The organism is Janthinobacterium sp. BJB401 (assembly GCF_013372745.1).
GTDB classification, from domain to species: Bacteria; Pseudomonadota; Gammaproteobacteria; order Burkholderiales; family Burkholderiaceae_D; genus Janthinobacterium; species Janthinobacterium rivuli.
The window spans coordinates 1-57,671 of sequence record NZ_JABXFH010000001.1 but is presented as its reverse complement, the minus strand read 5'-3'; the positions used below and the strand labels follow the sequence as shown (position 1 = coordinate 57,671).

Sequence of the window (57,671 nt, the reverse complement as noted above, 5' to 3'; positions counted from 1 at the left end):
TTCGATTTCCATCAGGTAGATCACGGCGCCCGGATCGAGCGAACCGCAGCGCGTGCCCATCATCAGGCCGTCGAGCGCGGAAAAGCCCATGGTGGTGGCCACGCTATGCAAATTATCCATGGCGCACAGGCTGGCGCCGCTGCCCAGGTGGGCGACGATGACCTTGCCGCGCGCGACGGCGCCAAAACGCTGCTCCAGCACCAGCGACTGGTATTCGTACGACAGGCCGTGGAAGCCATAGCGGCGCAAGCCCCGCTCCCACGCATCGTAAGGCAGGGCCAGCATCTGCTCGACCTGCGGCACCGTGTGGTGGAAGGCCGTATCGAAGCACGCCACCTGGGCGATGTCGGGCCGCGATTCGAGCAGCACCTCGATCGCTTCGAGCGCGAACGGCTGGTGCAGGGGCGCCAGCGGCACATAACTTTTCAGGTCGGCCAGCACCTTGAAATCGATGCGCACGGGGGCGAAATACTTGCTGCCGCCATGCACCACGCGGTGCGCCACGGCGCGCAAGGAACGCCCGTCCAGCTGCGCCACCACTTGCGCGCGGATGTATTCGAGCGCCGCGTGATGCGGCTGCGCCGGATCGAGCTGCAAGGCGACTGCCGGCAAACCGCCGGCCCGGTAGGTGGCGTTTTCGCGGCCGATGCCTTCGACCTTGCCGCTCCATTGCGCCTGCTGCGGCAGCACGCCGCCCGCCTGCTCGAACAGGGCGAACTTGATGCTCGACGAGCCGCAATTGAGCACCAGGATCAGGGCGCCATCGGCATGTTGGACTGCTGCGTTCATGGCGGCGTGCTCCGGTAATGGTTGGCCAGCATCACGGCGATGGCGCACGAGGCGATGCGGCTGGCGCGCGAGTCGGCGCGGCTGGTGAGGATGACGGGGATTTTCGCGCCCAGCACGATGCCGGCGCTGTCCGCGTCGCCCATGTATTCGAGCTGCTTGGCCAGCATATTGCCGCTTTCCAGATCGGGCACCAGCAAGATGTCGGCACGGCCAGCCACTTCCGAGACGATGCCCTTGACGGTGGCGGCGGCGATCGACACGGCGTTATCAAAAGCCAACGGGCCGTCGAGGATGGCGCCCGTGATCTGGCCACGGTCGGCCATCTTGCACAGGGCGGCCGCGTCCAGCGTGGCCGGCATGTCCGCATTCACCGTTTCCACGGCGGCCAGGATGGCCACGCGCGGGCAGACCACGCCGATCACGTGCGCCAGGTCGATGGCGTTGCGCACGATGTCGGCCTTCATGGCCAGGTTGGGCGCGATATTGATGGCCGCGTCCGTGATGATGAAGGGGCGCGGATACGCGGGTGTCTGCATCAGGAAGCAGTGGCTGATGCGGCGCTTGGTGCGCAGGCCGGCGCTGGCCGACAGTACGGCCGACATCAGTTCATCCGTGTGCAGGCTGCCCTTCATCAAGGCTTCCACTTCGCCCTTGCCCGCCAGTTCGGCGCCGCGCGCGGCGGCCGCATGGCTATGCTCGACGTCCTCGATGGCGATGCCTTCCAGGCTCAGGCCCGCCGCCAGCGCCACCGCTTCCAGGCGCGCGCGCGGCGCCACCAGCACGGGCGTGATCAGGCCAGCCGCATAGGCGTCCAGCGCGCCCGCCAGGCTCAGTTCATCGCAGGGGTGGATCACGGCCACCCTGATCGGGCCCAGGGTGCGCGCCTGCTCCAGCAGGCGGCGCGTGCCGTCGCCGTTATGCAGGCGTACTTCGGGGAGGGTGGCGCGCTTGCGTTCGATCTGTTCGGCGGGCGCGATCACCTGCGCTTCGCCGTCGAGCACCACGGCGCCATGCTGGTTGACGCAGCGGCAAGCCAGGGTCACGTGGCGGTTGCGCGGCTCGCGCGCCGTGACGGTGACGCTGATGGCCAGCGTATCGCCCACGCGCACGGGCTGCAAAAAGCGCAGGGTCTGCCCCGTGTAGACGGTGCCGGCGCCGGGCAGGCGCGTGCCCAGCACGGCGGAAATGAGGGCCGCGCCCCACATGCCGTGGGCGATCACGCCTTCGTAGCGGGTGGCGGCGGCAAATTCCGTATCGAGGTGCTGCGGGTTGTCGTCGCCCGACATCACCGCGAACAGAGCGATGTCGTCCATGCTCAGGGTGCGCGTGATGCTGGCCGTGTCGCCGATGGCGATCTGGTCGAAGGTGCGGTTGCGTACGATATTCAGATCATCGTCTTGGGTAGTAGTCATCGTGGTCTTCTAGGCAGGAGTAATGTGTTTGGCCGGTCTGGCTTTCGGTTCAGTCCTGGATGCGCGCACAACCGACTGCTGCTCCTTGACCGCGCGGTCAAAGACGTCCAGCATCTGCTGCAGGCTCGCTTCCTCGTCCGGCGTCGGCGCCTCGGGTACTTGCAGCACTTGCTGCAGCCACTCGGCCAGCGCGCCGATGTCGTCCGGCCTGGCGCGCGACAGCAAGTCCGGCAAGGCGGCGATGGCGGTATCGAAATCATGCAGCATCAGGCGCGCCTGCTGGCGCACGATGCCGCGGAATTCCTCCATGTTGACATCCTGCCGGTATTGCGGCTTGATCAGTTTGAGGGCCAGGTTGACCCTGCGCTCGTCGGCGATCATGCGGAAGCGGTAGATGTAGAACAGCGCGCGCACGGCCGCTTCCACCAGGCCGCCGCGCTGCATGTCCTCGTCCATCTTGCGCGTTTCGCAGCGCACGTATTCACCATGCTCGGGCGAGATGCCGGGATGCGGGCGCGGCGGCGTCGTGTCGCCGATGGCTTGTCCCGTCAGCGCCTGCACCAGGGGTGAACCGTACACCAGGTCGAAGGTGGTTTCCTGCACCGTATCGCGCCAGTCGCGCCAGCCGTTCAAGCCAGCCGTGATGGCGCCGGAAATGGCTTCCTGCATGGCCAGCAGCGGGTTATCGGGCGATACGGGCTGGCGCTGGGCGCGCACTTTGTCGGCCTCTTTGGCCACCAGCCTGGCGAGCGGATTGTGGTCCGTCCAGCGCTCGTACGACACGCGCAGCGGATGCGCGAGCTGCAAAAAGCGCGCCGATTGCGGCGTGACCATGGCGCGCACCCACGGCTGCGCAAACGTGCGGTACAGGGCCAGGTTCACTTCGGACACGCGCGCGGCGGCGGCGAACTTGCGGTCGTTTTCCACGCTCGGCTGCACGATGGCGCGCACGTCGTCGATGCCGCGGTGCTCGACCTGCAGCACATAGTCGCCGCTGGCCAGGTCCGCGTTCGGCGTATCGGGCGTCTTGTCGACGATCCGCGCTTCGTAGATGCCGGCCGGCAGCAGGTTGATCAGGTCGATATTGCTGGCGAATTTCTGGTGTTCCTTGTGCCCCACCTTGGCCGACACAAAAATGCCCAGGTGGCCGATGCTGTCATGCACGGCGTAGACGATGGTCTGGTCGTGCAGCAGCACGTCCTTGTCGTCGCGGTACAGGTCCGTGATCCAGCCCAGGGCCTGCGGCGGCGGCGTGATGTTGTCGCCATTCGAGCAGAACACGACGATGGGCGAACGGATGTTGCGCAAATCCAGGCGCACGCCATCCGAGGTGATCAATTCAGCCGTGGCCAGGCGGTTGCCGATGAACAGATTGTCGACGATGTACTGCATCTCGACGTCGTTCAGAAAGACGTGGCCGCCCCAGTATTTTTCGAATTCCAGGTAGCGTGGCGCTTCCGTGTCGATGTTCGCGTACAGGTTGTACTGCTTGCCCCACAGGGTATTGGCCGGATTGAGCTTTTCGAAATTCTGCACCAGGCTGGCGCCGTCGAAGCGGCCCTTGCCCAGGTCGCCCGCCAAGGCCGTGGCCCAGCTGCCGCCCATCAGGCCGCCCGCGTAGCGCATCGGATTGCGGCCATGCCAGCCGGCCCAGTACGACACGGGCGCGCCGGCCACGATGATGGGGCCGAACAATTCCGGGCGCATGGCCGCCGTCATGAGGATTTGCCAGCCCGCCTGGCAATTGCCGATGACGACGGGTTTACCCTCGCTGAGCGGATGCAGGGCGATGACTTTTTCCAGGAAGGCCGCCTCGGCGTGCATCACGTCTTCCACCGTCTGTCCCGGCACGGGATCGGGCAGGAAGCCGATGAAGTAGCACGGGTGGCCGGCGCGCAGGGCCACGCCGATCTCGCTCTCGGCCTTGAAACCGCCGATGCCGGGACCGTGTCCCGCGCGCGGATCGACGACGACGAAGGGGCGCTTCGATGGATCGGGTTCGGGCGCATCGGGCGTCAGGATGCGCGCCAGGCCATAGTTGACGGGGCGCGCCAGCTCCAGGCCCGACAGCACCAGTTCGGCGGGGAAGTCCAGCACGTTCGGCACTTCCTCGGCCATGTGCTCCTGGTACTGGTTGCCGCGCCGGCGCATCACGTCCGCATACAGCACGATGCGCTGCCACGAGTCGCGCGCATAGTCGCCCAGCACGCCCAGCGACGGCAAGCCGCCGGTGGAGAAAAATGGTGCAGCTTCGATCTTCATGGCTATCCTTTTCATGCAAAAAACGCCGGACCATTCCGGCGCGGGAGCTATGCCATCTGGCTGATGGTCTTGCGAAAACGGGCAAGGGCAAACGTGAACAGGGCCGTGCCGATGGCCAGCAGGGCCAGGAACGGCTTCCACACCACATCGATGCCGGCGCCCCGGTACAGAATCGCCTGGCTCAATTCGACGAAATGCGTGGTCGGCGCGATCAGCATGATGTTCTGCACCAGCTCGGGCATGCTTTCGCGCGGCGTGCTGCCGCCGGACAGCATCTGCAGCGGCAGCAGCACGAGGATCAGGAGCATGCCGAACTGCGGCATGCTGCGCGCCACGGTGGCGAGGAAAATGCCCATCGACGTGGTGGCAAACAAGTGCAGTGCCGCGCCGCACAGGAACAGCGCGATCGAGCCTTCGATGGGCACGTGCAGCATGCCGCGCACCACAAGGTTCAGCGACAGGGCGGCGGCCAGCAGCACCACGAGGCCCATCGACCAGACCTTGCCCAGCATGATCTCCGCCGGCGTCACGGGCATCACCAGCAAGTGCTCGATGGTGCCGTGTTCGCGCTCGCGTATCAGCGCCGCCCCCGTCAAAATGATCGACAGCATCGTCACCTGGTTGATGAGCTCCATCAGCGAGCCAAACCACGCCTGGCTCAGCGACGGGTTGAAGCGCGCACGCATCACCAGTTCCACGGGCGAGACGGTCGCACCGCGATAACGTTTGGCGAATTCGGAGATTTCACCGGCGACGATCTGCTGGATGTAGCCGCTGCCGCTGAAGGCCTGGCTCATGCGCGTGGCGTCCACGTTCAGCTGCAGCTCCGCCTGGCGTCCGCCCAGCACGTCCGCCTGCAGCTTGGGCGGTATCGTCAGCACGAAGGTGTACTGGCCCGCGTCCAGGCCCGCATCGACCTGGCTCTGGTTGATCATGGCCGGCGGCGTGAACTGCGGCGGGAAGAAGGCCAAGGCGATGCGCCCGGACAGCGGCGAGCCATCCTCGTCGACGATGGCGATCGACGCCATGTGCAGAGTTTCCGGCTTGGCCGTGGCGGCCACGTAGATGGCCAAAGTAAACGTGTAGAGAATCAGGATCAGCATCATCGGATCGCGGATCAGGCTCCAGATTTCCTTCACGCCCAGGCGGTAGATATTTTCAAGGTGGCGCATATCAGCTCTCCTGTTTCTTCAGCAGCGCCACGGTCACGCCGAGGATCACGGGGATGGCGATGATCAATGGCCAGAACGAGGCGTGCAGGTCGCCAAAGCCCAGCGCCTTGTTGAACACGCCCCGGCTGATATTGAGCATGTGCGTGGCCGGGTACATCAGGCCGATGGCCTTGCCCACGCCTTCCATCGACGAGACGGGATTGAGCAGGCCGGAAAACTGGATGGCCGGGATCATGGTGCCGATCATCGTCACGAACAGGGCCGCGATCTGGCTGCGCGTAAAGGTCGAGGCGAACAGGCCAATGCCGGTGGCGCAGATATTGAAGATGAAAGTGGCGCCGATCAAGGTCAGCAAGCTGCCCTTGATCGGCACGCCGAAGGCGGTGACCGCCAGCAGCGCCATGAGGAGGAAGTTGAACATGGCCAGCGCCACATATGGCACCTGCTTGCCAAGCAAGAATTCCAGGCGCGTGACGGGCGTCACGTACAGGTTGATGATGGAACCGAGTTCCTTTTCGCGCACCACGGACAGCGCCGCCAGCATGGCCGGCAGCATCAGCAGCAGCAAGGGAATCACGGCCGGCACCATGGCCGGCAGGCTTTTCACGTCGGGGTTGTAGCGGTAGCGGGTCTGGATGGCGACGGGGTTGTTCATCTTGATGCCGTAACGGTGCAAGGCCTGGTCGGCCAGCCACAGCTGGTGCATGCCCTGCACGTAGCCTTGCACGGTTTCCGCGCGCATCGGCATGGCGCCATCGATCCACGCGCCCACCTGCGCCGGCGCGCCGCGCTGCACGTCGCGCGCAAAGCCGGGCGGAATCTCGATGGCCAGCGACAGTTCGCCGCTGCGCATGCGCTTGTCGATATCGGCATAGTCGCGCAGGGGCGGGCGCTCGACGAAGTAGCGCGAGCCGGCCAGGTTATTCGTGTAATTCTGGCTCAACGTCGTCTGGTCGTGGTCGAGCACCGCGTAGCTCAAGTCCTCGACGTCGAGGCTGATGCCGAAGCCGATGACGAACAGCAGCAGCACGGAGCCGCCCAGCGCCAGGGTCAGGCGCACGGGATCGCGCCGCAGCTCCAGCGTCTCTCGCCACATGTAGCTGAGCATGCGGCCCAGGCTGAAGCGGCTGCGCCGGTGCTTCTGCTGTGGTGCGGCCGCTTCAGCCTTCTGCACGGGCGCCTCGCTTTCCTGCGCTTCGGCGGCTGCCGTACCGCCGCCCGCCTCTTCCAGGTAGGCGATGAAGGCCGCTTCCAGCGACGGCGCGCCCTTCTTGCGCACCAGTTCGGCCGGCGCATCGCTGACCAGCACTTTACCCGCGTGCATCAGCGAGATGCGGTCGCAGCGCTCGGCCTCGTTCATGAAGTGGGTGGAAATGAAAATGGTGACGTGGTCGCGCCGCGCCAGCTCGATCATCAGGCGCCAGAAATTGTCGCGCGCGATCGGGTCGACGCCGGACGTCGGCTCATCGAGGATCAGCATTTCCGGCTTGTGCACCATGGCCACGGCCAAGGACAGCCGCTGGCGTATGCCCAGCGGCAGGCTGTCAGGCAAGTCGTCCATCACCGCGCGCAAATCGAAGCGCTGCGCCATCTCGGCGATGCGCGCCCCTATTTCGCCCTCTGGCACGTGGAACAGGCGCGCGTGCAGCACCAGGTTCTGGCGCACCGTCAGCTCGCTGTACAGCGAGAAGGCCTGCGACATGTAGCCGACCCGGCGGCGCGTGTCGATATCGCTGGAGTCGACCTCCTTGCCGAACAGCCAGGCCTTGCCTTCCGTGGCCGGCAGCAGGCCCGTGAGCATTTTCATGGTGGTCGACTTGCCGCAGCCGTTCGAACCGAGAAAGCCGAAGATCTCGCCGCGGCCGATGCGGAAATTCACATGGTCGACGGCCGTGAAATCGCCGAAGCGCATGGTCAGATCCTGCGCCTCGATGGCGACGTCCTGCGCGCTGGCCGCGTCCAGCGGCGTGATCACCACAGGCTGGTGGCCAGCGCGCTTGGCTTCCGGCAGCAGCTTGATGAAGGCCGCTTCCAGGGTATCGCTTTGCGTGCGCGCCAGCAGTTCGGCCGGCGTGCCCGTATCGAGCACCTTGCCGTCATCCATGGCCACGAGCCAATCGAAGCGCTGCGCCTCGTCCATGTAGGCCGTGGCCACCATCACGCTCATTTGCGGGCGCTGCACGCGGATGCCGGCTATCAGGTCCCAGAACTGCGCGCGCGCCAGCGGATCGACGCCGGTGGTCGGTTCATCGAGAATCAGCAGGTCCGGATCGTGGATCAGCGCGCAGCACAGGCCCAGCTTCTGCTTCATGCCGCCTGACAGCTTGCCGGCCGGACGCGCAAGGAAGGACTGCAAGCCCGTGCTGCGGGTCAGCTGGTCGATGCGGCGGCGGCGTTCGGCCGCGTCGTGGCCGAACAGGCGCGCGAAAAACTGCAGGTTTTCCTCGACCGACAGGGTCGGATACAGATTCTTGCCCAGGCCCTGCGGCATGTAGGCGATGCGGGGGCAAACGTCGTCGCGGTGGCGCGCGTCGCGCATGTCGCCGCCGAGCGCCATCACTGTGCCCTGCTGCACGGCGCGCGCGCCGGCCACCAGCGACAGCAGACTCGATTTGCCCACGCCATCGGGCCCGATCAGGCCCACCATACGGCCGGCCGGCACGTCGAGGTCGATGCCGTCCAGCGCCACCGTCTTGCCGTAATGCTGGCTGACGCCCTTGATGCTGACGACTGGTGAAATGGAAGCCACGGTCACTGCGGGACCTTGGCCGTCAGTTCAGCGGGCCATGGCTGCTTGGCATCGAGACGCACCCAGGCCACGCCGGGCAAGCCCACTTTGACGAGGGCCAGATGCTTTTGCAGCAGCTCGCGGCTGATCTGCGCTTTCACGCGGAACATCAGTTTCTGGCGTTCGCTGGCCGTTTCCACGGTTTTTGGCGTGAACTGCGCGCTGGCGGCGACAAACGAGATCGTCGCGGGAATCACATAGTTCGGCGCCGCATCGAGGATGATGCGCACTTCGCCGCCCAGCGCCACCTTGCCGGCCGCCGTCTCGGGCAGGAAGAAGGTCATGTAGACGTCCGACAGGTCGACCAGGTTGAGCACCTTGCCACCGCCCGCCAGCACTTCGCCCTGCTGCGCCACCAGATATTGCACGCGGCCGTCGCGCGGCGCCGCCAACTGGCCGTCGGCCAGGTCGGCATCGATGCGCGCCGTGGTCGCCTCGGCTGCGACGACGGCGGAGCGCGAGCCGACCACCTGCGCTTTTGCCGCGTCGATGGCCGCTTGCGCCGCCGTCACTTGCGCCTTGGCCGCATTCAGGGCGGCGGCCACGCTGCGCACGCGGGCGCGGTCGTCGTCGAGTTCCTGCACCGAGGAAGCGCCCTCTTTCGACAAGGTTTCGGAGCGGGCCAGGCGGCGTTTGGCCGCATCGAGTTCGCTTTCGCGCTGCGCCACCATGGCCAGCGCGGCCGCCTTGTCGCTTTCGCGCACGGCCACCTGCGCCTGCACGCCGACCACGGCGTCCAGCGCCTGCTGCTGGCGCGCGCGCGCCTCGTCGCGCTGGGCCGTCAGCGAATCGACCTGCATGCTGGCCAGCGGCTGGCCCGCCTTGACGAAGTCGCCCTCGCGCACGAGGATCTCCTTGACCCGGCCCGCCAGCTTGGTGGCGACGTCGACTTCCGTCGCTTCGATACGGCCATTGCCGCTGACAAAACCTTCGCCAGGGCCCGTGGGACGCATTTTTTGCCAGGCCACATAGCCCAGCACGAGAACGGCCACGACCAGCGCCGCGGGGATGAGTTTTTTCTTCAATTGAGCATTCATGGTATCGGGGCGATCAAATTAGTGGGTGGAAGCGGCGGCGGAGGCGACGGGTGTGCCGCCGCCCAGGGCGGCATACAGGCTGACCTGGCTCGACAGCAACGCGCGGCGCGTCTGCACCAGCTGCTGCTCCACCGTCAGCAAGTCGCGCTGCGCATCGAGCACTTCCAGGTAGGGCGCGGCGCCATTGTCGTAGCGCAGCTTGGCCAGGCGCGCCCGTTCGCTCTGCGCGGCCAGGGTCGTCTTGCCGATGTCGACCTGCAGCGCCAGCCAGCGCCGGTTCGACAGCGCATCGGCCACTTCGCGGAAGGCGCCCTGCACGCTCTTTTCATAATTGGCCACGGCCACGTCGCGGCGCACTTCGGCCAGGTCCATATTCGCGCGCAGGCGGCCCGCGTCAAAGATCGGCAGCACCAGGCGCGGCGCGAGATTCCAGGCGCCGCTGCCCGAATCGAACAGGCCGTTCAATTCCGCGCTGGCCGTGCCGTAGGCAGCCGTCAGCGAAATCGTCGGGAAGAAGGCGGCGCGCGCGGCGCCGATATTGGCTTGCGCGGCGCGCAACTGGTGTTCGGCCGCGATCAGGTCGGGGCGCTGCGTGAGCAAAGCCGAGGGCAGGCCCGCATGCAGCGGCTGCAGCACGCTGGCGTCGTCGAAGCGACTCACCTCACCAGCCACCGGCGTCAGGTCGACGGGGCCGCCCACCAACTGCGCCAGCGCATGCGCCTGCACGGCGCGCGCCTGCTCCAGCTGGGCCGACAGCGAGAGGGCCTGGCTGAGCAGGGTTTCCACCTGCGTCAAGTCCAGCTTGGAAATCGACCCGACTTCAAAACGGCGCGTGAAGATGCGCAGCGATTCGGCGCGGCTGTCGACCGTGGCGCGCGCCAGTTCCACCCGTTCATCGAGTTCGCGCAAGCCCAGGTAGCCATTGGCCACCTGCGCCACCAGGGCCACGCCGACGGCGCGGCGCGCCTCGTCGCTGGCCAGCAGGGTTTGCAGCGCGCTGTCCTTCAGGCTGCGCACCCTGCCCCAGAAATCGAGTTCCCAGGCGCTCACGTTCAAGCCCGTTTGGTACTGCGCGCTCGTCATGGCGCGGCCCGTCGGACTCAGGTCGGCCGGCACGCGCGCGCGGCTGCCGGAGGCGCCCAGCGCGATGGTGGGAAACTGTTCCGCGCGCACGATGCCATACGCGGCGCGCGCCTCTTCCACGCGCAGGGCGGCGATGCGGATGTCGCGGTTGCTGGCCAGCGCCTGCGCAATCATCGCCTGCAGGCGCGGGTCGGCAAAGTAGGCTTGCCAGGCGACGTCGGGCGCGCTTGCGCCGGCCGTATCGGTTTCCGGGTACTGCGCCGCCACGGGTGGCGGCGGTGGCGCATACGGCGGCGCCATCGAGGCGCAGCCGGCCAGGGCCAGCGTGGTGGCCAGCGCGGCCATCCTGGCGCGGTGTGGCAAAGTAAAAACAGCCTTGGTCATCATCTTCCAGTCAATTCAGAATGTTGTAGCCGCCATCGACATACAGGGTGCCGCCCGTGATGGCGCGCGCGCCGTCACCGGCGAGGAAGGCGCACAGCGCGCCCACGTCCTCGATGGTGGCCAGGCGCCGCATGGGCGAGCGTTCGATGGCGTCAGCCATCAGGCGGTCGAAATGGGCGATGCCGGAAGCGGCCCGCGTCTCCAGGGGACCGGGCGAAATGGCGTTCACGCGGATGCCTTGCGGGCCCAGTTCCGCAGCGAGGTAGCGCACCGACGCTTCCAGCGCCGCTTTTACGGGACCCATCACGCCATAGTCGGCGATGACTTCCTCGGCGCCCAGGTAACTCATGGTGGTCAAGCTGCCGCCGTCCGGCATCAGCGGTTCGGCCAGTTTCGCCATGCGCATGAAGGAGTGGCAGGAGACATCCATCGCCTGCGCAAAGCCGTCGGCGGAACTGTCCGTCACGCGACCATGCAGGTCCTGCTTCGGCGCATAGGCGATGGAGTGGACAACGAAATCGAGCCGTCCCCACTGCCGTTCGATCTGCGCGAACAGCGCTTCCAATTGGCCCGGCACAGCCACGTCGAGCGGCGCCATGATGGCCGCCTGCACTTGCTGCGCCAGCGGCTCCACGTGCGGCCTGGCCTTGTCATTGAGCCAGGTCACGGCCAGTTCGGCGCCGGCCGCGCGCAGAGCGCTGGCGCAGCCCCAGGCGATGCTTTGCGTGTTGGCAATGCCCACCACCAGACCCCGCTTGCCCTGCAAAGGCAGGTGCCGCAAGGGGGCCGTCATGCCTGAAGTGGACGCAGGGCGGGCCACGGCGTGGCCGCCTGCACGCAGCGCACGGCGCCGGCATGCATGGCGGCGGCGCACATGGCCAGGGTCACGCCGCCGGCGCGCGCATACGGCAAGGCAATCGGAGAGTGGGGGTGTAAGGTACTGCACGCGTCAGGCGCGGGGGTCTGCATCTTCATGAATCGGCTTCCGTCACTGAAATTCGAGGCACGCACCAGTGCATTTTCGGGGAACTGGTGCGGGGCGAAAATTACTCTACAGCATTTAGATACGTGATTCGCGATGAGGCCGGTCCGCATGCATAACGCTTTTGAGCTAGGTCAACTATAAGTGCGATTGCGGCAATGCAACATTGATATACATCAAATTCTACATCAATATTATTTAAATGAACTAATTGACAAGCAAGCGAATCGCGGTGCTCATTTGATAGCAACATGGGGCTGGCGTGCGTAAAAGCGGCCGCGCAAAGGAAGGGGAGATTGCCTGGAAAACAAGCTGTGCTGCGCCATGGCGCGAGGCGCCAGGCGGAAAATGGTAAAAAATGGGGGCCATGCTATTGCGTTGCAACATGGCCCGCCTTGCCTCACTGCTTATGGGAATGACAGAAGCGGTCTTATTTGCCCGATGCCGGGGCGGGACGCGAATACAGGTCGATGATGGTGCTGATGCCATCCTGGCACACGGAGCAGAACGTCTCGCTGCGGTCGAACATGATGCACTGCATCTCGGGACGGTAGTAGCCGGACGACTCGTAGTTCGCGCCTTCGAAGGCGCCCACCGCATGGCGCTGCGGCGCCTTCGAGAACAGCTGCTGCGTGTACGCCAGGTCGGCCTTGAACAAATCGCTCATCTCGCTTTCGGGACGGTTGGCCGCGCGCAGGGCGGCGCGCTGCTGCTGATATTCGCGCGCATGGCTGTCGTACGCTTCCTTCGGCCACGGCGTGGGCAGCGGCGTGCCCGCCTTCACATGGTTCTTCCATTTCAGCCTGGCCGGATCGCGCAGGGCGGTGGCGTTCGGCTCCCACGGTTCCTGGCGCTCGCCATTCGACTGATAGGCCACGGGCGAAGTGTAGTACTCGTCGGCCAGGCCGGCGAAATGGTGGCCGAATTCATGCACGAACAGGTAGTTGGCCCAGTCATTGTTCGCCGCCGCCGTGCTGAACTGCCCGAAGATGCCGCCGCCGCCATAGGTATCGTTATTGACGAGGATTTCAATGAACTCATACGGCGCGTACTGCGCCAGGTCGCGCAGTGCGCGGTTGTCCGTCGTCAGCACATAACGCTCGCTGCCGAAGATGTCGTAGCGCGTGCCCAAGGGTGACGCGTGATGCACGCCCGTCGAAGGGCGCGACACGCCCGATTCCTGCGTCGGCAAGGCCATGGCCCACACATTAAAATCATTGGCCCGCTCGCGGAATGGCGAGACGGTGAAAAGATGGTCGGCCAGCTTGCGCGCCGTCGCTTCGAACTTGCCCATTTCGGCCGCCGTGTAGCCATCGCCCATGATCAGCAGGTCGACCTTGTCGCTGGATGGACCACTGATGCGGATCGGGATCGGCTTGACGGGCGCCGGCGGCTGCTTGCGGATCACGTCCTGCGCGGCAGGATCGACATCGGTGCTCCACACCACGGAAAACAGGCCGCGCTCGTCGCGTTTCAGGATGCGCACGCGCACGGGGTGCTCGGGCTGCGGGAAGCGCACGGATTCCTGGAAGGCGCGCGTCGTGGTTTTCGCTTCATCGGTGCTGGCCCATTCGCCGAAGATGGTGGAAAAACCGCGCGAGTACAGCACTTTGCCCGACTTGATGTCGACCACTTCCAGCAGGTTGTTGCCGCGGTTGCTGTCGTCGATGGGACGCGCCAGGTTGCCCGGCCATGGCAGGGGCTCGACCAGCACGCGCTCGACCGCATAATGCTCGCCCAGCGCATTGCCGCTGTGCTGGTAATCGAGGCGCATGGTGGCCGGCTGGGCGACACTGGCAGCGTGCGCGGCAGGGACGATGCCGAAGGCCAGCGCCAGCGCGCAGAGGAAGGATCGAATCGGAGTCTGCTGCATGTCATTCCTAAAACGGTAGAAAAACAGGTGAAGGGAACGGTTTTCCAAACAATCGGCGGGCCTGCCGGCAGGCGCGGGAAAAACCGCTGCGGCACATTGTAGCGACAGGAAGCGAGCGTGCAAAGCGCCCTTTTCAGCCGGTTCGCTTGACCACGCGAGCCAATCGGCCTATATTAGACTGACCAGTCGATTAATTAAAGGCAAATCCATGCGCACCATCGATCCCGATAAACACGCGGCCCGCCGCGACGCCATTCTCGCCGCCGCGCGCCACTGCTTTGCGCGCAAGGGCTTTCACCAGACCAGCACCGCCGCCATCTGCGCGCAAGCGGGCATGAGTCCCGGCAATCTGTTTCATTACTTCCCCAGCAAACAAGCCATCATCGCCGCCATCGTCGACCAGGAAGGCAGCGAGACGGCCGCCTACTTCGCCGGCGTGCAAGGCAGCGCCGATGCCTACGGCGCACTGCTCGACTTCATGGATTTGGTGCTGGCGCTGGCGGCCGACGCGGATTTTGCGGGACTGGCGCTGGACATTGCCGCCGAAGCGATGCGCGACACGGATATCGCGGCCAGGGTGGCGCGCAACGACGCCAGCCTGCGCGGCGGCCTGCAAGCCTTGCTGGAAGAGGCGGCCGCAGGAGGCCAGGTCGACGCCGCGCTGGACGCGGCGCAAACGGCCAGCTGGATCGCCGCGCTGATCGACGGCATCTTCAACCGGGTCGCCGTCGATCCCCGTTATGCACCGCTGGCGCAACGCGCCAGCCTGCACCTGCTGTTGGCGCGCTTCCTGCGCCCTGCCCTGGCATGAGCGCCGTCATGCAAACGCAGCCCGCGCGCATCGCCGACGTCGACGCCCTGCGCGGCTGCGCCCTGTTCGGTATTTTGGTCGTCAATATCGGCGCCTTCGCCACGCCCTGGTTCGGCCTGGGCTTGACCGATCCCGCCTTTCCCGGCGGCGTGGACCGCGCCACCCACTTCCTCGTCGCGCTGCTGTTCGAGACCAAGTTCTACCTGCTGTTTTCCTTCCTGTTCGGCTACAGCTTCACCTTGCAGATGCAGGCGGCCGCGCGCGCCGAGGCGCCGTTCGTGCCACGCATGCTGCGTCGCCAGGCGGGCCTGTGGCTGATCGGCGCCCTGCATGCCGTGCTCCTGTTCCACGGCGACATACTCACGACCTACGCATTGCTGGGCATCGTGCTGCTGGCGCTGCACCGCTGCGGCGAACGCCAGGCATTGTCCCTGGCGTTGACGCTCGTCGCCGTCTGCGTGGCATTCTGGGCGGGCATGGCCTGGCTGCAAAGCCTGCAGCCGGCGGGCGACACCGCCGACAACGCCGTGGCGATGGCGCAAAAGGCGGCAAGCGCGCTGGCCGCCTATCGCGCCACGCCGGCCGCCGTCATCCATCAGCACCTGCGCGAACTGAATGACATCTGGCTCGTCCTGCTGCTGGTGCAGGCGCCGTGTGCGCTGGCCATGTTCCTGTGCGGCCTGGCCGCCGGCAAGCGCGAGATGCTGCTGCACGCCAGCGATTATCTGCCGCTGCGCCGCCGCCTGCTGTGGGCCGGCGCGCTGGCGGGGCTGCCCGGCGCCGCCTTCTATGCGTGGACGTCCGTGTATGGTGACAGCCAGACATGGCAGGTGGCGGGACTGGCCGTGGGCCTGGCCACCGCTCCGTTGCTGGCGGGCGCCTACCTGGCATTGGCGCTATCGCTGTTCGAGCGCCTGCGCGACGGCACGCTGTTTGCGCTGCTGGCCGACACGGGCCGCATGGCCCTGTCGAACTACCTGCTGCAGTCGGCCATCTGCGCCGTGCTGTTCCTCGCGTATGGCGCGCGGCTGATGGGCAGCGTGTCGCCGCTCGGTGCGCTGACGCTGGCCGCCATCATCTTTTGCGCGCAGCTGCCACTGAGCCGCTGGTGGCTGCGCGGCCATGCGTATGGCCCCGTCGAGTGGCTGCTGCGGGCCCTGACGATCGCCGCGTGGCCGCGCTGGCGGCGCCAGCACGCCACTTACTTGTAGCGGTACAGCGGCTGGCGCAGCTGGATGGGGCGGATGTCGAGGCGCAGCTTCAGCACCGAATACGCTTCCGCCTCGGTCGAGCTGTAGCCGACGCTGTTGACCGTTTTACTGAAGCGGAACTCGAAGCCCAGGTCCGGGTACGGGTCGCGCGGGTTACCGAAGGCGATGCCGATGGCTTCCTGCTGCGCGTTGTCGATCAAATTGCCCATCAGGTCGAGCACGGCGTTGTTGCCGAGGATATCGTTGGTAAACACGGGCTCGCGCATGTCTGGCTGGTTCGGATCGAGCTTGTTGTCGGCCTTGTCCGGCGACGGCGTAAACACGCGCGTGACGAGGTTGAATTTATCGCCCCGGTCCAGGTAGCTGATGGCGGCATTGCTGATATTGAAATTTTTCACGCCACGGTCGCTGATGGCGCCCGACAGGTCGATCAGCAAGGCGCCGCTGTAGCCGATGACTTCCACGTCGCGCATGGCGTCGACCACCATGGCGCTGTTTTCATCGATGCCCAGTCCCAGGTGATAGCCTTTTTTCAGCATCACGGGGATCATGCGCGCAAAGCGCCCGCGCACCAGCAAATGCTGGTCTACGAAGACATCGCTGCCGATGAAGCCGAGGCCAGGCGCGATCTCGCGGCCGTCCGTCACGCCCATCTTGAGCATGTCGAGCACGGGCTTGGCGTCGTAAAACATGGTGGTGCTCATGATGGCGGCGCCGGCGCTGGAACCGGCGATCACGCCGCCGTTGCGGTAGACCGACCAGATGGCTTCCAGCGCGGCCGTGCGGCTGCCGTCCGGACGCAGCAAGGCTTGCGTGATGCGTCCCTGGTCGCCGCCGGCAAAATAAATGCCGCTGGCCGACTTGATCTGCGTGACGATGGCCGGGTCTTCGGCCGCCTTGCGGTAATCCCTGTTCGCCAGCTTGACGGCCAGCGGCACGAAAAAGGCGTCGGCGCCGTACTGGTTCAGCTTTTTGATGATGCTTTCGCCCGATTTTTCAGGGTTCATCGCGGCCGAGGCCAGCACGGCGATGCGCGCGCCTGGCCCGCCCGACAACTTGACGATGCGCTGCCAGACTTCGGCATTGTCGGCGCGCAGGCCGCCACCGATGATGACGAGCGTGCCCTGCGGCGCACTGCCGATGGCGCTGCCGCCCGGCGCCGCCACGGCATGGATGCTGCACAATGCCAGCGCGAACAGCAGCGCGGCGCGGAAGGTGTGATACAGGCTTGCGGATGATTTCATGGTGCCTTTCGAATACAAGGAAAGTGGCGCGCACTGGTTGATACAGGCACGCGCCCTTGCTGCCAATACTGCTGCTTGCAACCCAAATGCATCAAACTGCAATACTACTTGCTGCATATGACAGCGCTGTTGCGGTATCTCCGGGTTTCTATGTAAAACTGCTTACTTGAAGCTGTAATTGGCGCTCGCATAAAAGCGCCGGCCGCGCGGATCCGTGTAGCTCGGGTCATAGCCGGACAGGAAAAAATAGGCCTGGTTCGAGTATGGCGGGCTGGTATTGAACAGATTCTGTATGCCCGCGCGCAGCTTGAACTGCTTGCTGACGGCGTACGCGCCCGACATGTCCCACAAGGTGTAGGCCTTGACCCGGTTCGGCTTGACGACGCTGCCATCGTCCGTGTTGATGGCCGAATTCTGGTCATCGTAGCCGCTCGAATACGTGTTCGACAGGCTGGCCGAATACGGGCCATTGTCCCAATCGAGCGTGATCGTATGGCGCCAGCGCTGCACCACGCCTTCCGTGACGAATTTATTGAGGTTGCTGATAAAGACCTCGCCAGGGCTGGTCTGGATTTTTGAATCGAGCACATATGTGCCGCTCAGGTGCGCGCCAAAGCGTCCCCACGCCGTTTTCACGCCATGCAGGTCGGCCGTGATATCGATACCCGCCGCCTTTTGCGCGCCGCGGTTTTCCTTGCGCAGCTCGATGTAGTCGATCAAGCCGTCTTCATCGCGGTGCACCAGATCGCCGTACTTGGCCAGATTGCCGAGGATGATGTCGTCGCCGATTTCGCTGATCAGGTCCGTGCGCTTGATGTTCCAATAGTCGGCACTGAAGGTCCAGTGCTGGCTCGGTTCGAGCACCAGGCCGGCCGTGAACTGGCGGCTGCGCTCCGGTTTCAGCTTGTCGTTGCTGTAGCGGCGCGTATCCCAGTTATCGGCGCAGACGGAATAATCATTGTTCTCGCTCGCGCAATACACGGGATCGGGCAAGGTCGCCGTGCTGCTGTAGGCAGTGGGCCGGTGCAGGTCGGACATCGATGGCGCGCGAAAGCCCTTGCCGGCCGAAGCGCGCAGCAGCACCTGCTTGCTGGGCATGTAGGTCAGGCCGATCTTCGGACTGAGGGCGCCGCCCACCTGCTGGTAATGGTCATAACGGCCCGACAACTGCGCCTGCCACTGCTTGGTCAACGGCAGCAGCAATTCGCTGTAAATCGCTTGCACCTTGCGGCTGTCGCTGGTGGCCACACCGCCTTCGGGCGCCGCGTCGTTGTTGATGTTGTCGCTCATCAGCAACGCCGACGGACGGAACTCGGTGCGCTCGCGGCGCACTTCGCCGCCCACGGCCAGCGCCATGTCGCCGCCGCCCAAGGCCATCAGCGCGCGCGATGCCTTGAAGTCGAGCGCATCCATGGTGCCGCGCGCATGCCGCACTTCGTCATTGACCTGGATGCTGTCGAGCAGCGCCTTGCCCTTCGCGCCCGATGGGCCAAACGGGTTGATGTCGCCGGAGGCGATGCCTTCCAACAGCTTGTCGTACAGGACGTAGCCATGCGTATCGCGGTCCTTCACGACGTTGACGCTGTGATTGAAGCCCACGTCATAATCCCAGCCGCCGAGCGTGCCGCTGGCGCCCACCACGAAGCGCTGGCTCTCGCTGGTCAACTGGCTGGTGCGCATGCCCGCCTCGTTCAGCCGCATGCGCAGTTCCAGTTCGCGCGCAGTCGGATTGCCGTCTTCGTCGACGATGCTATCGAGGCCGGTATTGGCCAGCTGCGGCACCTTGCTGTAATCGAGATAGCCGATCACACGCGCCGACGAGCCCACGTAATAGCTGCGCGAGCGGCTCAGCGCCACTTCCGCGTACAGCTGGTGGTCGTTACTCAGTTTCAGCACGCCGCGCGTGAGCAGGTTCTGCTTGTCCGTCTTCGGATACAGCTCCGTGTCGCCCATGTAGTCATAGGTACAGGCATCAACACCACCCGTTCCCGCCGGCAGGTACAGGTTGGCCGGCGGCGAACAGTTCGGGATCGACGGATTGATCTGGCGATTGGTAATCGGCTGGCCATTGAGCAGGAAGCCATTCTCTTGCAAATAGTCGCGCTGCTCCCCCGACAGGCGGATATTCGCCGGGCTGGTAAAACTCGACAGCAAATGCCCGAGGCGCTGCGGCACCTGCAGGTTCGGAATGAACTTGCGCTGCGAGGAACTGAGGCGGTCCGTTTTTTGCAGGTCGACCACAGCGAAGATATTGTAGCCATCCGTGGCCAGGTCGCCCGTGCCTGCCGTGATGCTGGCCGTGCGCTTGCCCGCGCCCCCTTCATCGGTGCGGCTGCCGTAGACGTTCAGCTCCACGCCCTGGTAATCCTTGCGCGTAATAAAATTGATGACGCCGCCGATGGCGTCCGTGCCGTACAGGGCCGAGGCGCCGTCGAGCAGCACTTCCACGCGCTGCAGGGCGGCGGCGGGAATGTTATTCAGGTCCACGCCCGCGTCGTCGCCGGGCGAGGCAAAGTTGGCCATGCGCCGTCCATTGAGCAGCACCAGGGTCGACGACGTGCCCACGCCGCGCAGGTTGGCGCTGTTGAAGCCGCGCTGGTCGCCGCCGATATTGATGCTGGCGCCATCGGTCAGACCGCCCACGTTGGCCGACACGCGCGCCATCAGCTCGGCCGCCGTCGTCACGCCCGCCTTTTCGATCTCGGCGCGCGTGATGACCTGCACCGGCAGCGCCGTCTCCGATTCCAGGCGCTTGATGGCCGAACCCGTGATCTCCACGCGCTGCATTTTTTTCGGTGCAGGCTCTTCATCCCGCACCAGCTCCTGTTTCTGCTCTTGCGCCTGCGCGCCGCCAGCCAGCATGCCCAGCGCCGCCGACACGCTCAGGGCGCCCAGCGCGAGGCGCACGCCTTGCGCCAGCGCCGACTCGCGCGGCAAGGAGCCACCGTCCTGTCTTTTCATCTGCATTGCCACTCTCCCCAATAATGATGCCTGTTTTTTATAATGATTTTGCGACTGCCTTGCGTTGCTTTGAAGCTGTTTTCCGGGAGCCCTGCACGCCATGCTCGCCGCCGTACAGATAGGCGGCGATGACGTCGCTCAGGCGGGCCGCTTTTTCCACGTTCTTTTTGTTCGATACCATCAGCGCCACGGCCAGCGCCTCGATCATGGCCAGCGCCGTGCTGGCGCTGCTGGGCAGGACGGGATGGGTGCTTTGCGCATACAGCGCGTGGTCGGCCAGTTCGGCCAGCGGTGAGGCGGGAGAATCGGTGAGCGCCACGATGCAGGCGCCGCGGTCGCGCGCGAAGCTGGCCAGGCCGATGCAGTCGAGCGTGTAGCGGGGGAACGAGATCACCACCAGCACGTCGTGCGCCGTCAGGTTGACCAGATGGCCGGCCGCCACTTCCGAGCCGCCGATGCCCACCACTTCCACCACATGCGGGCAAAACGGCTGCAGATGCTGCACCAGCATGCCGGCCAGGTTGGCCGACAGGCCGAAACCCATCACATACACGACCCTGGCGCGCGTCAGGCGGCGCACCACGGCCTGCATGGCGTGCGGCGACAGGGCATCGGACGTGGCGGCGATGTTCGCGGCCGCATATTCCAGGCTTTGCGTGACAGGCGAGGTGGCGCGCGCGCGCCGCTCTATGGTGCGGCGCAGTTTGTCGACCGGCTGCAACAGCGATTGCAGGGTTTCGGCCATGGCGCCGCGCATGGCCGAATAATTCTTCTGGCCGATGTCGCGCGCGAAGCGGCTGATGGTAGCGGTCGATACCTGGCAGCTGTCGGCCAGTTCCTCGATGCCCAGCGCCGTCACCCGCATCTGGTTGCGCAGCAGGTAGTCGGCGATCTGCCGCTGCGAAGCCGAGCCGCCGGCCAGCACGTGCATCAGCGCCTGCCCGAGCGGCGATTGCGCGAAGGCGGCGTCGGGCGACGCCAGCGCGGTGGCAAGTGGCTTGGGGGCGCTGCGTCTGGCAGGACTGGCGGATGCTCTCATATCACTGGCGGCCTGTATTCTTGGGGACTGCGGATCACTGGCGGAAGGCGAAATCGGGTCGCTGGAACTTACTGTACTCATATCAAAAAGAAAACTCAACAAATATTTGTAAAAGGATTTTCATTGATTTACTTCGTGAAAATATTGCTACATAATCGACCGGAATCCATCAACCATGCACCTTTTCGGGGCACCCACCATGCAAGTACACCAGCATCCCATCTCCACCGCGCACGCCAGCGTAGCGTGCCAATTGAGCAGTTTCCACTTCGGCGCCGCGGCCGCCACCAGCCGCAGCGGCAAAAAGGTGTACATCCAGGCGGCGCTGCACGCGGACGAGGTGCCGGGCATGCTGGTGTCGCAATTTTTACGCCGCGAACTGCTGGCGCTGGAAGCGGCCGGCAAGATCCACGGCGAAATCATCCTGGTGCCGGCCGCCAACCCGATCGGCCTGGCGCAAGCCATTCATGGCGCGCCGTTCGGCCGCTTCGACCTGACCACCGGCATCAACTTCAACCGCGCCTACCGCCACGTGGCCGATGAACTGAAAACCACGCTCGACGGCCTGCTGGGACAGGATGCGCAGGCCAACGTGGCCCTGATACGCGAGCATGCGCGCGCCGCCGTCGCCGCCTGGCGGCCGGGCACGGATGCGGAGACCTTGAAGAAAACCCTGCTGGGCATGGCTATCGACGCCGACATCGTGCTCGACCTGCATTGCGATAACGAGGCGGCCCTGCACATCTACACGGGCACGCCGCTGGCGGCGCAGATCGCGCCCCTGTCCGCACTGCTGGGCGCGCGCGCCGTGCTGCTGGAACTGGCGGCCGGCGAAGAGCCGTTCGACGAAGCCTGCAGCCGCTTGTGGTGGGACCTCGATGCGCACTTCGGCGGACGCTATCCGATTCCCGCCGCCTGCCTGTCGACCACCGTCGAGTTGCGCGGCGAAGTGGAAGTGAGCTACGCCCTGGCCGAACGCGACGCCGCCGCCCTGCTGCGTTTTCTCGCCATCGAGGGCGTGCTGGAAATCGACGGCGCCGGCGACGACCTGCCCGCGCCGCAATGTGAGCCGACGCCGCTGGCCGGCGTGGAACCGATCCTCGCGCCGCATCACGGCGTGCTGGTCTACCTGCGCGAAATGGGCGAGGTGCTGGCCGCCGGCGACGCCGTGGCCGACCTGATCGACCCCGTCAGCGGCGAGACGACGACCTTGCGCTGCACCGTCGCAGGCGTCTTTTTTGCGCGCAGCGCCCACCGCCACGTTTTGCGCGGCATGAACGTCGGCAAGGTCGCAGGCGCCGTCGCCTTCCGCGGCGGCAGCCTGCTGAGCCAATAAGTGACACCCATGAGAAAATTCAAGCTCCCCAATACCTTCGTCCTGCTGTGCGGCATTCTGGCCATGATCGCCCTGGCGACGTGGCTGGTGCCAGGCGGGAAATTCGACACCCAACTGGTCAATGGCAAACAGCTGATCATCCCCGGCACGTTTCATTACGTCGACAACAAGCCGCAGGGACTCGCCGCGCTGATGATGGCGCCCATCAAGGGCTTCGTCGACGCCAGCCTGATCATCGGCTTCGTGCTGATCGTCGGCGGCGCCTTCGCCGTGCTGCAAAAAACGGAAGCCTTCGATTCGCTGATCAAGGCCATCGCCAAGGCGCACACCAGTTCGCGCTTCGTGCGCGCCGCCATCATCCCCGTGTTCTTCACCATGTTTTCGCTGGGCGGCGCCACCTTCGGCATGAACGAGGAAGCGATTCCCTTCATCCTGATCTTCGTGCCGCTGGCCCTGGCCCTGGGCTATGACACCATTACGGGCGTGTCGATTCCCTTCATCGGCTCGCAAGTGGGCTTTTCCGCCGCCTTTTTGAACCCGTTCAACGTCGGCATCGCTCAGGGTATCGCCGGCGTGCCGATCTTTTCCGGCATCGGCTACCGCCTGATCGTGTGGGCCATCGCCACGGCGGTCAGCATCGTGTTCTTGATGTGGTACGCGGCGCGCATCAAGCGCCATCCGGAAAAAAGCCCGACCTACCTGCTCGACATCGAAAAGCGCAGCGAGCACACACTGGACCTGAGCAGCTTTGCCGGCATGACGCGCACGCATCGCGCGGTGCTGTGGATTTTCATGGCGACCCTGCTGACGATGGTCGTCGGCGTCGTCAAATACGACTGGTTCATCGATGAAATCGCCGCCCTGTTCCTGGTGATGGCCATCGTCGTCGGCCTGGTCGGCCGGCTCGACATGGACAGCCTGGTGGCGTCGTTCGTGCAGGGCGCGCGCGACATGGTCAGCGTGGCGCTCGTCATCGCGCTGGCGCGCGGCACCATGATCCTGGCGCGCGACGCGCAGATCATCGACACCATGCTGCATGCATTGACGCCCCTGGTGGCGTCGTCGAGCCCCGTCTTCGCCGCGCAAAAGATGTTCTTCATGCAGTCAGTGATCAACTTCTTCATCCATTCCGGCAGCGGCCAGGCGGCGCTGACCATGCCGATCATGGCGCCGCTGGCCGACCTGGTGGGCGTGACGCGCCAGACCGCCATCCTGGCCTTCCAGTTCGGCGAATTCACCACGCCGATGATCCCCACATCCGGCATCACCGTCGGCGTGCTGGCACTGGCGCGCGTGCCCTGGATTACGTGGGCCAAGTGGATGATTCCGCTGCAGCTGATTTACCTGGTGCTGGCGCTGCTGCTATTGATTCCGCCGTGCCTGATGCACTGGCAGTAAAACGGAACACGCCATTGAGCGATGCCGATGGCAGGCTGAAAAATGCTGAGGATGGCGGGAAGCTCGCGTTCCGCCTGGGCTGAAAAGGAAACGGGGGCGCCGCCCGTTCCGATTGCCGCTGATGCTGTACTGCTTGCTGCCGGTGCGATGTGGTGACTACGGATGCTGCTGATTCTGCCTCGATTGCACTGCCGCGCTTACAGGGCGGCTTTTTCTTCCGCGCTCAGGCGCTTGGCGCTGACGTACACGGTGTGCATGGTGACTTGCCCGGCGCTGGCGGCGATGGCGGCGATCGGTGCCGGCGCGGCGCGGAACTTCGGCACGGCGGCGGTGGCCAGGCTGGTGGCGGCGGCGATGGCGATGATGGCGACGAAGATGGCTTCCATGTTTTTAGCGATGTTCATGATGATGTCCTTTGAGTGGCTGGTTGTGTGCTGCGATGATTGAACTGTAGGCCGATCCCCCCTGAACCGCCATCGGATTGCGACCAAACGCACGATTCGCGGGACAGAATACAAACAGCCGGGATGGAACGTACAACGTACCCGCGCCGTGGCATTTGACGCTTGCCAGCCCCATTCCTGGCCATTTCAGCGCCCTGCAAGCCCCTAAAAGCCCTACCGCCGGCCAACCTTGTTTATAATCGCCCTACACTAAAGGACTTCTTTCATGACTGATCAATTCTCCAAAAAGGGCGAAGCCTGGTCGGCCCGGTTTTCCGAACCGGTCTCGGACCTCGTCAAGCGCTACACAGCTTCTGTATTTTTTGACAAGCGCCTGGCGCTGTTCGACATCGAAGGTTCGCTGGCTCATGCGGAAATGCTGCATGCGCAAGCCATCATCAGCCCGGCCGACTACGCGGAAATCCAGCGCGGCATGGCGCAAATCTCGCAGGAAATCGCCGCCGGCCAGTTCGAATGGCTGCTGGACCTGGAAGACGTCCACCTGAATATTGAAAAACGCCTGACCGAACTGGTAGGCGATGCGGGCAAGCGCCTGCACACGGGCCGCTCGCGCAACGACCAGGTAGCGACAGATATCCGGCTGTACGTGCGTTCCGCCATCGACGACATCACCGCCCTGCTGGCGACGTTCCGCAGTGCGCTGACGGACCTGGCCGAGCAGCATGCCGACACCATCATGCCGGGCTTTACCCACATGCAGGTGGCCCAGCCGATCACCTTCGGCCACCACATGCTGGCGTATGTCGAAATGTTCGGCCGCGACGCCGAGCGCATGGCCGACTGCCGCAAGCGCGTCAACCGCCTGCCGCTGGGCGCCGCCGCGCTGGCCGGCACCACCTTCCCCATCGACCGCCTGCGCGTGGCAAAAACGCTGGGCTTTGACGACGTCTGCCACAACTCGCTCGACGCCGTCTCGGACCGCGACTTCGCCATCGAGTTCTGCGCCGCCTCGGCAGTCTTGATGATGCACGTGTCGCGCATGGCCGAAGAACTGGTGATCTGGATGAGCCCTCGCATTGGCTTCATCGACATCGCCGACCGCTTCTGCACCGGCTCGTCGATCATGCCGCAAAAGAAAAACCCGGACGTGCCAGAACTGGCGCGTGGCAAGACGGGCCGCGTCTACGGCCACCTGACTGGCCTCTTGACCCTGATGAAGGGCCAGCCGTTGGCCTACAACAAGGACAACCAGGAAGACAAGGAACCGCTGTTCGACACCGTCGACACCGTTATCGACACCCTGCGCATCTTCGCCGACATGGCTGGCGGCATCACGGTGAAACCGGAAGCGATGCGCGCGGCGGCCCTGCAGGGCTACGCCACCGCGACCGACCTGGCCGACTATCTGGTCAAGAAGGGCTTGCCGTTCCGCGACGCCCATGAAGCCGTGGCCCTGGCCGTGCGCGCCTGCGTCGACGCCGGCTGCGACCTGGCCGACCTGTCGCTGGAGCAGTTGCGCGCGTTTTCCCCGTTGACGGACGACGACGTGTTTGCCGTGCTGACCCTGGAAGGCTCCGTTGCCGCGCGCGACCACGTGGGCGGCACCGCGCCACGCCAGGTCCGCGCCGCGATCGCCCGCGTGCGTACACAGCTGGAAAAATAAGCAGCGACTACTCTGCCTGACGCCCCGCTGCAGCAATGTGGCGGGGCGTTTCTCATGGCTATGTCACCGTCAGGTGTGGAAACGCTCCCAGCGTTGCCTTCAATAATGTTTCTGGCGAACGGATGCGCCCGGCATCTAGTATCCAGCGCCAGCCCAGGTAGTTCGGCAGGTAGCGCGTCGCGACACCGTGAAAGTGACCCAGCCATTGCCGCAGTCGGCTGTGATAGGCGTTGACGTTCTGCACATGGGCGGCACCCTGCACGCGGATGCCGGCGCGCAAGTTAACGGCCTGATGACTGATGCCCGATTCTCGAGCGAAGGCCCGGTAGGCGGCATGGCCGTCGGTGACCAGCAAGATGTCCTTGTCGATGACGGGCAACAGGCAATGATGCAGCTTCGCTTTCGTCAACGCGCCTTTACCCGTAACGAAATCGAGGGTTTGTCCTGTGCGGTCGCGCGCTACCAGGATGCAGACCTGTTCATTGGAAATGCCACGCTTGTGGGCATGGCCACCCCGGCAGCGGGCCGGACGCGTCAGATGCCGCGATCCCTTTTCCGATTCCAGCACATACAATTCGTCCGCTTCGGCAATACCATGCAGGCAATGGGGCCGGTCTGTCTTTGCCAGCGATAAAAAACGGTGACGCCAGCGGAACGTGGTGTTGCGGTGTACGCCCAGCTGTAACGCCGCCTTGCGCACGGAGTCGGATGCCAGAAGGCAATCGGCGTAGTCGAGCCACAACGATTTATGCCGCAATCGGGCCAGCGGCGTACCGGTGAGCGCATTGAAGGTGCGGCCACATGGCACACAACGATAACGCTGCAGTCCGTGTGCATGACCGTGCCGGTGCGCATGATTGCTGTTGCAGGCGGGGCAGGCCAATCGCGGCTGGGCCACATTTTCCAGCAGCGCGACGGTCGCGTCGTGTAGCGCGCTGCCCCGCAGCAGGGCAATGCCTGCCTGTCGCTGGCGGCGGTTCAGGGCGGCGAACTGGGCGATAAAGGTTTTCCACTGGCTTGGCTGCATGGAAGGCTCCCGTTTGTCTGCGATGTACAGTCAGACAGCAGGGGCACAGGAAGATTCCTGGGACTTCCCCTACTTAGCGGGGACAGAGCCTTTTTCATTGCGCGACGATTTTCGACAGCACGGAAAAGGCGGCCCCCGTCTGCGACGCCTCCAGCAGCAAGGTCAGTTCCGTATAGGTGCAGATGATGTTGATCAGGTTGATGCGCTCCCAGGCCAGGCGCTTGAGGATGGCGTGATACACGCCCGGCGTATAGCAGGTTTCGGGCGCCAGGTGCAGGGTCACGGCCGTCACCCGCTCCAGGCGCGCCAGTTCCTGCTCGCCGCCAAAGACCTCGTCCACCAGCGCATGCAGCGAACGGCTGCAGATCACCATCACCTCGTTGACGCCGCGCGTGACGGTGATGAAAGTGCCGCGCTGGGGTGCGGCCAGCGCCAGCAACTGGCGCTGGCAGTCATAGGTCTGGTCGGAATAGCGGTAGGTAAAAATCATCAATTCACTGCGCGTGGACAGTTCTCCCGCGCGGTGCGCCAGTACGATCTCGCCGCTTTTCTGCTGCGGCATCCGTTCGGCCAGGCGGCGCAGCGCCATCACCACGGCGGCCTGCCCCACCGGTTTCCATAAGTCGCTCTGCAATTGCGGCTGCAGCTGGCGCGCCAGTTCCGACAGGTTCAGCAAGCCGCGGCCCAATCCCTCGCTGAGAAAGGCCGATTCCATCACGATCTGTTCCACTTTGGTCGCTATCGAAAGCATAGTTCGTCAGGCCGGTGATTCCGGTGCACGCACCAGGAGCCGGCAACCCTTCCTGAAAAAAGGATGCACTGCGCCAGCGGCCGCGCCGGGCGGCGCGGTCGGACTCACTGAAAAGCCCCCCTCGCGGGGGAAGAGCCGGCTGGCGGCGGCTAGGAAGGCGGATGCAGCATGAATGCCGCTCCAGAGGGGAAATGGCTGAAACCAACAGCAGAAAACAGAACTGACGTCATGTGAAACTCCCGATTTTTTTCCCGATGCGCTGTATCTGGACGCGGTCATTGCCGCGTGCGCTTTTTTTGTCGTCGCCTGGTCCACTGGGGACAATGCGAAGAGCTAGTGTAGATCGCAACATTTAGAAAATGCAACAGTGTTTTTCCAACAGAGCGCGCCATTAGGGGAAGTAGTCCAAAACAAAAGTTGCAGCTTGTGGTAGATCAAACTTTCCGATGATGCAGCGTCGATAAATGTTCAATTCTTAACAAAAATTCGCTTGGTGACCCATTTCTTGAATTTTTTGACATGGCGATCTCGACAAGTTTAGTGTCCCCCTACCCGGCGTCACGCCACCACAAAACGGCAGGCTATCCGCCTGCCAGGCACGCCGGGGTGGCCATCAGGCATCGCGGCCAGCTCATTCACCATTTCCTTAACCGATACCATGGAGCAGAAATGAATTTACGTTTGACGATAGTTGCCGCATCCATCGCCGCCCTGCCGCTGATGGCCACCACGGCGGACGCCGCCACGCCGCTGCCACAGACCCTGATGGCTGCCCCGGTGACCCTGGCCTCTCCACAAGAGAACGCCGGCCTGGTCAACAAGCTGGCCGCGCAGGCACGCAGCCGCGGCTTGAATACCGAGCATGGCTTTGCCGTCGGCGCCCAGCATCCGGGCGTCAGCGGCACGCGCGTGAGCCGCGTGCAGCACACCTACAAGGGCTTGCCCGTCTTCGGCTCCGAGACGGTCGTCGTCAGCAACAACGCCGGCGACATCGTCAGCGAATCCGTGTCGGACCGCGCGTCCGGCCTCGGTAGCGGCGGCGTCAATTCCGTCACCCGCAGCGCCACCACCGATATCGACACCACGCCGGCCGTCAGCGCCGCCGCCGCCATCGCCGCCGCCGTGAAAAGCATCGGCGTGCAGGCCGTCGACCACGTGCCGCCGCATGCGCAGCTGCTGATCTACCCTGTCATGAAAACCGTGCGCATAGCCGGCGCCGAGAACAAGTCGGAAGCCGCGCTGAACGCCCTCGACGTGCAGGACGTGGTCGACCACTACGAGCTGGCCTACCTGGTGCAAACGCGCATGATCAGCGGTAGCAAACCGGTCTACTACGACACCGTCGTCAGCGCCAAGGATGGCCGCATCCTGCGTCAATGGAAAGCCCTGAAAACCGTGGCCGGCATCGGCAACAGCCAGTACAACGGCCAGGTACCGCTCAACACCACGCTCACGGGCAGCACCTACACCATGAAGGACCCGAGCCGCGGCACGGGCGGCAGCTTCGGCGGCATGGCCATCACGAATGCCAACCACGGCACCACCTCGGGCAGCGTGTACAGCAGCACCAGCAACACCTGGGGCGACGGCCAGCAATACATCAATGGCGGCAGCACCACCAACGCCAACGGCCAGACGGCGGCCGTAAACGCGATGTGGGGTCTGATGAACACCTACGACACGCACAAGAACGTGCTGGGCTGGTCCAGCCTGGACGGCAACAACACGGCCACCCACATCGCCGCCCACGTTAACACGGCCTATGACAACGCCTATTACGACAGCAGCTGCAAGTGCATGTACATCGGCGACGGCGGCAGCTCGTTCAACAACCTCGGCTCCATCGACGTGATCGGCCACGAAATGGGCCACGGCATCACGGACGCCACCTCGGGCCTGATCTACTCGCAAGAGTCGGGCGGCTTGAACGAATCGAGCTCGGACATCGCCGGTGAAATGGTGGAAGCGTATGCGCGCGCCGGCGGCACGGGCACGACGATCCCCAACACGGGCAACGATTGGATGACCGGCAAGGAAATCGCCAAGAATGGCCAGCCGCTGCGCTGGCTGTACAAGCCAAGCAAGGATGGCAGCAGCCCGAATGCGTGGAGCAGCACCATCAAGAACCTCGACGTCCACTACAGCAGCGGCCCGAATAACCGCATGTTCTACTTCCTGTCGCAAGGTTCGAACTCCACGTCCAGCAGCGACTACTACAGCTCCTACCTGAACAAAAGCCCGCTGGCCATGACCGGTATCGGCAGCGACAAGGCTTACCGCATCTGGTTCAAGGCCGCCACCACCAAGTTCACCTCGTCGACCAACTACGCCGACGCGCGCAACAAAGTGCTGCAGGCAGCAGAGGAACTGTATGGCGTGGGCAGCGCCGAATCGATCGCCGTCAAACGCGCGTATGCGGCCATCAACGTGGGCGCCGACGTCGATGAATCGACGACGGGCGGCGCGGTGACCATCACCAGCCAGCCAGCCAGCATCACCGTCGCACCGGGCGCCACCGCCTCGTTCGCCGTGGGCGCGGGCGGCGGCACGGCGCCGTACACCTACAAGTGGTACCGCAACGGCGCCGTGATCAGCGGCGCCACGTCGCCTGCCTACAGCTTCACGACCGTGGCGGCCGACAGCGGCGCCGTGTTCAAGGCCACGGTGACGGATTCGTCCTCGCCTGCCGTGACGGCCACGTCGAACAACGCCACGCTGACGGTGGGCACGAGCAGCGCCACCGAGCGCGTGACGAACGGCGGCTTCGAGTCCGGCGCCACGGGCTGGAGCGGCACCACGGGCGCCATCGGCACCTTCACGGGCCAAACCGCGTACGAAGGCACGAAGTACGCCTGGTTGGGCGGCAATGGCGCCACGGCCAGCGAATCGCTGACGCAAAGCGTGGCCATTCCGGCCGCCGCCACCTCGGCCAGCTTGACCTTCGCGCTGCATATCGACACGGCTGAAACAGGCAATACCGTGTACGACAAGCTGGTCGTCACCGTGAAGAACAGCGCCGGCACGGTGCTGGGCACCCTGGCCTCGTACTCGAACGTGAACAAGGCGGCCGGCTACCAGATCCGTACGTTCGACCTGATCGCCTACAAGGGCCAGACCGTGCAGATCTCGTTTGCCGCGACCGAGGACGCATCGCTGCAAACCTCGTTCGTGATCGACAAGGTCAGCTTGGTTACCCAGTAAACGGCTGAGGGCTGAACATGCGGGCAAGCCATCGATGCAAGGCTTGCCCGCACGGCACGATTGATTTCCTGGCAATTCCAGTCTACCCTGAGGCAGTGATTGCCTCTTGCCTGCTGCCGGTACCCGCGACGAATTGAACTTTTTTTGGATTGTTCCTGACCGATGCCTACTTCGACCTTGTCCGCACGCGCTTTCCCCTTTTCACATCACCCCATTTTCACGCCCCAGGCCCTCGCCATGCTCGCCTGAGCCGACGATGCAGTTCCACCTCCAGGTGCAGGGCCCGGCGGGCAGCCAGGCGCTGGCCATCGACGCCGCCAGCGAGGCCGAGGCGATCCGCGCGGCCGTGCGCGGCGGCTGGCGCGTGCTGGCCGTCGACGCAGGCGCCGCGCCGGACGCGGGTGCCGCGCCGCGTCCCGGCAAACAGGGCCTGCCCCTGCTGCAATTCAGCCAGGAGCTGCTGGCCCTGCTCGAAGCGGGCCTGAACCTGGGTGAGGCCATGGCCACCCTGCACAACAAGGAAACGCGCGCGGGCGCCAGGGCCACGCTGGCCGCCATCGTGCTCACCCTGCAGCAGGGACAGAGCTTTTCCGACACCCTGGCCGATTTTCCCGACATCTTCCCCGACATTTACATCGCCACCGTGCACGCGGCCGAACGCTCGGGCAACCTGCCCGAGGCGCTGGCCCGCTTCGTCGGCTACCAGCTGCAGTTCGACGCCATCCGCAAAAAACTCATTTCCGCCGCCATCTACCCGTGCATGCTGCTCGTCGTCGGCGGCCTGGTGACCCTGTTCCTGCTCGGCTACGTGGTGCCAAAATTCAGCGTCGTCTACGAAAGTTCGGGCCGCGAGATTCCGTGGATGTCGCAAATGCTGCTCGGCTTTGGCCAGACCCTGGCCGCGCATCCGCTGCTGTGCGCCGGCGCGCTGGCCGCCGTGGTGGCCGCCGTGGTCTTCGGCATCGCCAACCGCGCCATGCGCATGGCGCTGGTGCTGCGCCTCTTGCGCCTGCCCGTGCTGGCCGCGAAGGCGGCGGAATTTCGCCTGGCGCGCTTCTACCGTGCCCTCAGCCTGCTGCTGCACGCCGGCATCCCCCTGCACAAGGCGCTGGCCATGGTGGCGCCCATGCTGCTGCCGGCGCAGCAGGAGCAGCTGGCGCAGGCGCGCCGCGCGGTGCAGGAAGGCATGCCGTTTTCCACCGCGCTGGAACACGCCGGCATGGCCACGCCGGTGGCGCAATCGCTGCTGAAAGTGGGCGAGAACACGGGCCGCCTGGGCGACATGCTGGAACGTTCGGCCAAGTTCCACGACGAGGAATTCGCCCGCTGGGTGGACTGGGCGTCGCGCCTGCTCGAACCGCTGTTGATGACCATCATCGGCGTCGTCATCGGCGGCGTGGTGGTGCTGATGTACATGCCGATCTTTGAACTGGCGGGGAGCTTATCGTGACGGTTTTTACCATGTGGTGCATGACATGAACGCGCGCGACGAAGAACGGGCCGTGCTCGATGCGGCCATGCTGCGCCGGGCCCACGCCAGCGCACTGGAACAGGGCCGCCCGCAAATGACCGTGCTGCAGGAAACGGCGGCCCTGCCGCCTGAAGTCTTTTTGCGCCAGCTGGCCGCCCTGTTCCGCTACCCGGCCTGGACGATGGCCGAACTGCAGGCGGCCTTGCCCGCCTTCGGCCTGCTGCCCTACACGGATTGCGCCCAGCGCGACTGCATGCTGCTGCAACCTGGCGTTCCCGGCGCGCCGCCCGTGCTCGTCATCGGCAACCCGTTTGCCGAAGACTTGCTGCAGTGGGCCGACTTCGCCTTGTCCACGCCCTTCACGGTGGCGCTGGCGCACCCGGACGACCTTGCCGCCTATCTGCTGCAGCAGGAAAGCGTGCAGCAGGCGATGCAGGAAATGCAGCATGGTGATGATGTACCGGGCCTGGACCAAAGCATCGAGGATATCTCGCTGATCCGCATCAGCGAGGACAGCAGCCCGGTGGTGAAACTGGTGAACTCCACCATCTACGACGCCCTGAAATTCCAGGCCAGCGACATTCACCTCGAATGCGACGTGGCCAGCCTGGTCATCAAATACCGCGTCGACGGCGTGCTGGTACAGGCGGGCCAGGTGCAGGGATTACAAATGGCCGAACAGATCATCTCGCGCATCAAGGTGATGGCCGATCTCGACATCGCCGAGCGCCGCATCCCGCAGGATGGCCGTTTCAAGGTGCGCGTGAAAGGGGCGGAGATCGATTTCCGTGTCTCCATCATGCCCAATATCTTTGGCGAAGATGCCGTGCTGCGCCTGCTGGACCGGCGCGCGCTGACGGAGGCGGCGCAGGCGCTGCGCCTGGAAAGCCTGGGCCTGAACGAGGACGCCATTGAGCAGATCCGACGCCTGGCCGCCAAGCCACACGGCATGCTGCTGGTGACGGGGCCCACGGGTTCCGGCAAGACCACCACCCTGTACGCGGCCATCACGGAAATCAATACGGGGCGCGACAAGATCGTCACCATCGAAGACCCTGTCGAATACCGCTTGCCGCGCGTGCTGCAGATCCCCGTCAACGAAAAGAAGGGACTGACGTTCGCGCGCGGCCTGCGCTCCATCCTGCGCCACGATCCCGACAAAATCATGATCGGCGAAATCCGCGACGATGAAACGGCGCAGATCGCCGTGCAGGCCGCGCTCACGGGCCACCTGGTGTTTACCACCGTGCACGCGAATAACGTCTTCGACGTGGTCGGGCGCTTCCTGCACATGGGCGTCGACGCCTACAGCTTTGCGGCGGCCCTGAACGGCATCGTGGCGCAGCGCCTGCTGCGCCTCAATTGCGCCCACTGCGCCATCGACGCCAGCGCCGAGGTGCTGGCCGATGCGCAGCAATTGCGCGACAGCGGCCTGGCCCTGCACCAGGTGCAGGACTGGCAATTCATGGCCGGCAAGGGCTGCGGCCATTGCCGCGGCACCGGCTACAAGGGCCGCAAGGCCGTCGCCGAAGTGCTGATGCTCAGCGACGCGATGCGCGAAATGATCTGCACGCGCGCGCCCCTGAGCCAGATGAAGGAAGAAGCGGCGCGCAACGGTTTCCGCCTGGCGCGCGAAGCGGGCCTGGACCTGGTGCGGCGCGGCGAAACCACTTTAGCGGAGCTCAATCGTGTCACTTATTGAACGCCTTACCCGCACCACCGTCTGCCTGCACCTGGCGCCGCACGGATTGCACGGCGTGCTGCGCCGCGCCGGCCGTCCCGTGCCCGACAGCGCCTTCCACCTGCCCATTGCGAACCCCGACGCCAGTTGGGAAGTGGCGCTGGCCGCCCTGCGCGGCTGGCTCGAACAGGATGGCGGCAAAAAACTGCCGCTGGCCGTCAGCCTGGCCAGCCGCTGGTGCGCCATGCTGATGGTGCCGTGGAGCGGCGCCCTGCTCGATGCGGCCAGCGCGCAGCGCTTCCTGCACAGCCAGTTCGCCGCCGTCTACGGCGATGGCGCGCGCGCCTGGCGCCTGGCTGCCGACGATGCGCCCTATGGCAAGCCGCGCCTGGCCTGCGGCATCGATGCGGCCCTGCTGCAAGGCGTGCAGGATGCCGCGGCCGCGCATGGCCGGCGCTGCCTGTCCATCGAACCCATCGTCGGACCGGCCTGGCGCAGCATCGCCGGCGGCAAACCTGCCGCCTTCGCCCTGGTGGAAGCGGGACGACTGCTGCTGGCAACGACGGTCGCCGGGCGCATCACGGCCTTGCACAGCCAGTCTTGCGACGCCGCCTGGGGCGATGAACTGGACCGGGCGTGGCGGCGCTGGAACTTGCGCGCGCCGCAGCTGGACGCCATCGAACAGGTGGCGCTGCTCGACCTGAGCGGCGTGCCGCAGGCGAACGTGCCGGAGCGCTTCGTGTCCATCGCCGTGGCCAGCGGCGCCCACCTGATGCGGGAGGCCGCATGGGCCTGAGCCGCCTGGAATTCCTGCCGCCCGGCGCGGTGCAAACCTTCAAGGGCTGGCGCCTGGCCCTGTGCCTGGCGGGCGGCCTGATGCTGCTGCCGGCCGCCGGATATTGGCTGGTGCAGGCGCAGGAAACGCGGCGCCTGGAAACGCAACTGGCGCAGCTGCAGCCAGCGCGACCCGTGCGCGCGCCCCTGTCGGCGAGCCAGCAACGCGAACGCGACCTCGAACTGAAACAGGTGGCCGCCGCCGTGCGCCAGCTCAATCTGCCCGTCACGCGCCTGGTCAAGACGGTGCAGGCGCCGCGCGACGTGCGCGTGGCCTTGCTGGGACTGGACCTGAACGCGCAGCAGGGACAGGATGGCGCCAGCGTCCTGAAAATCGCCGCCGAAGCGGAGATGCCGCAGGACATGCTCAACTACCTGGCCTTCCTGAACCAGCAGCCCATGTTCAGTTCCGTGTACTTGCTCAAACATGAGATGAATGCGAACGCCCCCGAACATCCTTACCGTTTTCAGCTGGAGGCGCAATGGCGGCAATAAAACCCGTATTCAAAGCCGGCACGCCCGTAGCCCGTCCACGCCTGCAACTGCGCATGCCGCCGCGCCTGGCGTGGGAAGTGCAGCGGTTGGGGCGCACCCTGGGCTGGCCCAGCGCGCTCGGTGCGGCCTGCCTGGCGCTGGCCGCTTTCGCCATGCAGCAGGGCGATGCGCTGGCAGAACGCCAGCGGCAACTGGCGGCGCAACTGGCCTCGGCGGCCAGACAATCGGCACTGCCGCAGGCAACAATCACGCTCGATGCGGATGCCGACAGCCTGGCCGCCTTTCACGCCTACCTGCCCGCGCATGACAGCATTCCCGACCAGTTGAAAGCTTTGCTGGAAGTGGCGCAAAAGAGCGGCGTCACCCTGGCCAAGGCCGACTACAAGCCGCAGGAAGACGGCAATACGGCCTTCCTGCGCTACCAGATCACCCTGCCCGTACGCGCTGAATACGCGCAGCTGCAAACCTTTATCGTCGACGCCCTGCAGGCGCTGCCCACCCTGACCCTGGACTCCGTGCTCTTCAAGCGCGAGCAGATCGAGGCGGGCGAGATCGACGCGCGCATCCAGTTCATCCTGCTGGTGAAAAAAGCGGAGGCGCGCCGATGAAAAAAGCCGTATTGGCAGGCGCCGCCGTGGCGACCTTGCTGGCCGCCCTCTTCGCCCCCGAGGATGAAGGCAGCATCGTGGGACCGGCCACTGCCACCACGCGCCAGGTGGAGCGGGTGGCGGTCGCGCCGCTCGCCGCAGCCACCATTCCGCAAACCCATCGCGCGCTGGCCATCGAACCGCGCCGGGCGCTGGAAGACGAGGAAGCAGCCACCCTGTTCGCCAAGCAAAGCTGGCAGCCGGAGACGCCGAAAAAAATCATGCTCGACCAGCAGGCAGCCCAGGCCGCGCTGCCCGCGGCCCGCGTGGATGCAAACGCGCCGCCACCGCTGCCCTTTCAATTCCTCGGCCGCTTCGTCGACGAAGGCAAGGCGGCCTACTTCCTGCAAGCGGGTGAACGCAACGTGGTGGCGCGCCCAGGCGACACGCTCGAAGAACGTTACCGCTTCGACGGCGTGGTGCAGGGCGCCCTGCAATTTACCTATCTGCCGCTCAACCTGAAACAGACACTCGCCGTAGGGGACCTCAATTGAAACGACGCGCCGCACGTATGTCTCGTAATCTCATCACCCTGCTGCCGGTGCTGTCCCTGCTGGCCGCCTGCGCCGGCAACCAGGCCTACAACGATGGCCAGGCCATGCTCGGCGCGGGCCGCACGGAACAGGGCCTGGCCCTGCTGGAACAGGCGGCGCAAGCCGAGCCGACCAACGCCAAATACCGCATCGCCGTTACCAACGGCAGGATGCGCGCGCTGAACAAGCTGAATGGCGCTGCGGAAGCGCTGCGCCAGCAGGGTAACTTGGCCGGCGCGCAAGCGCTGTACCAGCAGGCCTTGGCGCTGGACGCCAGCAACGACGTGGCGCAGCGGGGCCTGGCCGGCGTGGCGCAGGATGAACGGCACCGCAAGCTGGTGCAGGAAGCGCAGGCCAGCTACCAGCGCGGCGGCGAGGTGAATATCGCGCAGGCGCAGGAAGCCTTGCGCCAGGTGCTGCAGGAGCGCCCCGCACAGCGCGAGGCCCTGGCCCTGAAAAGCCGCATCGGCGAATCGCAGTCGAAAAGCCTGCCGGCCGGCGGCAAGCTGGCGGCCGCCTACCGCAAACCCGTGACCCTCGAATTTCGCGATGCGCCGCTGCGTTCGGTGTTCGACTTCATCAGCAAGGTCTCTGGCCTGAACTTCGTCTTCGACAAGGAAGTCGATCCCGCGCTGCGCGCCACGATCTCCGTGCGCGACACCAGCATCGAAGAAGCGATCGCCATGCTGCTGGGCGCCAACCAGCTGGAGCAAAGCGTCACCAGCGACAAGTCGATCACGATCTACCCGAACACGCCGCAAAAGGTGAAGGATTACCAGCAGCTCGTCGTGCGCACTTTTTTTCTCGCCAATGCCGACGTCAAGACGGTGGCGTTTTCCATCAAGACCCTGCTCAAGGCCAAGGACGTCGTCACGGATGAACGCCTGGGCATCATCATGCTGCGCGATACGCCGGAAATGGTGCGCATGGCCGAGCGCATCATCAATGTGCAAGACCTGGCCGACCCGGAAGTGATGCTGGAGGTCGAGGTGCTGGAAGTCAAGCGCACGCGCCTGATGGAGCTGGGCGTGCGCTGGCCGGACCAGGCCAGCCTGACACTGGCCGGTGCTGCAGGCATTACGGGCGGCCTGGGCGGCCTGAAGGTGGCGGACCTGCACCGCATCAATGGCGACAATATCAACCTGGGTATCGGCGGCGTCACCCTGAACGCCAACAAGACGGACAGCGACAGCAATATCCTGGCCAATCCGCGCATCCGCGTGCGCAACAAGGAAAAAGCCAAGATCCTCATCGGCGACCGCGTGCCCGTCATCACCGTCACGACGAATAACGGCGTCAGTTCCGACAGCGTCAACTACATCGACGTGGGCCTGAAACTCGACGTGGAACCGAACGTCTACCTGGACGACGAAGTGGCCATCAAGATCAACCTGGAAGTGTCGAACGTCGTCAAGGAAGTCATCAGCAAGACGGGCACGCAGGCTTACCAGATCGGCACGCGCAGCGCCTCGACGGTCCTGCGCCTGAAGGATGGCGAGACGCAGGTGCTGGCTGGCCTGATCAGCGACGAAGACCGGGGCACGGCCAACAAGGTGCCGGGCGTGGGCGAACTGCCCGTGCTGAACCGTTTGTTCGGCAGCCAGAAGGACGACGCCATGCGCAGCGAGATCGTGCTGTCGATCACACCGCGCCTGCTGCGCAGCATCCGCCGTCCGGACCTGACGACAGCCGAATTCAACTCGGGCACCGAGGCCTCCGTGGGTGGCCGCGCCAGCGTGGGCGGCTCCCCCGAGGTCATCGCCGCGCCGGAGCAATCCGCGCCGCGCAGCGGCTCGCCCATGACGGGCGGCGACGAAGCACCCGCCGCCGGCGAAAAATCAGGCAAGGGTGGCCAGTGAGGTGGCCAGTGAAACCAAGGGGATTTACCTTCATCGAGCTGATGATCACCCTGGCCATCATGGCGACCCTGGCCACGGTGGCCGTGCCGATGGCGCAGGTGGCCTTGCAACGGTCCAAGGAACAGCAATTGCGCAGCGCCCTGATCGAAATGCGCGAAGCGATCGACGCCTACAAGCGCGCTTCGGACAATGGCCGCATCAAGCTGTCGCTGGGCGCATCCGGCTATCCGAAAAAACTCGAGGAACTGGTCGAGGGCGTGCCCGACCAGCGCAGCCCGTCCAAGCAAAACATCTATTTCCTTCGCCGCCTGCCGCGCGACCCGTTCCAGCCCAGGGAAGAAGGCAGCGCCGCCGACAGCTGGAGCAAGCGCGCCTATGCCTCGCCGCCCGACAATCCCAGCGAAGGCGAGGACGTGTTCGACGTCGCCTCGCGCTCGACCAAGGTGGGCCTGAACGGCGTGCCGCTCAATCAATGGTGAACCCGATGCCAGCCTCTTCTCCTCGCCGCGGCTTTACCCTGGTCGAACTGCTGGTGGTGCTGGCGATCATCTCGCTGCTGCTGACGATCGCCATTCCCCGCTATTTCGGCTCGGTGGAAAAATCGAAGGAGGTCGCGCTGAAGGAAAACCTGCAGGTGCTCAGGAGCGGCCTGGATAAATACTATGCCGACAAGGGCGAGTATCCGGCCGCGCTGGCCGACCTGGTGACCCACCATTACTTCCGTAGCGTGCCGCTGGACCCCGTCACGGAGTCCGCCAGCACCTGGCAGCTGATCCCTTCGCCGAATGGCGAGATCGGCGGCGTGGCCGACGTGCGCAGCGGCGCCAAGGGCAAGACGCGCGAGGGCATCCCCTTTGAGCAGCTCTGATTTTCGACGCCGCGCACCGGGCTTCGCGTATATCTGGACCCTGATGCTGGTGGCCTTCATGGGTGTGGGTCTGGTGCTGGCCAGCGAATTGCATGCCACGGCTGCGCGGCGCGACAAGGAGCGCGAGCTGCTGTTCATCGGCCATGAATTTCGCAATGCGCTGGGCCGCTACTACGACAGCACGCCGGGCGATGGGCGGCCCCGCTATCCATTGACCCTGCAGGAATTGCTGCGCGACCCGCGCTTTGCCAACGCCCGGCGGCACTTGCGCCGCCTGTATGCGGATCCCGTCACGGGCAAGGCGGAATGGGGGCTGCTGCGTCAGGAGGGACGCATCGTCGGCATCCATTCGCTGTCGCCGCAGTTGCCCATCAAGCAGGACAATTTTCTCGATGAAGACGCCAGCCTGCGCCGCAAGCAACGCTATACGGACTGGCACTTCACCTATCCGCACGACCTGGTGCTGGCACCGCCCGATGCGGCCGGCGGCGCGCCTGGGCTCAAGCCGAAAGGCGCGAACTGATATCATGCCCGCATTCCATATTCAGCATCGAGCAAAGGAGCAGGCATGAGCATAGGTGGCACTTCCATCGAACAAGCATTGGCATCGCTGTCGGACATGACGGGCGGCATGGTCGCCATCGGCAAGGACGAACATGCGCAACGCATCGCCAGGGCGCAAGCGTTCATGCGCCAGCATGGCATCGCCGCCATCTACCTGAACGCGGGCGCCAACCTCACTTATTTCACGGGCACCAAATGGTATGCCAGTGAACGCATGGTGGGCGCCATCCTGCCAGCCAGCGGCGACATCGAATACATCGCCCCCGCGTTCGAGGAAAGCACCTTGCAAGGATTCATGCTCATCGAAGGCAAGGTCAATTGCTGGGAAGAGCATGAAAGCCCGTACCAGCTGTTCGTCGACGTGCTGGCGCGCATGGGGATCACCCAGGACGCGGCTGCGGCCCCGCGCGTGGGCATCTGCGAAAGCGCCGCCTACTTCATCTACGACGGCATCAAGCCGCTGGCCCCCGGCTATGCGCTGGAAAACGCGCGCGCCGTCACCGCGTACTGCCGCAGCCGCAAGTCGCCGGCGGAAATCGCCCTGATGCAGCGCGTGATGGACATGACCCTGGCCGTGCACGTGGCCACGGCCAGCATGCTGGTCGAAGGCATCACGACGGTGGAAGTGGAAGAATTCATCCAGCGCGCGCACCGCAAGGTGGGCGCACCCCGCTCGTATTTCTGCATCGTGCTGTTCGGCGAAGCGACCGCGTATCCGCATGGCGTCAATTACGTGCAAACCCTGAAGGCGGGCGACACGGTGCTGATCGACACGGGTTGCCAGGTGATGAACTACATCTCCGACATCACGCGCACCTATGTGTTTGGCGACATCAGCGAGCGCCAGCGCAGCGTGTGGAACAGCGAAAAGGCCGCGCAAGCCGCCGCGTTCGCGGCCGCCCGGCTCGGTGTACCCTGCGGCAACGTCGACCGCGCCGCGCGCGTCTCGCTGGAAGCCGACGGCTTTGGCCCCGGCTACAAATTACCAGGCCTGCCGCACCGCACGGGCCACGGCATCGGCCTTGATATCCACGAGTGGCCTTACCTGGTGGGCAATGACACGACGCCGCTCGACGTGGGCATGTGCTTCTCGAACGAACCGATGATCTGCATCCCCGGCGAATTCGGCATCCGCCACGAAGACCATTTCTACATGACGGAGAATGGTCCGCGCTGGTTCACGCAGCCGGCGCACAGCATCGACGATCCGTTCGGGCTGCGGGCTTAAGCCGGGTGTTGGATTACGCTGCGCTAATCCAAGCTACGTCTTCGTCAACGCCAACCGGCGTGGCACGGGCATGCTGGATAAACCACCCTGCGCCAGCTTGAACACGGCCAGCGCCGTGCCCAGTTGCACGGCTTGCTCCTGCAGCGATTCGGCGGCCGCCGACGCTTCTTCCACCAGCGCGGAATTTTGCTGCGTCATCTGGTCCATGCTGCCGATGGCCACGCCGATATCGCCGATGCCGGCACTTTGCGCCTGGCTCGCCGCGCTGATCTCGGCCATGATGTCGGCCACCTTTTTCACGGAGTCGACGATCTGGCCCATGGTCAGCCCCGCCTCGTCGACCAGCTTCGAACCCACGTTGACCTTGGCCACCGAATCGCCGATCAATTGCTTGATTTCGCGCGCCGCAGCCGCGCTGCGCTGCGCCAGGTTGCGCACTTCGGACGCCACCACGGCAAAGCCCCGTCCCTGTTCACCGGCGCGAGCCGCTTCCACGGCCGCATTCAAGGCCAGGATATTCGTCTGGAAGGCGATGCCGTCGATGACGCCGATGATGTCGACGATGCGTTTTGATGAATCGTTGATCTCGCCCATGGTGGTAACCACCTGGCTGACCACTTGCCCGCCCTTCACGGCAACCGACGATGCCGACACCACCAGTTCGTGCGCCTGGCCCGCGTTGGCGGCGTTGTCGCGCACGGTGGAGGTCAGGCTGTCCATGCTGCGCGCCGTCTGATCCAGGCTGCCCGCCTGCGATTCCGTGCGTGCGGCCAGGTCCGCATTGCCCTGGGCGATTTCGGCGCTGGCCACCTGAATGGTTTCGGCGGACGCCTTGATACCGGACACCATGCCGGCCAGCCGGCCACGCATCTCTTTCAATGCCGCCAGCAGGCTGGCCTGGTCGCCCGCCTCGGTGGCGATCTCCATCGAGAGGTCGCCATCGGCCACGGCGCGCGCAATCTGGCGCGCGTATTCGGGTTCACCACCGAGCTGCTGCCAGATGGCGCGCACGACGAAATGCGACACGGCCACCAGGCAGACGATGACGGCCAGCGCCACGGCGATGCTGGTATTGAGCGCATTGCGCACATTGGCCGCGCTGCGTTCGATGCCCTGCTTGAACTGCAATTGCGCCTGTTCGTTGGTCTTGGCCAGGTCCGTGTTGAGCACCGCCAGCGCGCCCTGCATGCGCGCCACGGTCGCTTGCGGGTCGCCCTCCTCCATTTCCAGCATGATGCGCGCCGCGCTCAGGGCCGGCGCGTAATAGGCATCGAATTCCTTTGCCAGGCGCTGGCCCTGCTCGCGCTGGCCGGGGATCGCCGCAAAGGCGGCCAGTTTTTCGCGCAGCTTGACTGCCTGGCCGCCAACTTGCGCAATGCGCTCCTTGTCGCCTTCGCTGACGGCGTCGCGCAGGGCGTCGCCGACGGCCGCCACGTCCAGGGTCAGCGACTTGGCCATGTCGAGCACGGGATAGTCGGCGCTTTCGGTGGCGTGGATGGAATTGAGCGTGGCCGTGGACAGATAGGCGCTGACGGCCAGCCCCAGCCCGAAAATCACGGCCGAGACGACAGGCAGCGCCCATATCTTGCGTTTGATGCTCATTGCTGTCTCCTGATGTATGTGTACCGGGCCGCCGCATGGCGCGCGGCCCGGGCCGGCTTTATGGCGCCGTCAGCACCACTTTGACGCTGGCGTCGACGGCACTTTTTTCGATATAGCCGATGGCTTTCGGATCGGCGGCCACGGCCTTCTTCACGTCGGCGCTATTGGCCACTTCCTTCGGCAAGGTCGCCTTGCCCGTGAAGACCAGCTTGGACCACAGGGCCTTCGCTTGCGACGGCTCCTTGTCCGCCACCTTCTTGTAGAACTCGGCGCGCACGGGCGCACTTTCCGGCTGGTCAATCGGCGTCATGGCCGTCGATTTACCGAGGAAAAACTGCGCCACCTGTTCATTCGTCATGGCGCCGGCGGCGCTCTTCGGATTGACCACCACGACCACTTCGGCCATGGCGGGAACAGCGGTCGACAAGGCCAGCAAGGCAGCCACATTCAAGATCAATGGTTTCATGCGGCGCTCCTTAGAAAACGAAATCGATGGCGGCGGCAGCCACCGTGACGGGGCCATGGAAACCCGGCTTGGCTTGCACGAACAGGCCAGGGCCGTTCTTCGGTTTGATGCGGTCGATCTGCACTTTCAGCGCGGCCGAACGGTGGAAGTCCCAGCGCACGCCGATGCTGTCCGTCGATTGCTCGAGCTGGTTGCGCGCATAAGCGAGCGTGTCGACGCCCGCCGACAGGGCGCGCAGGGTCGGCGTGCAAGCGGCCGGATAGCCGGCCGGGCAGGATGCGGGCACCGTGTTGTTCACGCGGCCATCGGCCTTCAGGCTGGCGTGGCTGTAGTACGGCAAAAAGGCGCCGATGCGGTAGCCGCCCATCACGTACCACGAGGTGCTGTCGCTGACATAGCTGTCCGTCTTGCGCTTCGCATATTCCGACTGCACCAGCACGTTGTTCCAGTCCAGGCCCAGGCCGACGGACGTGAACGACGCCTTCTTGTCCTTCACTTCCAGCGCATCGGCCAGGGCGCCCAGCTGGGCGATCCTGTAGCCGCCGCCTGCCGCGCGCAAGCTGCCCATCAGGGTATTCAGGCTGGGCGAATCGTTGATCGTCAGCTTGGTCTCGGCACGGCCGAAGCGCACGGTGACGGGGCCATGTTCGGCCACGACGTTGAGGGCCACGATGGACTTGCCTTCCACCTGCACGGTCGAAGCGGGGCCCGTGGCCAGGGTGGCCTTGGTGCGGCCCAGCGCCAGCTGCGTGGTGATGCTGGTGTCGCCCGCGCTGAACTGGTAAGTGCCGTCGATGCCGTCAATACTGTTCAGGGGAACCTGCGAATACATTTCGCCGGGCGGGCGCAGCATGGTGTTGGCATAGCCGACGTTGCGGTAATCGGAAATCATGAAGACGGGCAGGCCCATGCGGCCAACGCGCACGCTGAAGCTGTCCGATACCTTGGCCTTGGCAAAGGCCCATGCCAGTTCGGCGCCGAAATCATCCTCGCCATCCTTGCGTGCCAGGCCCTGCACGGTGGCCGACAGCCACGGGTTGACGGTGACATTGGCTTGCAGTCCCAGGTTGGAATCGACGCCCGTGCGGGCTGTCTTGCTGGCGCCAGCCGCCTGGTTCGGGCGCGCGAACTGGGCGTTGTCGGTATCGGCCATGGTCAGGGCGGCCGTGCCGTAACCGCTGATCTTGACGGCGGGGCCAGTGGCCTCTTCGGCGTAGGCATGGCTGATGGCCAAGGGCATGGCCATCAGGAAAATCAGGACGTGTTTATTCATAGTAATTAAATACCCGTAGCGGTGAACGTGGAATGGGACTCGCGGTCGATGGCTCACCGGCCGTAAAAGGCCGGGTCCGTTTTTTTCGCGCCGCCATCGCGTCGAGGAGCGTGCATGGCGGCGTGACCAGTGAGTAAAACCATGCTACAGAGAAAAGGTTTTACGTTGGAAAGTTTTCTTGAGGCAATGAGTGAATTCGCCCCTTTTCACGAAAAAAGCACGCGTTCTAGAGGGGTTTATCTAAATAGCACGCCGTGCAAAACCACACTTTCGCTATATTTTTCATACACTTATGGATAATTCAAGACGAAAAGAAATCGAATAAAAAAAGCGCCGCCCGCGCGAAGATCGCGGGCGGCGCCGGCCGATGCGGTGCTACAGCAATGCTTATTCGCGCTTCGACACCAGGGTCAGGATGTCGTAGCTGGCCACCAGTTCCTCGTTCTGGTTCGTCACCTGCACGTCCCACGCGACCACGCCCTGGCCCACGCCAAACACATCCTTGCGGTTGCGGTCGACCTTGCGCTTGCAGGTCAGGCGGGCGCGGATGGTGTCGCCGATGGCGACGGGCGCGACGAAGCGCAGGTTGTCCAGGCCATAGTTGGCCAGCACGGGACCGACGCCAGGCGAGACGAACAGGCCGGCGGCGGCCGACAGCACGAAGTAGCCGTGGGCGATGCGCTTGCCGAACTGCGATTCCTTGGCCGCGATTTCGTCGAAGTGCATGTAGAAGAAGTCGCCCGAGATGCCGCCGAAGGCGACGATGTCCGCCTCGCTGACGGTGCGGCGGTGCGTCAGCAGCGAGTCGCCCGTCTTCAAGTCCTCGAAGTGCTTGCGGAACGGGTGGATCGGGCTTTCATTGACGTCCGCGCCGCGCACATATTCGCCGGTGATGGCCGCCAGCATGGTCGGCGAACCTTGCACGGCCGCCCGTTGCAGGTAGTGGCGCACGGCGCGCACGCCGCCCAGCTCTTCGCCGCCGCCCGCGCGGCCAGGGCCGCCGTGCTTCAGTTGCGGCAGGGGCGAGCCATGGCCCGTCGAATCGACGGAGGCCACACGTTCGAGCACGTGCACGCGGCCATGCGTGGCCGCCACTTGCGGCACCACGCGCGCGGCGATCTTCGGATCGCGCGTCACCAGGGTGCTCACCAGGCTGCCCTTGCCGCGTGCGGCCAGGGCCAGCGCTTCATCGATATCGTGGTAGCCCATCATGGTGCTGACGGGGCCAAACGCTTCCACGTCATGCACGGCGTCGTTGCCGAAGGCGTCGCGGCACAGCAGCAAGGTCGGCGAGAAGAAGCTGCCATCCAGGGCGCCATCACCCAGGGGACTAAAACCGTCGGCCGCGCCGAACACCACCTCGTTACCCTGCGACAGGGTGGCGACCCGTTCCGCCACGTCGTTCTGCTGTTCTTTTGATGCCAGCGCGCCCATGCGCACGCCTTCGATGGACGGGTCGCCCACCACCACCTTGGCCAGGCGCTCGCGCAGGCGCGTGCCGACGGCGTCCATCAGGTGCTCGGGCACGATGATGCGGCGGATCGCCGTGCACTTCTGGCCCGACTTGCCCGTCATCTCGCGCACGACTTCCTTGACGAACAGGTCGAATTCCACGTCGTCTGGCGTGACGTCCGGCGCCAGGATGGCGCAGTTGAGGGAATCGGCTTCGCCGTTGAACGGCACGGACTGGGCGATCAGGTTGGAATTGGTGCGCAACTTGGCGGCCGTGGCGGCCGATCCCGTGAATGTCACGAAATCCTGGCCATTCAGGCGGTCCAGCAAGTCGCCCGTGGAACCGATCACCAGTTGCAGGCTGCCAGCCGGCAGCAAGCCCGATTCATGCATCATGCGCACGACGGCCTGCGTCAGATAGCTCGTCGCCGTGGCCGGCTTGGCGATGCAGGGCATGGCCGCCAGGAAGCTGGGCGCGAATTTTTCCAGCAAGCCCCAGATGGGGAAATTGAAGGCGTTGATGTGCACGGCCAGGCCGCCGCGCGGCACCAGGATGTGCGTGCCGGCGAAGCCGCCCTTCTTGCCCAGCGCGATGGCCGGGCCTTCGTGCAGCACGTTCGACGACGGCAGCTCGTTGCTGCCCATGCTGGCGTAGGCGAACAGGGTGCCCGTGCCGCCTTCGATATCGACCCAGCTGTCGGCGCGCGTGGCGCCCGACAAATGCGAGATCGCATACAGCTCTTCCTTGCGCTCGACCAGGTACAGGGCCAGCGCCTTCAGGCGCGCGGCGCGCTGCTGGAAGTCGAGCGCCATCAGGCCCGGCACGCCCGTCTTGCGCGCATACGTGACGGCTTCGTCGAAGTCGATCTTTTCCGCATGCGTGTGATAGATGACGCGGTTGTTCAAGGCGCTGTGCAGGGGCACGGCGGCGCTTTCGCCCAGCCAGCGGCCGGCGATCAGGCTTTGCAGGGTGGATATTTGAGCCATTTTTTTCTCCATAAATGATGTTGGCGGTGGCGTCGGATTACGCGGGGCTTGGCCCCGCTAATCCGACCTACGCCCATATTGCTTACTGCGCCGCAGCGTTCTTGTGCAAATGCAGCGGCAAGGCCGATTCGAAATTCAGGCGCTGGCGGTTCGCCTCGACTTCCGTCAGGGCTTCCACTTCGCGCATCGTCTGCATCGAGCGCACGGCCAGTTCGTGGTACTGGCCCGTGCCCGAGCTTTTCCATTTGATTTCATCGTCGGTCAGCGCGCGGATGATCTTGGCGGGCGTGCCCACCACCATGCTGCGCGGCGCGACGATCATGCCCGCCTTGACGAAACTCATGGCCGCGACGATGGATTCCTCGCCGATCACGGCGTTATCCATCACCACGGCGTTCATGCCGACAAGCGCATTGCGGCCGATGCGGCAGCCATGCAGCACGGCGCCATGGCCGATATGGCCGTCGACTTCGACCACCGTGTCGCAGCCGGGGAAGCCATGCATGACGCAGGTATCCTGCAGGTTGGCACCCTCTTCCAGGATCAACCTGCCGAAGTCGCCGCGGATCGAGGCCAGCGGCCCGATATAGCAGCGCGGGCCGACGATCACGTCGCCGATCAGCACTGCCGACGGGTGCACATAGGCGCTGGGGTGGACGACGGGGGTGACGCCGTTGATTTCGTAGACTTTGACCATAAAAACTCCTATATGCCTTGAGATAAAGCGTGCTTTCAGCCCAAGACCTCAACTGCCGGGGTCGGCCCCTCAGGGTCCGACCCCAGTCTTTGCCCTTCGGGTTACATACCCAGGTACGCGCTCTGTACCTGCTCGTTATGCAGCAATTCGGGACCGGGACCGGACAAGGTGATGGCACCCGTCTCGATCACGTAACCGACATCGGCGATCGACAGGGCCGCATGCGCGTTCTGCTCGACGAGGAAGATGGTGATGCCCTGGTCGCGCAGTTCGGCCACGATGCGGAAGATCTCCGCGATCAAGAGCGGCGCCAGGCCCATGCTCGGCTCATCGAGCAGCAGCAGTTGCGGACGGCCCATCAGCGCGCGCGCCATGGCCAGCATTTGCTGCTGTCCACCAGATAAGGTCCCGGCCAGCAGCAAGCGCTTTTCCTTCAGGATCGGGAACAGGCCATACATGCGCTCCATGTCGCCCGCCACGTCCTGTGCGGGACGTGTAAACGCGCCCAGGCGCAGATTGTCTTCCACCGTCATGGGGCCGAACACTTGCCGCCCTTCCGGCACCTGGCAAATGCCGGCGCGCACGCGCTTGTCGGCGCTCATGCGGCTGACGTCCTGGCCGGCGAAGGCAATGCTGCCGGCACTGATCGGCTGCACGCCGGAGATGGCACGCAGCAGGGTCGTCTTGCCGGCGCCATTCGCGCCCACCAGCGCCACCAGCTGGCCCTGGCGCACCTGCAGGTCGATGCCGTGCAGGGCCTGGATGCGGCCGTAATGGCTGGTCAATCCCTGGATGTCGAGCACCAGCGGTGTCTGAGGTTTTTCCATCTTCATCATGCCGCCACTCCCAGATACGCCGCCACCACGTCGGGATTCGCGCGCACTTCGGCGGCAGTCCCTTCGGCCAGCTTCTTGCCATAGTCGAGCACCAGGATATGGTCCGACAGATTCATCACCAGTTTCATGTCATGCTCGACCAGCACCACCGTCACGCCCGATTGCGCCACCTTGCGGATCAAGGTTTCGATCTCGCCCGTCTCCGTGTGATTCAGACCGGCCGCCGGCTCATCGAGCAGCAGCACTTTCGGCTTGGCCGCCAGCGCGCGGGCGATTTCCAGGCGTTTCAAGGCGCCATACGACATCTGCCCCGCCTCGTCATCGATATGCCGGCCTACGCCGACAAACTCCATCAAGCCCGCCGCCTCGTCGCGGCAGGCCGCATCCGCGCGACGCACGGACGGCAAACGCAGCATGGAGGCGAACAGGTTCTGGTTCAGGCGCAAATGCGCGCCCACCATCACATTGTCGATGGCCGTCATGTTCATACACACTTGCAGATTCTGGAAGGTGCGGCTCATGCCGCGTCGCGCCAGCGCATCGGGTGACATGGCGGCCACGTTCTCGCCATTGAGCAGGATCTCGCCCTTGCTCGGCGTGTACACGCCCGTGATCAGGTTGAACAAGGTCGTCTTGCCGGCGCCGTTCGGTCCGATCACGGAGTGGATATTGCCTTCCTTGACGGTAAAGCTCACGTCCTGCACCGCATGCACGCCGCCAAAGCTCTTGCTCAGATTGTTAATCGTCAGCATCTCACACCTCCTGTGCAGATTGAGGCGGCGCCTTTGGCGTAGCGGAACGCTTGCGCGAACGGCTGGCCAGGCTCGGCACCAGGCCTTTCGGCATAAAGATCATGGTGGCCATCAGGATCACGCCAAACACCACCGTTTCCCAGCCTTCAAAACTGGACAGCAGTTGCGGCAAGATCGTCAGCAGGGCCGCGCCAATGATGGAACCGAAAATCGACGCCATGCCGCCCACCACCACCATCGTCACCAGCTCGATCGAGTGGAAGAAGCCGGCCAGGTTGGGCGTGATGAAACCGATGTAATGGGCGCTGATGCTGCCGGCGATGCTGGCAATGACGGCCGACAGTACGAACACGCGCACCTTGAAGCGGGTCGTATCGACGCCGACCACGCGGGCCGCCACTTCCGAACCGTGAATCGCCTGCAGCGCGCGGCCGACGGGCGAGTCGATCAGATTCAACGCCAGCCATGTGACCAGCAGCAGCAATACGGCGCACACCAGGTACCACGATTTTTCACCGGCGATTTCCAGCCCGGCGACGCTGAAGGCGGAGACGCCGATGCCGTCCGGGCCACCCGTCCACTGCGTCTCGTTGTTGATGACGATGGAAATGATGATACCCAGGCCCAGAGTGGCCATGGCCAGGGTATGGCCTTTGAGCTTCAGCACGGGACGCGCCAGCAGCAGCGCCAGCAGGCCAGTCGCGACGGCGCCGGCGGCCAGCGCGGCCAGCGGCGGCCAGTTGTAGTGCGTGGTCAGCACGGCCGACGCATACGCGCCCAGGCCATAGAAACCCGCGTGACCCAGGCTGATCTGGCCCGTGTAGCCCATCAACAGGTTCAGGCCGATGACGACGATGGCGTTCAGGGCGATGCGGATCGCCACGTCATAGTAGAACGCATTCGTGAGGAACAGGGGCAGGATGGCCAGCACGAGTGCCAGCACCAGCAAACCACCGTGGCGCGAGCGGGAGAAGAAGGTCGTCATACACGCTCCGAATTTTTAGCGCCAAACAAGCCTTGCGGCAGGAAGAACAGGATCAGCAGAATCAGCACGAAAGGGACAGCGTCTTTATAAGCCGACGAGATGTAGCCGGCCGTCATGGCTTCGGCGATGCCGAGGATCAGGCCACCGGCAATCGCACCCGCGCCGCCACCGAGGCCACCCAATACGGCGGCGACGAAGCCTTTCAGGCCCAGCATGATGCCCGCGTCGTACGAGGTGTACGTGATCGGCGCGACGAGAATGCCGCCGGCGGCGCCCAGCAGGGCCGACAAGCCGAACGAGAACAGCAGCACCTTGCGCGTGTTGATGCCCACCAGTTGCGCAGCCAGCTTGTTGTGCGACGTGGCCAGCATGGCCTTGCCCATCAGGGTGCGGCCAAAGAACCAGCCCAGCACCAGCACGATGACGACCGTCACGCCCAGCACCCACAGGCTTTGCGGCAGCAGGCTGGCGCCCAAAAATTCGATCGGCGCGTCGCCGGAAAAGGCCGGCAGCGAGTGCGTATCCTTGCCCAGCCAGATTTGCACCAGGCCGCGCAGCACCAGCGAGGCGCCGATGGTGATGATCAACAGGGTGATGACCTGTGCATTTTGCGCCGGTTCGATCACGGTTTTTTCCATCAACAGGCCCACCAGGCCCGTGGCGATGACGGCCAGGATGATGGCCAGCGGCAGCGGCACGCCGGCGGCCGACATCACGGCGGCCAGCATCCCGCCCAGCATGATGAATTCGCCCTGGGCGAAATTGATCACGCCGCTGGTGTTGTAGATGATGGTAAAGCCCAGCGCCGCCAGCGCATAGGCGGAACCGACCGTCATACCGGAATACAGAAATTGTAGAAATTGAGCGACTTCCATGGTGTCTCCATTATGTTCGGCTATGCGCGGGCCCCCTTCAAGGGCAGCCCGCGCAGGTACTTCTGGCTTACCTTGTTTCGAACATCACTTCGACAATTGCCATTCGCCGTTCTTCACTTCCACCATGCGGAACGCCGACAGGTCCAGGCCCATGTGGTCTTTGGCCGACATGTTGAACACGCCCGTCGTCCCCACAAAACCCTTGGTCGATTCCAGCGCCGCGCGCACTTTTTCACGGTCCGTGCCGCCGGCACGCTTGATGGCGTCGACCGACAGGTTCAGGGCGTCGAGCGCATAGCCGCCAAAGGTCGACGGGTCGATCTTGTAGCGGTCTTTATACGTCTTGTCGTAGCCGACGACGATGGCCTTTTGCGCATCGCTGTCCGGCAGCATGGCGCCGATCAAGAGGGCCGGCGTTGGCAGGCGCACCCCTTCGGCGGCCTTGCCCGACAGTTTCAAATACTCGTCCGACGCCACGCCATGCGACTGGTACAGCGGCAGCGCGGCCATGCCCAGCTGGCCATAGTTCTTGGTCACGACCGCCGGGCCCTGGCCCAGGCCGAAGACGAAGACGGCTTGCACGCCAGCCGTATTTTTGATGCGCGTCAGCTGCGCCGTGATGTCCGTGTCTTTCGGACCGTAGGTTTCATCAGCCACCAGGGTGATGCCGTATTTCGAGGCGACGATTTGCGATTCCTTGCGGCCCGAGGCGCCAAAGCCGCTCGTTTCCGACAGCAGGCCCACCTTGCTGATGCCGCGCTTCTTCATGTCCTCGAACACCTTCTCGGCCGCCATGCGGTCCGTATGCGGCGTCTTGAAGACCCATTTCTTGACCGGGTCGATGATGACCACGGCGCCGGCCAGCGAGATGAACGGCATGCTGGCGCGATCCACCAGCGGCGCCATCGCCATCGTCGCACCGGTGGTGGTGCCGCCGATCAGCACGTCGACCTTGTCCGACTCGATTAAGCGCTTGGTAAAACCGTTCGCCTTGGCCGCATCGCTGCCGTCGTCGTAATGCACGAGTTCCAGCTTGCGTCCCAGCACGCCGCCGGCCGCATTGATCTTCTCGATATACAGTTGCAGGGTTTTCAGTTCAGGGTCGCCCAGGAAGGCGGCAGGCCCCGTGACGGACAGCACGGAACCGATCTTGATGTTATCGGCCGCATACGCGCCTGCTGCGGACATGGCCAGCAAGCCGGCGATCAGGGTTTTCTTGAAGATATTGGCAATCATTGTGGTCTCCACCAGGTTGGCACTACGGTCAATTATGCTTGGCGCTTTTTTACCAGCCTGCGCCTTTTATTTTTACTTTGTTATACGCGTTCAATTACTACAGCAATACCCTGCCCCACGCCGATGCACATGGTGCACAGCGCATAGCGCCCGCCAGTCCGTTCCAGCTGGTTCAGGGCCGCCATCACCAGGCGCGCACCCGATGCGCCCAGCGGATGGCCGATGGCGATCGCGCCGCCATTCGGATTCACGTGGGCCGCGTCGTCGGCCAGCCCCAGGTCGCGTGTGACGGCCAGTGCCTGCGCCGCAAATGCCTCATTGAGTTCGATGACGTCCATCTGTTCGATGGTGAGTCCCGTTTGCGCCAGTACCTTGCGCGACGCCGGCGATGGGCCAAAGCCCATGATGCGCGGCGCCAGGCCGGCCGTGGCCATGCCCAGTACTTTTGCGCGCGGCGTCAGCTTGTATTTGTCGACGGCGGCGGCGGACGCCAGCAGGATGGCGCAGGCGCCATCGTTCAAGCCCGAGGCATTGCCGGCCGTGACAGTGCCGTCCGCTTTCACAACACCCTTGAGCTTTGCCAGCATCTCGATCGAGGTGTCCCGACGCGGATGTTCGTCACTGGTGACCATCTTCGGATCACCCTTTTTTTGCGGCACGGCGACGGACACGATTTCGCGCTCGAACACGCCGGCCGCGTGGGCCGCGGCCCAGCGCTGCTGGCTGCGCAAGGCCAGCGCATCCTGGTCGGCGCGGCTGATGCCAAATTCCACGGCCACGTTTTCCGCCGTTTCCGGCATGGTGTCGATGCCGTACTGCGTTTTCATCTTGCTGTTGACGAAGCGCCAGCCCAGGGTGGTGTCTTCGATTTTCGCCGCGCGCGAAAACGCACTGTCGGCCTTGCCCATCACGAAAGGCGCGCGCGTCATGCTTTCCACGCCGCCGGCGATGATCAGTTCCGCCTCGCCCGCCTTGATGGAGCGGGCGGCCATGCCCACGGCGTCCAGGCTCGATCCGCACAGGCGGTTGATGGTATTGGCCGGCACTGCCGCCGGCAAGCCGGCCAGCAGCGCGGCCATGCGACCCACGTTGCGGTTGTCTTCGCCCGCCTGGTTGGCGCAGCCGTAAAATACGTCGTCGATGGCGGACCAGTCGACGGACGGGTTGCGGGCGATCAGCGCGGCGATCGGCAGCGCGCCCAGGTCGTCCGCGCGCACGCTGGACAGCGCACCGCCGTAGCGGCCGAAGGGTGTGCGTACGGCGTCACAGATAAAGGCTTCGTTCATGTTGGGTTCCTTGTTCGGGCGGGCTATCAGGAGAAAATCTTCGGGCGCTGGTCGACCACGCGGCGGGCCTTGCCCGTCAAGGTGCGTTCGATGCCGGCGGCGGCCACCAGACGCACGCGCGTGCTCACGCCCACGTGTGTCTTGATGCGGTGTTCCAGCTCGCGCGCCAGCGCGTCCGTTTCGCTGGCCGAGATGGTGGCGGTCAGGTCGATGCGCAGCTCGGCGATCACTTCCAGTTTGTCGAGGTGGCCGTCGCGCGTCACCACCAGCTGGTATTGCGGCGCCAGACGCGGCATTTTGAGGATCAGCTCTTCGATCTGCGTGGGGAAGACGTTCACGCCGCGGATGATCAGCATGTCGTCGGAACGGCCAGTGATCTTGCCGATGCGGCGCATCGAGCGCGAGGTCGGCGGCAGCAAGCGGGTCAGGTCGCGCGTGCGGTAACGGATGATGGGCAGCGCCTCTTTCGACAGCGAGGTAAACACCAGTTCGCCCTCTTCGCCGTCCGGCAGCACTTCGCCCGTTTCCGGGTCGATGATCTCCGGATAAAAATGGTCTTCCCAGATGACGGGGCCGTCCTTGCTTTCAATGCATTCGGATGCCACGCCAGGCCCCATCACTTCGGACAGGCCGTAGATATCGACGGCGTCGATACCGGCGCGCGCCTCGATTTCAGAACGCATGGCGTCCGTCCACGGTTCGGCGCCGAAGATACCCACCTTCAGCGACGATTCGGCCGGGTCCAGACCCTGGCGCGTGAATTCCTCGATGATGTTGAGCATGTACGATGGCGTGACCATGATGATGGACGGCTTGAAATCCTGGATCAATTGCACCTGCTTTTCCGTCTGCCCGCCCGACATCGGGATGACCGTGCAGCCCAAACGCTCGGCGCCGTAGTGCGCGCCCAGGCCGCCCGTGAACAGGCCGTAGCCGTAGGAGATATGCACCATGTCGCCCGCGCGGCCACCGCCGGCGCGGATCGAGCGCGCCACCACGTTGGCCCAGGTGTCGATGTCGTTCTGCGTGTAGCCGACCACCGTGGCCTTGCCCGTGGTGCCGCTGGACGCGTGGATGCGCACCACTTGCTCGCGCGGCACGGCGAACAGGCCGAACGGATAATTATCGCGCAAGACTTTTTTATCGGTGAACGGGAATTTGGCCAGGTCGGACAGGGATTTGAGGTCGTCCGGATGCACGCCCACTTCGTCAAAAGCGGCGCGGTAATGGGGCACGTTGTCATACGCGTGCTTGAGCGTCCACTTCATGCGTTCGAGCTGCAGCGCCTGCAGTTCATCCTTGCTGGCGCGCTCGATCGGCTCAAGGTCATTTGGGGAAGGCGTACGTTGGACCATCATTGTCTCCTGTTTAATTCTTTAACTGTTCAATCGGTACTGGCAGTTCAAGCCTGCTCTTGTCACTTCAATTGCTGATAACTTCACCGGCCACGCGGATCGACTTGCCGCGGAAGAGCGCGATGGCGCGCCCTTCCTGGTTGCTGACCTTGACGTCGTAGACGCCGCTCTTGCCCGCCAGCGCCTGTTCGACGGCATGCGCCGTCAGCACGTCGCCTTCACGGCCCGGCGCCAGGTAATCGATGGTGCAGCCGGCGCCCACGGTGTTCATGTTGTAGCTATTGCAGGCAAAGGCGAAGGCGCTGTCGGCCAAGGCGAAGATGAAGCCGCCGTGGCAGGTCTGGTGGCCATTGAGCATGTCGGCGCGCACCGTCATCGTCATGCGCGCATGGCCGGGGCCCACTGCGGCCAGGGCGATACCCATGGCGGCGGTGGCGTTGTCACGCGACAGCATGGAGGCGGCGGCCGCTTCAGCCAGCGCTTGTGCAGTGATGTTGTGGTCTTCATTCGGCATGAAAGCGATCTCCATTGGCAAGTTTGCGGCGCAGCAGCGGCGAGACCCGGTAGCGGTCTTCGCCATAGCCCAGCGCCAGGTGCTGCAATACGGTGACGATGTGCTGGACGCCGACGGCATCGGCCCAGGCCAGCGGCCCGCGCGGATAATTGACACCCTTCTGCATGGCGATATCGACGGCGGCCACCGTGCACACGCCCTGGTTGACGGCGTCGGCCGCCTCGTTGGCCAGCATGGCGACGGTGCGCATGACGGCCAGGCCAGGCACGTCGTCCAGGCGAGTGACGATGAAACCGGCCGCCTGGAACAGGCCGACGACGGCCGCGTAGGCGGCGTCGCTGCACTGGTCCGCACGGGCCACGGCGATGCGCTTGGCGCCAGCATAATCGAGCGCCAGGTCGAACAGCACCGTATCCGGATGCTGGTTGTCGTGCGCGCGCTGGGTGGCGCTGCGCCCATCGGTGAGGTAAATCGCGGCGCCATGGCAATGCAGGGCTGGCGCCTCGTCGTGCGCCTGGCCTTCCTGCGTCACACGGCGGCTGACGGTGATGCCCACCTGCTCGAGCCGCTGCACCAGGCTGCGGATGATGCCACTGTGGCCACGGCCATCGCCGCCGATGGCGGCTGACAGGGCGACGAATTCCGGGGTCGCTTGCGCGCTTTCCGCCTGCGCCACGGGGGCAACGGCGCCTTCGCCATACGGGTAAAAGCCGCGGCCCGATTTGCGGCCGAGGAAACCGGCGTTGACCATTTCGTGCTGCAGCACGGACGGCGTGAAGCGCGGGTCGTTGAAATAAGCGCCGAACACGGATTGCGTGACGGAGAAATTCACATCGTGGCCGATCAGGTCCATCAGCTCGAATGGGCCCATGCGGAAACCGCCCGCTTCACGCAGCACGGCATCGATGGTGGCGGCATCGCCCGCCTGTTCGTTCAGCAAGCGCCAACCTTCCGCGTAAAACGGACGGGCGACACGGTTGACGATGAAGCCCGGCGTCGATTTCGCATGCACGGGGTTCTTGCCCCAGGCGATCGACGTATCGTAGACGGTGGCGGCCACTTGTTCGCTGGTGGCCAGGCCACTGATCACTTCAACCAGCGCCATCAGGGGCACGGGATTAAAGAAATGCATGCCGACCAGGCGTTCCGGGCGGCGCAGTTTGGCGGCAATCGCCGTGACGGAAATCGACGACGTGTTCGTCGCCAGGATGCAGTCGTCGGCCACCAGTGATTCCAGTTCCGCGAACAGGCCGCGCTTGACGTCGAGGTTTTCCACGATGGCTTCCACCACCAGGGCGCAATCGCTCACATCGGCCAGGCTGCCCGCCGCCTGCAGGCGCGCCGTGGCGGCCGTGGCTTCATCGGCCGTCATGCGGCCCTTGTCGGCCAGCTTCGCGTACATCTTGCCGATGTCGAGCAAAGCCTTGCTGACGGCTTCCGCGCGGGTGTCATACAGTTTGACTCTGTAGCCGGCCGCCGCGGCCACCTGCGCGATACCGGCCCCCATGGCGCCACTGCCGATGACGGCGACGATACTGTTGTTGTCCAAAGCTGCCATATCAGTGTCCCTTGAATTGCGGTGCGCGCTTTTCCATGAAGGCGGCCACGCCTTCGCGGTAATCGTCGCTGTGTCCGAGATCGCTCATCATGCGCGCTTCCAGCGCCAGCTGCTGCGGCAGGGTGTTGGCGCCACTGAGAGCCAGCGCCTGCTTGGTGAACGCCAGACCCTTGGTCGGCGCCGTGGAAAAGTGTACGGCCAGCTTGCGCGTTTCCTGCACCAGTTCAGCATCCTCGACGCATTTCCAGATCAAGCCCCAGTCTTCCGCCTTTTCCGCCGTCAGTTTTTCGCCAAGCATGGCCAGGCCCATGGCGCGCGCCGAACCGATCAGGCGTGGCAGGAAGAAGGTGCCACCCGTGTCCGGGATCAGGCCCAGCTTGCAAAACACTTCGACGAAGCTGGCCGACTTGCCGGCGATGACGATGTCGCAGGCCAGCGCCAGGTTGGCGCCCGCGCCGGCGGCCACGCCGTTGACGGCGCAAATCACGGGCATGGGCAAGGCTTTCAAGGCCAGCACCAGCGGTGCGTAGTTTTTTTCCACCGACTCGCCCAGGTCCACGCCCTTCGAGCCGGGTTCCACGGCGCGGTCGGACAAATCCTGGCCCGCGCAAAAACCGCGGCCCGCGCCCGTCAGCACGAACACGCGCACGGAACTATCGGCGTTGACTTTCGCAATCGCGTCGCGCACTTCCTCGTGCATGGCTTGCGTGAAGCTATTGAGCTTGTCGGGACGGTTCAGGGTCAGGGTGGCGATACCCTGTTCGATGGTGAAGAGGATGTTTTGGTAGG

At 64.6% G+C, this 57,671-nt stretch carries 48 protein-coding genes (1 of these 48 running past the window's edge); 17 read left to right on the top strand and 31 right to left on the bottom strand.

Annotation, left to right across the window (positions count from 1 at the left end; all coding sequences use genetic code 11):
* The 10 genes from HWE17_RS00240 to HWE17_RS00195 all read right to left on the bottom strand — a co-directional run.
* Positions 1-789 carry the 5' portion of an acetate/propionate family kinase gene (locus HWE17_RS00240; protein WP_176387357.1) on the bottom strand. The gene continues 429 nt to the left of window position 1, outside the view, so the window shows 789 of its 1,218 coding nt (coding positions 1-789); it begins with the start codon at positions 787-789; its stop codon lies off the left edge, out of view.
* Positions 786-2,201: a bifunctional enoyl-CoA hydratase/phosphate acetyltransferase gene (locus HWE17_RS00235; protein WP_176387356.1), complete on the bottom strand. Its 1,416-nt coding sequence runs from the start codon at positions 2,199-2,201 to the stop codon at positions 786-788. The genes HWE17_RS00240 and HWE17_RS00235 overlap by 4 nt, the downstream gene beginning before the upstream one ends.
* 9 nt (positions 2,202-2,210) lie before the next feature.
* Positions 2,211-4,463 carry a DUF3141 domain-containing protein gene (locus HWE17_RS00230; protein ID WP_176387355.1) on the bottom strand — a complete coding sequence of 751 codons (2,253 nt, stop codon included), beginning with the start codon at positions 4,461-4,463 and terminating at the stop codon, positions 2,211-2,213.
* A 47-nt stretch (positions 4,464-4,510) separates the two neighbouring features.
* Positions 4,511-5,635: an ABC transporter permease gene (locus HWE17_RS00225; protein WP_176387354.1), complete on the bottom strand. Its 1,125-nt coding sequence runs from the start codon at positions 5,633-5,635 to the stop codon at positions 4,511-4,513.
* Between the two features lies 1 nt (position 5,636).
* Positions 5,637-8,384 (bottom strand): ribosome-associated ATPase/putative transporter RbbA, encoded by a 2,748-nt coding sequence (rbbA, locus tag HWE17_RS00220; protein ID WP_369681696.1) that lies wholly within the window; start codon positions 8,382-8,384, stop codon positions 5,637-5,639.
* Between the two features lie 2 nt (positions 8,385-8,386).
* Positions 8,387-9,460, bottom strand: coding sequence for an HlyD family secretion protein (locus HWE17_RS00215; protein ID WP_176387352.1), 1,074 nt, complete (start codon positions 9,458-9,460; stop codon positions 8,387-8,389).
* Between the two features lie 18 nt (positions 9,461-9,478).
* The gene (locus HWE17_RS00210; protein WP_176387612.1) at positions 9,479-10,927 is read right to left on the bottom strand and encodes an efflux transporter outer membrane subunit; all 1,449 of its coding nucleotides are present in this window, start codon (positions 10,925-10,927) and stop codon (positions 9,479-9,481) included.
* 10 nt (positions 10,928-10,937) lie between these two features.
* Positions 10,938-11,720, bottom strand: coding sequence for an enoyl-ACP reductase FabI (gene fabI, locus HWE17_RS00205; RefSeq protein ID WP_176387351.1), 783 nt, complete (start codon positions 11,718-11,720; stop codon positions 10,938-10,940).
* Complete coding sequence (locus HWE17_RS00200) at positions 11,717-11,902, bottom strand: hypothetical protein (RefSeq protein ID WP_176387350.1); 186 nt, start codon at positions 11,900-11,902, stop codon at positions 11,717-11,719. Before HWE17_RS00200 ends, fabI begins: the two co-directional genes overlap by 4 nt.
* A gap of 437 nt (positions 11,903-12,339) precedes the next feature.
* The gene (locus tag HWE17_RS00195; RefSeq protein WP_176387349.1) at positions 12,340-13,782 is read right to left on the bottom strand and encodes an IgA Peptidase M64; all 1,443 of its coding nucleotides are present in this window, start codon (positions 13,780-13,782) and stop codon (positions 12,340-12,342) included.
* Between the two features lie 208 nt (positions 13,783-13,990).
* On the opposite strand from HWE17_RS00195, the gene HWE17_RS00190 reads away from it, so the two are divergent.
* On the top strand, positions 13,991-14,593 hold the full coding sequence (locus HWE17_RS00190; RefSeq protein WP_176387348.1) for a TetR/AcrR family transcriptional regulator: 603 nt from the start codon (positions 13,991-13,993) through the stop codon (positions 14,591-14,593).
* An 8-nt stretch (positions 14,594-14,601) separates the two neighbouring features.
* Positions 14,602-15,804 carry a DUF418 domain-containing protein gene (locus tag HWE17_RS00185; RefSeq protein ID WP_217916665.1) on the top strand — a complete coding sequence of 401 codons (1,203 nt, stop codon included), beginning with the start codon at positions 14,602-14,604 and terminating at the stop codon, positions 15,802-15,804.
* Here the strand turns inward: HWE17_RS00185 and HWE17_RS00180 are convergent.
* The 3 genes from HWE17_RS00180 to HWE17_RS00170 all read right to left on the bottom strand — a co-directional run bounded on the left by HWE17_RS00180 (position 15,795) and on the right by HWE17_RS00170 (position 21,048).
* The gene (locus HWE17_RS00180) at positions 15,795-17,048 is read right to left on the bottom strand and encodes a cyanophycinase (protein WP_099401650.1); all 1,254 of its coding nucleotides are present in this window, start codon (positions 17,046-17,048) and stop codon (positions 15,795-15,797) included. The two genes, HWE17_RS00185 and HWE17_RS00180, sit on opposite strands and share 10 nt — an antisense overlap.
* 162 nt (positions 17,049-17,210) lie before the next feature.
* Positions 17,211-20,015 (bottom strand): TonB-dependent receptor, encoded by a 2,805-nt coding sequence (locus HWE17_RS00175; RefSeq protein WP_176387346.1) that lies wholly within the window; start codon positions 20,013-20,015, stop codon positions 17,211-17,213.
* A 31-nt stretch (positions 20,016-20,046) separates the two neighbouring features.
* On the bottom strand, positions 20,047-21,048 hold the full coding sequence (locus HWE17_RS00170; RefSeq protein ID WP_176387345.1) for a MurR/RpiR family transcriptional regulator: 1,002 nt from the start codon (positions 21,046-21,048) through the stop codon (positions 20,047-20,049).
* Between the two features lie 199 nt (positions 21,049-21,247).
* On the opposite strand from HWE17_RS00170, the gene HWE17_RS00165 reads away from it, so the two are divergent.
* Together HWE17_RS00165 and HWE17_RS00160 are read left to right on the top strand one after the other, a co-directional pair.
* A complete protein-coding gene (locus tag HWE17_RS00165; RefSeq protein ID WP_176387344.1) occupies positions 21,248-22,384 on the top strand; it encodes a succinylglutamate desuccinylase/aspartoacylase family protein in 1,137 nt (378 codons plus the stop codon).
* 9 nt (positions 22,385-22,393) lie between these two features.
* A complete protein-coding gene (locus tag HWE17_RS00160; RefSeq protein WP_176387343.1) occupies positions 22,394-23,782 on the top strand; it encodes a YfcC family protein in 1,389 nt (462 codons plus the stop codon).
* 197 nt (positions 23,783-23,979) lie between these two features.
* On the opposite strand, the gene HWE17_RS00155 is transcribed toward HWE17_RS00160, so the two are convergent.
* Complete coding sequence (locus HWE17_RS00155; RefSeq protein ID WP_099401655.1) at positions 23,980-24,186, bottom strand: hypothetical protein; 207 nt, start codon at positions 24,184-24,186, stop codon at positions 23,980-23,982.
* A 265-nt stretch (positions 24,187-24,451) separates the two neighbouring features.
* Between HWE17_RS00155 and argH the strand changes: the two genes are divergently transcribed.
* Positions 24,452-25,849, top strand: coding sequence for an argininosuccinate lyase (gene argH / locus HWE17_RS00150; RefSeq protein ID WP_176387342.1), 1,398 nt, complete (start codon positions 24,452-24,454; stop codon positions 25,847-25,849).
* 58 nt (positions 25,850-25,907) lie between these two features.
* Here argH and HWE17_RS00145 read toward each other — a convergent pair whose 3' ends face one another.
* Positions 25,908-26,876, bottom strand: coding sequence for an IS1595 family transposase (locus HWE17_RS00145; RefSeq protein WP_176387341.1), 969 nt, complete (start codon positions 26,874-26,876; stop codon positions 25,908-25,910).
* A 94-nt stretch (positions 26,877-26,970) separates the two neighbouring features.
* Positions 26,971-27,627 (bottom strand): hypothetical protein, encoded by a 657-nt coding sequence (locus tag HWE17_RS00140; protein ID WP_035822266.1) that lies wholly within the window; start codon positions 27,625-27,627, stop codon positions 26,971-26,973.
* Between the two features lie 669 nt (positions 27,628-28,296).
* Between HWE17_RS00140 and HWE17_RS00135 the strand changes: the two genes are divergently transcribed.
* The 12 genes from HWE17_RS00135 to HWE17_RS00080 all read left to right on the top strand — a co-directional run bounded on the left by HWE17_RS00135 (position 28,297) and on the right by HWE17_RS00080 (position 41,008).
* Positions 28,297-30,828 carry a M4 family metallopeptidase gene (locus tag HWE17_RS00135; protein ID WP_176387340.1) on the top strand — a complete coding sequence of 844 codons (2,532 nt, stop codon included), beginning with the start codon at positions 28,297-28,299 and terminating at the stop codon, positions 30,826-30,828.
* 256 nt (positions 30,829-31,084) lie between these two features.
* The gene (locus HWE17_RS00130) at positions 31,085-32,278 is read left to right on the top strand and encodes a type II secretion system F family protein (RefSeq protein WP_176387339.1); all 1,194 of its coding nucleotides are present in this window, start codon (positions 31,085-31,087) and stop codon (positions 32,276-32,278) included.
* A 25-nt stretch (positions 32,279-32,303) separates the two neighbouring features.
* Entirely contained in the window at positions 32,304-34,001 is a 1,698-nt protein-coding gene (locus HWE17_RS00125) for a GspE/PulE family protein (RefSeq protein ID WP_035828253.1), read from the top strand.
* On the top strand, positions 33,988-34,776 hold the full coding sequence (locus HWE17_RS00120) for a hypothetical protein (RefSeq protein WP_176387338.1): 789 nt from the start codon (positions 33,988-33,990) through the stop codon (positions 34,774-34,776). Before HWE17_RS00125 ends, HWE17_RS00120 begins: the two co-directional genes overlap by 14 nt.
* Entirely contained in the window at positions 34,767-35,309 is a 543-nt protein-coding gene (locus tag HWE17_RS00115; protein ID WP_176387337.1) for a hypothetical protein, read from the top strand. The genes HWE17_RS00120 and HWE17_RS00115 overlap by 10 nt, the downstream gene beginning before the upstream one ends.
* Complete coding sequence (gene pilO / locus HWE17_RS00110) at positions 35,297-35,917, top strand: type 4a pilus biogenesis protein PilO (protein WP_176387336.1); 621 nt, start codon at positions 35,297-35,299, stop codon at positions 35,915-35,917. Before HWE17_RS00115 ends, pilO begins: the two co-directional genes overlap by 13 nt.
* Positions 35,914-36,450: a hypothetical protein gene (locus HWE17_RS00105; RefSeq protein ID WP_176387335.1), complete on the top strand. Its 537-nt coding sequence runs from the start codon at positions 35,914-35,916 to the stop codon at positions 36,448-36,450. The genes pilO and HWE17_RS00105 overlap by 4 nt, the downstream gene beginning before the upstream one ends.
* A gap of 17 nt (positions 36,451-36,467) precedes the next feature.
* On the top strand, positions 36,468-38,348 hold the full coding sequence (locus tag HWE17_RS00100; RefSeq protein ID WP_176387334.1) for a secretin and TonB N-terminal domain-containing protein: 1,881 nt from the start codon (positions 36,468-36,470) through the stop codon (positions 38,346-38,348).
* An 8-nt stretch (positions 38,349-38,356) separates the two neighbouring features.
* Positions 38,357-38,827, top strand: coding sequence for a type II secretion system protein (locus tag HWE17_RS00095; RefSeq protein WP_268747017.1), 471 nt, complete (start codon positions 38,357-38,359; stop codon positions 38,825-38,827).
* 5 nt (positions 38,828-38,832) lie between these two features.
* The gene (locus HWE17_RS00090) at positions 38,833-39,216 is read left to right on the top strand and encodes a type IV pilin protein (RefSeq protein ID WP_176387333.1); all 384 of its coding nucleotides are present in this window, start codon (positions 38,833-38,835) and stop codon (positions 39,214-39,216) included.
* Positions 39,203-39,739, top strand: a complete 537-nt coding sequence (locus HWE17_RS00085) for a type II secretion system protein (RefSeq protein ID WP_255206062.1) — start codon at positions 39,203-39,205, stop codon at positions 39,737-39,739. Before HWE17_RS00090 ends, HWE17_RS00085 begins: the two co-directional genes overlap by 14 nt.
* A gap of 45 nt (positions 39,740-39,784) precedes the next feature.
* Complete coding sequence (locus tag HWE17_RS00080) at positions 39,785-41,008, top strand: Xaa-Pro peptidase family protein (RefSeq protein ID WP_176387332.1); 1,224 nt, start codon at positions 39,785-39,787, stop codon at positions 41,006-41,008.
* A 33-nt stretch (positions 41,009-41,041) separates the two neighbouring features.
* Here the strand turns inward: HWE17_RS00080 and HWE17_RS00075 are convergent, their stop codons facing one another.
* From HWE17_RS00075 to paaG, 15 genes are all read right to left on the bottom strand, one after another.
* Positions 41,042-42,610: a methyl-accepting chemotaxis protein gene (locus tag HWE17_RS00075; RefSeq protein WP_176387331.1), complete on the bottom strand. Its 1,569-nt coding sequence runs from the start codon at positions 42,608-42,610 to the stop codon at positions 41,042-41,044.
* Between the two features lie 58 nt (positions 42,611-42,668).
* The gene (locus tag HWE17_RS00070) at positions 42,669-43,076 is read right to left on the bottom strand and encodes a hypothetical protein (RefSeq protein WP_176387330.1); all 408 of its coding nucleotides are present in this window, start codon (positions 43,074-43,076) and stop codon (positions 42,669-42,671) included.
* 10 nt (positions 43,077-43,086) lie between these two features.
* Complete coding sequence (locus tag HWE17_RS00065) at positions 43,087-44,349, bottom strand: hypothetical protein (protein ID WP_176387329.1); 1,263 nt, start codon at positions 44,347-44,349, stop codon at positions 43,087-43,089.
* Between the two features lie 387 nt (positions 44,350-44,736).
* Positions 44,737-46,788 carry a phenylacetic acid degradation bifunctional protein PaaZ gene (gene paaZ, locus HWE17_RS00060; protein ID WP_176387328.1) on the bottom strand — a complete coding sequence of 684 codons (2,052 nt, stop codon included), beginning with the start codon at positions 46,786-46,788 and terminating at the stop codon, positions 44,737-44,739.
* An 82-nt stretch (positions 46,789-46,870) separates the two neighbouring features.
* A complete protein-coding gene (paaY, locus tag HWE17_RS00055) occupies positions 46,871-47,485 on the bottom strand; it encodes a phenylacetic acid degradation protein PaaY (protein ID WP_035822296.1) in 615 nt (204 codons plus the stop codon).
* A gap of 101 nt (positions 47,486-47,586) precedes the next feature.
* Complete coding sequence (locus HWE17_RS00050) at positions 47,587-48,318, bottom strand: ABC transporter ATP-binding protein (RefSeq protein ID WP_099401669.1); 732 nt, start codon at positions 48,316-48,318, stop codon at positions 47,587-47,589.
* The gene (locus tag HWE17_RS00045; protein ID WP_035822299.1) at positions 48,318-49,073 is read right to left on the bottom strand and encodes an ABC transporter ATP-binding protein; all 756 of its coding nucleotides are present in this window, start codon (positions 49,071-49,073) and stop codon (positions 48,318-48,320) included. Before HWE17_RS00045 ends, HWE17_RS00050 begins: the two co-directional genes overlap by 1 nt.
* A gap of 1 nt (position 49,074) precedes the next feature.
* Positions 49,075-50,058, bottom strand: a complete 984-nt coding sequence (locus tag HWE17_RS00040; protein ID WP_099401670.1) for a branched-chain amino acid ABC transporter permease — start codon at positions 50,056-50,058, stop codon at positions 49,075-49,077.
* A complete protein-coding gene (locus tag HWE17_RS00035; RefSeq protein WP_046684305.1) occupies positions 50,055-50,933 on the bottom strand; it encodes a branched-chain amino acid ABC transporter permease in 879 nt (292 codons plus the stop codon). The genes HWE17_RS00040 and HWE17_RS00035 overlap by 4 nt, the downstream gene beginning before the upstream one ends.
* A gap of 84 nt (positions 50,934-51,017) precedes the next feature.
* On the bottom strand, positions 51,018-52,169 hold the full coding sequence (locus HWE17_RS00030) for an ABC transporter substrate-binding protein (protein WP_176387327.1): 1,152 nt from the start codon (positions 52,167-52,169) through the stop codon (positions 51,018-51,020).
* 80 nt (positions 52,170-52,249) lie between these two features.
* Positions 52,250-53,455, bottom strand: a complete 1,206-nt coding sequence (gene pcaF / locus HWE17_RS00025) for a 3-oxoadipyl-CoA thiolase (protein ID WP_176387326.1) — start codon at positions 53,453-53,455, stop codon at positions 52,250-52,252.
* A 26-nt stretch (positions 53,456-53,481) separates the two neighbouring features.
* Positions 53,482-54,810 (bottom strand): phenylacetate--CoA ligase PaaK, encoded by a 1,329-nt coding sequence (paaK, locus tag HWE17_RS00020; RefSeq protein ID WP_176387610.1) that lies wholly within the window; start codon positions 54,808-54,810, stop codon positions 53,482-53,484.
* A gap of 67 nt (positions 54,811-54,877) precedes the next feature.
* Positions 54,878-55,324 carry a hydroxyphenylacetyl-CoA thioesterase PaaI gene (gene paaI / locus HWE17_RS00015; RefSeq protein WP_176387325.1) on the bottom strand — a complete coding sequence of 149 codons (447 nt, stop codon included), beginning with the start codon at positions 55,322-55,324 and terminating at the stop codon, positions 54,878-54,880.
* Positions 55,314-56,882: a 3-hydroxyacyl-CoA dehydrogenase PaaH gene (paaH, locus tag HWE17_RS00010; protein WP_176387324.1), complete on the bottom strand. Its 1,569-nt coding sequence runs from the start codon at positions 56,880-56,882 to the stop codon at positions 55,314-55,316. Before paaH ends, paaI begins: the two co-directional genes overlap by 11 nt.
* A gap of 1 nt (position 56,883) precedes the next feature.
* Positions 56,884-57,671, bottom strand: a 788-nt coding sequence (gene paaG / locus HWE17_RS00005; RefSeq protein ID WP_217916663.1) for a 2-(1,2-epoxy-1,2-dihydrophenyl)acetyl-CoA isomerase PaaG, incomplete at its 5' end; no start/stop codon positions are given.

Excerpts from the sequence above, each read along its gene's own strand:
- HWE17_RS00145 (WP_176387341.1), bottom strand. The coding sequence starts at position 26,876 with ATGCAGCCAAGCCAGTGGAAAACCTTTATCGCCCAGTTCGCCGCCCTG.
- HWE17_RS00155 (WP_099401655.1), bottom strand. The coding sequence starts at position 24,186 with ATGAACATCGCTAAAAACATGGAAGCCATCTTCGTCGCCATCATCGCC.
- HWE17_RS00070 (WP_176387330.1), bottom strand. The coding sequence starts at position 43,076 with ATGAAACCATTGATCTTGAATGTGGCTGCCTTGCTGGCCTTGTCGACC.
- HWE17_RS00180 (WP_099401650.1), bottom strand. The coding sequence starts at position 17,048 with ATGAAATCATCCGCAAGCCTGTATCACACCTTCCGCGCCGCGCTGCTG.
- HWE17_RS00100 (WP_176387334.1), top strand. The coding sequence starts at position 36,468 with ATGTCTCGTAATCTCATCACCCTGCTGCCGGTGCTGTCCCTGCTGGCC.
- HWE17_RS00130 (WP_176387339.1), top strand. The coding sequence starts at position 31,085 with ATGCAGTTCCACCTCCAGGTGCAGGGCCCGGCGGGCAGCCAGGCGCTG.
- HWE17_RS00050 (WP_099401669.1), bottom strand. The coding sequence starts at position 48,318 with ATGAAGATGGAAAAACCTCAGACACCGCTGGTGCTCGACATCCAGGGA.
- HWE17_RS00170 (WP_176387345.1), bottom strand. The coding sequence starts at position 21,048 with ATGAGAGCATCCGCCAGTCCTGCCAGACGCAGCGCCCCCAAGCCACTT.
- HWE17_RS00090 (WP_176387333.1), top strand. The coding sequence starts at position 38,833 with ATGCCAGCCTCTTCTCCTCGCCGCGGCTTTACCCTGGTCGAACTGCTG.
- HWE17_RS00195 (WP_176387349.1), bottom strand. The coding sequence starts at position 13,782 with ATGCAGCAGACTCCGATTCGATCCTTCCTCTGCGCGCTGGCGCTGGCC.
- HWE17_RS00075 (WP_176387331.1), bottom strand. The coding sequence starts at position 42,610 with ATGAGCATCAAACGCAAGATATGGGCGCTGCCTGTCGTCTCGGCCGTG.
- HWE17_RS00080 (WP_176387332.1), top strand. The coding sequence starts at position 39,785 with ATGAGCATAGGTGGCACTTCCATCGAACAAGCATTGGCATCGCTGTCG.
- paaH (WP_176387324.1), bottom strand. The coding sequence starts at position 56,882 with ATGGCAGCTTTGGACAACAACAGTATCGTCGCCGTCATCGGCAGTGGC.
- HWE17_RS00115 (WP_176387337.1), top strand. The coding sequence starts at position 34,767 with ATGGGCCTGAGCCGCCTGGAATTCCTGCCGCCCGGCGCGGTGCAAACC.
- HWE17_RS00135 (WP_176387340.1), top strand. The coding sequence starts at position 28,297 with ATGAATTTACGTTTGACGATAGTTGCCGCATCCATCGCCGCCCTGCCG.
- HWE17_RS00230 (WP_176387355.1), bottom strand. The coding sequence starts at position 4,463 with ATGAAGATCGAAGCTGCACCATTTTTCTCCACCGGCGGCTTGCCGTCG.
- HWE17_RS00140 (WP_035822266.1), bottom strand. The coding sequence starts at position 27,627 with ATGCTTTCGATAGCGACCAAAGTGGAACAGATCGTGATGGAATCGGCC.
- HWE17_RS00045 (WP_035822299.1), bottom strand. The coding sequence starts at position 49,073 with ATGCTGACGATTAACAATCTGAGCAAGAGCTTTGGCGGCGTGCATGCG.
- argH (WP_176387342.1), top strand. The coding sequence starts at position 24,452 with ATGACTGATCAATTCTCCAAAAAGGGCGAAGCCTGGTCGGCCCGGTTT.
- HWE17_RS00200 (WP_176387350.1), bottom strand. The coding sequence starts at position 11,902 with ATGAAGATGCAGACCCCCGCGCCTGACGCGTGCAGTACCTTACACCCC.
- paaY (WP_035822296.1), bottom strand. The coding sequence starts at position 47,485 with ATGGTCAAAGTCTACGAAATCAACGGCGTCACCCCCGTCGTCCACCCC.
- fabI (WP_176387351.1), bottom strand. The coding sequence starts at position 11,720 with ATGACGGCCCCCTTGCGGCACCTGCCTTTGCAGGGCAAGCGGGGTCTG.
- HWE17_RS00215 (WP_176387352.1), bottom strand. The coding sequence starts at position 9,460 with ATGAATGCTCAATTGAAGAAAAAACTCATCCCCGCGGCGCTGGTCGTG.
- HWE17_RS00185 (WP_217916665.1), top strand. The coding sequence starts at position 14,602 with ATGCAAACGCAGCCCGCGCGCATCGCCGACGTCGACGCCCTGCGCGGC.
- HWE17_RS00125 (WP_035828253.1), top strand. The coding sequence starts at position 32,304 with ATGAACGCGCGCGACGAAGAACGGGCCGTGCTCGATGCGGCCATGCTG.
- HWE17_RS00040 (WP_099401670.1), bottom strand. The coding sequence starts at position 50,058 with ATGACGACCTTCTTCTCCCGCTCGCGCCACGGTGGTTTGCTGGTGCTG.
- HWE17_RS00030 (WP_176387327.1), bottom strand. The coding sequence starts at position 52,169 with ATGATTGCCAATATCTTCAAGAAAACCCTGATCGCCGGCTTGCTGGCC.
- HWE17_RS00235 (WP_176387356.1), bottom strand. The coding sequence starts at position 2,201 with ATGACTACTACCCAAGACGATGATCTGAATATCGTACGCAACCGCACC.
- HWE17_RS00175 (WP_176387346.1), bottom strand. The coding sequence starts at position 20,015 with ATGCAGATGAAAAGACAGGACGGTGGCTCCTTGCCGCGCGAGTCGGCG.
- HWE17_RS00160 (WP_176387343.1), top strand. The coding sequence starts at position 22,394 with ATGAGAAAATTCAAGCTCCCCAATACCTTCGTCCTGCTGTGCGGCATT.
- HWE17_RS00105 (WP_176387335.1), top strand. The coding sequence starts at position 35,914 with ATGAAAAAAGCCGTATTGGCAGGCGCCGCCGTGGCGACCTTGCTGGCC.
- HWE17_RS00210 (WP_176387612.1), bottom strand. The coding sequence starts at position 10,927 with ATGACCAAGGCTGTTTTTACTTTGCCACACCGCGCCAGGATGGCCGCG.
- HWE17_RS00225 (WP_176387354.1), bottom strand. The coding sequence starts at position 5,635 with ATGCGCCACCTTGAAAATATCTACCGCCTGGGCGTGAAGGAAATCTGG.
- paaI (WP_176387325.1), bottom strand. The coding sequence starts at position 55,324 with ATGCCGAATGAAGACCACAACATCACTGCACAAGCGCTGGCTGAAGCG.
- HWE17_RS00190 (WP_176387348.1), top strand. The coding sequence starts at position 13,991 with ATGCGCACCATCGATCCCGATAAACACGCGGCCCGCCGCGACGCCATT.
- HWE17_RS00165 (WP_176387344.1), top strand. The coding sequence starts at position 21,248 with ATGCAAGTACACCAGCATCCCATCTCCACCGCGCACGCCAGCGTAGCG.
- paaK (WP_176387610.1), bottom strand. The coding sequence starts at position 54,810 with ATGGTCCAACGTACGCCTTCCCCAAATGACCTTGAGCCGATCGAGCGC.
- HWE17_RS00035 (WP_046684305.1), bottom strand. The coding sequence starts at position 50,933 with ATGGAAGTCGCTCAATTTCTACAATTTCTGTATTCCGGTATGACGGTC.
- paaZ (WP_176387328.1), bottom strand. The coding sequence starts at position 46,788 with ATGGCTCAAATATCCACCCTGCAAAGCCTGATCGCCGGCCGCTGGCTG.
- pcaF (WP_176387326.1), bottom strand. The coding sequence starts at position 53,455 with ATGAACGAAGCCTTTATCTGTGACGCCGTACGCACACCCTTCGGCCGC.
- HWE17_RS00065 (WP_176387329.1), bottom strand. The coding sequence starts at position 44,349 with ATGAATAAACACGTCCTGATTTTCCTGATGGCCATGCCCTTGGCCATC.
- pilO (WP_176387336.1), top strand. The coding sequence starts at position 35,297 with ATGGCGGCAATAAAACCCGTATTCAAAGCCGGCACGCCCGTAGCCCGT.